The sequence below is a fragment of the Marinobacter sp. ST-43 genome (assembly GCF_030541085.1).
In the GTDB taxonomy this organism is placed as follows: domain Bacteria; phylum Pseudomonadota; class Gammaproteobacteria; order Pseudomonadales; family Oleiphilaceae; genus Marinobacter; species Marinobacter nauticus.
Genome location: NZ_JASSVO010000001.1, coordinates 345,296 through 401,749, shown reverse-complemented (window position 1 = coordinate 401,749; position 56,454 = coordinate 345,296). Strand labels below are relative to the sequence as shown.

59 protein-coding genes, 3 tRNA genes and 1 pseudogene (2 of these 63 only partly in view) are annotated in these 56,454 nt (G+C 58.8%); 25 read left to right on the top strand and 38 right to left on the bottom strand.

What is annotated here, in order from left to right:
- A protein-coding gene (locus tag QPL98_RS01935; protein WP_303292515.1) for a zinc-binding alcohol dehydrogenase crosses the window boundary here: on the bottom strand, positions 1–572 show its 5' portion. The gene continues 409 nt to the left of window position 1, outside the view; 572 of the gene's 981 nt are visible here — the first part of the coding sequence; the start codon lies at positions 570–572; its stop codon lies off the left edge, out of view.
- 111 nt (positions 573–683) lie between these two features.
- On the opposite strand from QPL98_RS01935, the gene QPL98_RS01930 reads away from it, so the two are divergent.
- The 6 genes from QPL98_RS01930 to QPL98_RS01905 all read left to right on the top strand — a co-directional run bounded on the left by QPL98_RS01930 (position 684) and on the right by QPL98_RS01905 (position 5,541).
- The gene (locus QPL98_RS01930) at positions 684–1,439 is read left to right on the top strand and encodes a CDP-alcohol phosphatidyltransferase family protein (protein WP_303292514.1); all 756 of its coding nucleotides are present in this window, start codon (positions 684–686) and stop codon (positions 1,437–1,439) included.
- Positions 1,420–2,022: a YceI family protein gene (locus QPL98_RS01925; RefSeq protein WP_303292513.1), complete on the top strand. Its 603-nt coding sequence runs from the start codon at positions 1,420–1,422 to the stop codon at positions 2,020–2,022. The genes QPL98_RS01930 and QPL98_RS01925 overlap by 20 nt, the downstream gene beginning before the upstream one ends.
- 129 nt (positions 2,023–2,151) lie before the next feature.
- A complete protein-coding gene (locus QPL98_RS01920) occupies positions 2,152–3,216 on the top strand; it encodes a hypothetical protein (RefSeq protein WP_303292512.1) in 1,065 nt (354 codons plus the stop codon).
- Between the two features lie 40 nt (positions 3,217–3,256).
- Positions 3,257–4,345 (top strand): hypothetical protein, encoded by a 1,089-nt coding sequence (locus QPL98_RS01915; RefSeq protein WP_303292511.1) that lies wholly within the window; start codon positions 3,257–3,259, stop codon positions 4,343–4,345.
- A 116-nt stretch (positions 4,346–4,461) separates the two neighbouring features.
- Positions 4,462–5,421: a DMT family transporter gene (locus QPL98_RS01910; protein ID WP_303292510.1), complete on the top strand. Its 960-nt coding sequence runs from the start codon at positions 4,462–4,464 to the stop codon at positions 5,419–5,421.
- Between the two features lie 43 nt (positions 5,422–5,464).
- Positions 5,465–5,541 (top strand) — tRNA-Val (locus QPL98_RS01905).
- Between the two features lie 65 nt (positions 5,542–5,606).
- Here QPL98_RS01905 and QPL98_RS01900 read toward each other — a convergent pair.
- The 9 genes from QPL98_RS01900 to QPL98_RS01860 all read right to left on the bottom strand — a co-directional run bounded on the left by QPL98_RS01900 (position 5,607) and on the right by QPL98_RS01860 (position 14,152).
- Entirely contained in the window at positions 5,607–6,551 is a 945-nt protein-coding gene (locus QPL98_RS01900) for an isopenicillin N synthase family oxygenase (RefSeq protein WP_288589407.1), read from the bottom strand.
- Positions 6,551–7,057 carry an ureidoglycolate lyase gene (locus QPL98_RS01895; RefSeq protein ID WP_288589408.1) on the bottom strand — a complete coding sequence of 169 codons (507 nt, stop codon included), beginning with the start codon at positions 7,055–7,057 and terminating at the stop codon, positions 6,551–6,553. Before QPL98_RS01895 ends, QPL98_RS01900 begins: the two co-directional genes overlap by 1 nt.
- Positions 7,054–8,076, bottom strand: a complete 1,023-nt coding sequence (gene alc / locus QPL98_RS01890) for an allantoicase (protein WP_288589409.1) — start codon at positions 8,074–8,076, stop codon at positions 7,054–7,056. The genes QPL98_RS01895 and alc overlap by 4 nt, the downstream gene beginning before the upstream one ends.
- Positions 8,069–9,025: an allantoinase PuuE gene (gene puuE / locus QPL98_RS01885; RefSeq protein WP_153739989.1), complete on the bottom strand. Its 957-nt coding sequence runs from the start codon at positions 9,023–9,025 to the stop codon at positions 8,069–8,071. The genes alc and puuE overlap by 8 nt, the downstream gene beginning before the upstream one ends.
- On the bottom strand, positions 9,022–9,693 hold the full coding sequence (locus tag QPL98_RS01880) for a TetR/AcrR family transcriptional regulator (RefSeq protein WP_022989073.1): 672 nt from the start codon (positions 9,691–9,693) through the stop codon (positions 9,022–9,024). Before QPL98_RS01880 ends, puuE begins: the two co-directional genes overlap by 4 nt.
- A gap of 69 nt (positions 9,694–9,762) precedes the next feature.
- Positions 9,763–10,539 (bottom strand): outer membrane protein OmpK, encoded by a 777-nt coding sequence (locus QPL98_RS01875; protein ID WP_153739991.1) that lies wholly within the window; start codon positions 10,537–10,539, stop codon positions 9,763–9,765.
- Positions 10,540–10,598: 59 nt separating this feature from the next.
- The gene (locus QPL98_RS01870) at positions 10,599–11,519 is read right to left on the bottom strand and encodes an ABC transporter permease (RefSeq protein WP_199453898.1); all 921 of its coding nucleotides are present in this window, start codon (positions 11,517–11,519) and stop codon (positions 10,599–10,601) included.
- A gap of 1 nt (position 11,520) precedes the next feature.
- Positions 11,521–12,630, bottom strand: coding sequence for an ABC transporter permease (locus QPL98_RS01865; RefSeq protein WP_227548814.1), 1,110 nt, complete (start codon positions 12,628–12,630; stop codon positions 11,521–11,523).
- Positions 12,614–14,152, bottom strand: coding sequence for an ABC transporter ATP-binding protein (locus QPL98_RS01860; RefSeq protein WP_153739994.1), 1,539 nt, complete (start codon positions 14,150–14,152; stop codon positions 12,614–12,616). Before QPL98_RS01860 ends, QPL98_RS01865 begins: the two co-directional genes overlap by 17 nt.
- A 235-nt stretch (positions 14,153–14,387) precedes the next feature.
- Between QPL98_RS01860 and xdhA the strand changes: the two genes are divergently transcribed.
- The 10 genes from xdhA to QPL98_RS01810 all read left to right on the top strand — a co-directional run bounded on the left by xdhA (position 14,388) and on the right by QPL98_RS01810 (position 25,367).
- Positions 14,388–15,863 (top strand): xanthine dehydrogenase small subunit, encoded by a 1,476-nt coding sequence (gene xdhA, locus QPL98_RS01855; protein WP_153739995.1) that lies wholly within the window; start codon positions 14,388–14,390, stop codon positions 15,861–15,863.
- Positions 15,856–18,210 carry a xanthine dehydrogenase molybdopterin binding subunit gene (gene xdhB / locus QPL98_RS01850; protein WP_199453904.1) on the top strand — a complete coding sequence of 785 codons (2,355 nt, stop codon included), beginning with the start codon at positions 15,856–15,858 and terminating at the stop codon, positions 18,208–18,210. The genes xdhA and xdhB overlap by 8 nt, the downstream gene beginning before the upstream one ends.
- Positions 18,207–19,070 (top strand): xanthine dehydrogenase accessory protein XdhC, encoded by an 864-nt coding sequence (gene xdhC, locus QPL98_RS01845; protein ID WP_303292509.1) that lies wholly within the window; start codon positions 18,207–18,209, stop codon positions 19,068–19,070. Before xdhB ends, xdhC begins: the two co-directional genes overlap by 4 nt.
- Positions 19,067–19,567, top strand: coding sequence for a 2-oxo-4-hydroxy-4-carboxy-5-ureidoimidazoline decarboxylase (gene uraD, locus QPL98_RS01840; protein ID WP_228223472.1), 501 nt, complete (start codon positions 19,067–19,069; stop codon positions 19,565–19,567). The genes xdhC and uraD overlap by 4 nt, the downstream gene beginning before the upstream one ends.
- Complete coding sequence (gene uraH, locus QPL98_RS01835; RefSeq protein ID WP_286894609.1) at positions 19,564–19,899, top strand: hydroxyisourate hydrolase; 336 nt, start codon at positions 19,564–19,566, stop codon at positions 19,897–19,899. The genes uraD and uraH overlap by 4 nt, the downstream gene beginning before the upstream one ends.
- A gap of 5 nt (positions 19,900–19,904) precedes the next feature.
- On the top strand, positions 19,905–21,284 hold the full coding sequence (gene guaD / locus QPL98_RS01830) for a guanine deaminase (RefSeq protein WP_303292508.1): 1,380 nt from the start codon (positions 19,905–19,907) through the stop codon (positions 21,282–21,284).
- A 4-nt stretch (positions 21,285–21,288) separates the two neighbouring features.
- A complete protein-coding gene (locus QPL98_RS01825) occupies positions 21,289–22,491 on the top strand; it encodes a urate hydroxylase PuuD (protein WP_303292507.1) in 1,203 nt (400 codons plus the stop codon).
- A gap of 215 nt (positions 22,492–22,706) precedes the next feature.
- On the top strand, positions 22,707–23,747 hold the full coding sequence (locus QPL98_RS01820; protein ID WP_303292506.1) for an ABC transporter substrate-binding protein: 1,041 nt from the start codon (positions 22,707–22,709) through the stop codon (positions 23,745–23,747).
- 55 nt (positions 23,748–23,802) lie between these two features.
- Entirely contained in the window at positions 23,803–24,585 is a 783-nt protein-coding gene (locus QPL98_RS01815) for an ABC transporter ATP-binding protein (RefSeq protein WP_303292505.1), read from the top strand.
- Positions 24,585–25,367 carry an ABC transporter permease gene (locus QPL98_RS01810; protein ID WP_199453914.1) on the top strand — a complete coding sequence of 261 codons (783 nt, stop codon included), beginning with the start codon at positions 24,585–24,587 and terminating at the stop codon, positions 25,365–25,367. Before QPL98_RS01815 ends, QPL98_RS01810 begins: the two co-directional genes overlap by 1 nt.
- A 72-nt stretch (positions 25,368–25,439) precedes the next feature.
- Here the strand turns inward: QPL98_RS01810 and QPL98_RS01805 are convergent, their stop codons facing one another.
- Together QPL98_RS01805 and QPL98_RS01800 are read right to left on the bottom strand one after the other, a co-directional pair.
- On the bottom strand, positions 25,440–26,507 hold the full coding sequence (locus QPL98_RS01805; protein WP_303292504.1) for a BMP family ABC transporter substrate-binding protein: 1,068 nt from the start codon (positions 26,505–26,507) through the stop codon (positions 25,440–25,442).
- A 209-nt stretch (positions 26,508–26,716) separates the two neighbouring features.
- A complete protein-coding gene (locus tag QPL98_RS01800) occupies positions 26,717–26,890 on the bottom strand; it encodes a DUF2897 family protein (protein WP_303292503.1) in 174 nt (57 codons plus the stop codon).
- 123 nt (positions 26,891–27,013) lie between these two features.
- Here QPL98_RS01800 and QPL98_RS01795 point away from each other — a divergent pair, with 123 nt between their 5' ends.
- A complete protein-coding gene (locus tag QPL98_RS01795) occupies positions 27,014–27,817 on the top strand; it encodes an RluA family pseudouridine synthase (protein WP_303292502.1) in 804 nt (267 codons plus the stop codon).
- Between the two features lie 52 nt (positions 27,818–27,869).
- Here the strand turns inward: QPL98_RS01795 and QPL98_RS01790 are convergent, their stop codons facing one another.
- From QPL98_RS01790 to dapA, 5 genes are read right to left on the bottom strand one after another with little or no spacing between them, the layout of a single operon-like run.
- Positions 27,870–28,877, bottom strand: coding sequence for an NAD-dependent epimerase (locus QPL98_RS01790; RefSeq protein WP_303292501.1), 1,008 nt, complete (start codon positions 28,875–28,877; stop codon positions 27,870–27,872).
- A gap of 52 nt (positions 28,878–28,929) precedes the next feature.
- Positions 28,930–29,667, bottom strand: coding sequence for a TIGR04219 family outer membrane beta-barrel protein (locus QPL98_RS01785; protein WP_303292500.1), 738 nt, complete (start codon positions 29,665–29,667; stop codon positions 28,930–28,932).
- A 33-nt stretch (positions 29,668–29,700) separates the two neighbouring features.
- On the bottom strand, positions 29,701–30,414 hold the full coding sequence (purC, locus tag QPL98_RS01780; protein ID WP_303292499.1) for a phosphoribosylaminoimidazolesuccinocarboxamide synthase: 714 nt from the start codon (positions 30,412–30,414) through the stop codon (positions 29,701–29,703).
- A 41-nt stretch (positions 30,415–30,455) separates the two neighbouring features.
- The gene (gene bamC, locus QPL98_RS01775) at positions 30,456–31,550 is read right to left on the bottom strand and encodes an outer membrane protein assembly factor BamC (protein ID WP_303292498.1); all 1,095 of its coding nucleotides are present in this window, start codon (positions 31,548–31,550) and stop codon (positions 30,456–30,458) included.
- A gap of 31 nt (positions 31,551–31,581) precedes the next feature.
- Positions 31,582–32,460, bottom strand: a complete 879-nt coding sequence (dapA, locus tag QPL98_RS01770) for a 4-hydroxy-tetrahydrodipicolinate synthase (RefSeq protein WP_303292497.1) — start codon at positions 32,458–32,460, stop codon at positions 31,582–31,584.
- A 74-nt stretch (positions 32,461–32,534) separates the two neighbouring features.
- Here dapA and QPL98_RS01765 point away from each other — a divergent pair, with 74 nt between their 5' ends.
- Positions 32,535–33,002 carry a peroxiredoxin gene (locus QPL98_RS01765; RefSeq protein ID WP_303292496.1) on the top strand — a complete coding sequence of 156 codons (468 nt, stop codon included), beginning with the start codon at positions 32,535–32,537 and terminating at the stop codon, positions 33,000–33,002.
- Between the two features lie 4 nt (positions 33,003–33,006).
- Here the strand turns inward: QPL98_RS01765 and QPL98_RS01760 are convergent, their stop codons facing one another.
- Complete coding sequence (locus QPL98_RS01760; protein ID WP_303292495.1) at positions 33,007–34,083, bottom strand: AI-2E family transporter; 1,077 nt, start codon at positions 34,081–34,083, stop codon at positions 33,007–33,009.
- A 15-nt stretch (positions 34,084–34,098) separates the two neighbouring features.
- Positions 34,099–34,326, bottom strand: coding sequence for a sulfurtransferase TusA family protein (locus tag QPL98_RS01755; RefSeq protein ID WP_011785177.1), 228 nt, complete (start codon positions 34,324–34,326; stop codon positions 34,099–34,101).
- Between the two features lie 156 nt (positions 34,327–34,482).
- Between QPL98_RS01755 and QPL98_RS01750 the strand changes: the two genes are divergently transcribed.
- Positions 34,483–35,955 (top strand): M48 family metalloprotease, encoded by a 1,473-nt coding sequence (locus QPL98_RS01750; protein ID WP_226596223.1) that lies wholly within the window; start codon positions 34,483–34,485, stop codon positions 35,953–35,955.
- Positions 35,956–35,972: 17 nt separating this feature from the next.
- On the opposite strand, the gene nadA is transcribed toward QPL98_RS01750, so the two are convergent.
- From nadA to aspS, 14 genes are all read right to left on the bottom strand, one after another.
- A complete protein-coding gene (nadA, locus tag QPL98_RS01745; RefSeq protein ID WP_121206718.1) occupies positions 35,973–37,034 on the bottom strand; it encodes a quinolinate synthase NadA in 1,062 nt (353 codons plus the stop codon).
- A 191-nt stretch (positions 37,035–37,225) separates the two neighbouring features.
- Positions 37,226–37,301 (bottom strand) — tRNA-Lys (locus tag QPL98_RS01740).
- 62 nt (positions 37,302–37,363) lie between these two features.
- Positions 37,364–37,439 (bottom strand) — tRNA-Lys (locus tag QPL98_RS01735).
- A 113-nt stretch (positions 37,440–37,552) separates the two neighbouring features.
- Positions 37,553–38,329, bottom strand: coding sequence for a tol-pal system protein YbgF (gene ybgF / locus QPL98_RS01730; RefSeq protein ID WP_303292494.1), 777 nt, complete (start codon positions 38,327–38,329; stop codon positions 37,553–37,555).
- A 23-nt stretch (positions 38,330–38,352) separates the two neighbouring features.
- On the bottom strand, positions 38,353–38,922 hold the full coding sequence (pal, locus tag QPL98_RS01725; protein ID WP_011785181.1) for a peptidoglycan-associated lipoprotein Pal: 570 nt from the start codon (positions 38,920–38,922) through the stop codon (positions 38,353–38,355).
- Between the two features lie 54 nt (positions 38,923–38,976).
- The gene (gene tolB, locus QPL98_RS01720) at positions 38,977–40,299 is read right to left on the bottom strand and encodes a Tol-Pal system beta propeller repeat protein TolB (protein WP_051995584.1); all 1,323 of its coding nucleotides are present in this window, start codon (positions 40,297–40,299) and stop codon (positions 38,977–38,979) included.
- A gap of 14 nt (positions 40,300–40,313) precedes the next feature.
- A complete protein-coding gene (gene tolA / locus QPL98_RS01715) occupies positions 40,314–41,285 on the bottom strand; it encodes a cell envelope integrity protein TolA (RefSeq protein WP_303292739.1) in 972 nt (323 codons plus the stop codon).
- A gap of 75 nt (positions 41,286–41,360) precedes the next feature.
- The gene (gene tolR / locus QPL98_RS01710; protein WP_011785184.1) at positions 41,361–41,807 is read right to left on the bottom strand and encodes a protein TolR; all 447 of its coding nucleotides are present in this window, start codon (positions 41,805–41,807) and stop codon (positions 41,361–41,363) included.
- A gap of 33 nt (positions 41,808–41,840) precedes the next feature.
- Positions 41,841–42,530 carry a protein TolQ gene (tolQ, locus tag QPL98_RS01705; RefSeq protein WP_011785185.1) on the bottom strand — a complete coding sequence of 230 codons (690 nt, stop codon included), beginning with the start codon at positions 42,528–42,530 and terminating at the stop codon, positions 41,841–41,843.
- Positions 42,531–42,568: 38 nt separating this feature from the next.
- The gene (gene ybgC, locus QPL98_RS01700) at positions 42,569–42,988 is read right to left on the bottom strand and encodes a tol-pal system-associated acyl-CoA thioesterase (RefSeq protein ID WP_011785186.1); all 420 of its coding nucleotides are present in this window, start codon (positions 42,986–42,988) and stop codon (positions 42,569–42,571) included.
- Entirely contained in the window at positions 42,981–44,012 is a 1,032-nt protein-coding gene (gene ruvB, locus QPL98_RS01695) for a Holliday junction branch migration DNA helicase RuvB (RefSeq protein WP_011785187.1), read from the bottom strand. Before ruvB ends, ybgC begins: the two co-directional genes overlap by 8 nt.
- Before the next feature lie 160 nt (positions 44,013–44,172).
- Positions 44,173–44,802: a Holliday junction branch migration protein RuvA gene (ruvA, locus tag QPL98_RS01690; protein WP_014421260.1), complete on the bottom strand. Its 630-nt coding sequence runs from the start codon at positions 44,800–44,802 to the stop codon at positions 44,173–44,175.
- Positions 44,803–44,832: 30 nt separating this feature from the next.
- Complete coding sequence (gene ruvC, locus QPL98_RS01685) at positions 44,833–45,360, bottom strand: crossover junction endodeoxyribonuclease RuvC (protein WP_011785189.1); 528 nt, start codon at positions 45,358–45,360, stop codon at positions 44,833–44,835.
- Between the two features lie 69 nt (positions 45,361–45,429).
- Positions 45,430–47,229: an aspartate--tRNA ligase gene (gene aspS / locus QPL98_RS01680; RefSeq protein WP_303292493.1), complete on the bottom strand. Its 1,800-nt coding sequence runs from the start codon at positions 47,227–47,229 to the stop codon at positions 45,430–45,432.
- Between the two features lie 342 nt (positions 47,230–47,571).
- On the opposite strand from aspS, the gene fabR reads away from it, so the two are divergent.
- Positions 47,572–48,198, top strand: a complete 627-nt coding sequence (gene fabR / locus QPL98_RS01675; protein ID WP_022989112.1) for an HTH-type transcriptional repressor FabR — start codon at positions 47,572–47,574, stop codon at positions 48,196–48,198.
- A gap of 13 nt (positions 48,199–48,211) precedes the next feature.
- Here fabR and QPL98_RS01670 read toward each other — a convergent pair whose 3' ends face one another.
- From QPL98_RS01670 to tadA, 4 genes are read right to left on the bottom strand one after another with little or no spacing between them, the layout of a single operon-like run.
- Positions 48,212–48,622: an HIT domain-containing protein gene (locus QPL98_RS01670; RefSeq protein ID WP_303292492.1), complete on the bottom strand. Its 411-nt coding sequence runs from the start codon at positions 48,620–48,622 to the stop codon at positions 48,212–48,214.
- An 18-nt stretch (positions 48,623–48,640) separates the two neighbouring features.
- The gene (locus QPL98_RS01665) at positions 48,641–49,987 is read right to left on the bottom strand and encodes a UDP-glucose/GDP-mannose dehydrogenase family protein (RefSeq protein WP_303292491.1); all 1,347 of its coding nucleotides are present in this window, start codon (positions 49,985–49,987) and stop codon (positions 48,641–48,643) included.
- A 33-nt stretch (positions 49,988–50,020) separates the two neighbouring features.
- Positions 50,021–51,010: a UDP-glucose 4-epimerase GalE gene (gene galE, locus QPL98_RS01660; RefSeq protein ID WP_153740017.1), complete on the bottom strand. Its 990-nt coding sequence runs from the start codon at positions 51,008–51,010 to the stop codon at positions 50,021–50,023.
- Positions 51,007–51,519 (bottom strand): tRNA adenosine(34) deaminase TadA, encoded by a 513-nt coding sequence (tadA, locus tag QPL98_RS01655; protein ID WP_153740018.1) that lies wholly within the window; start codon positions 51,517–51,519, stop codon positions 51,007–51,009. The genes galE and tadA overlap by 4 nt, the downstream gene beginning before the upstream one ends.
- Positions 51,520–51,927: 408 nt before the next feature.
- Between tadA and QPL98_RS01650 the strand changes: the two genes are divergently transcribed.
- Entirely contained in the window at positions 51,928–52,884 is a 957-nt protein-coding gene (locus tag QPL98_RS01650) for an arsenic resistance protein (RefSeq protein ID WP_153740019.1), read from the top strand.
- A gap of 15 nt (positions 52,885–52,899) precedes the next feature.
- Here QPL98_RS01650 and QPL98_RS01645 read toward each other — a convergent pair.
- Positions 52,900–53,157, bottom strand: a pseudogene (locus QPL98_RS01645) (mercuric reductase); the annotation flags it as partial.
- A gap of 106 nt (positions 53,158–53,263) precedes the next feature.
- Between QPL98_RS01645 and QPL98_RS01640 the strand changes: the two are divergent.
- The 4 genes from QPL98_RS01640 to QPL98_RS01625 all read left to right on the top strand — a co-directional run.
- Complete coding sequence (locus tag QPL98_RS01640; RefSeq protein ID WP_153740020.1) at positions 53,264–53,611, top strand: hypothetical protein; 348 nt, start codon at positions 53,264–53,266, stop codon at positions 53,609–53,611.
- Between the two features lie 102 nt (positions 53,612–53,713).
- Positions 53,714–54,985, top strand: a complete 1,272-nt coding sequence (locus QPL98_RS01635; RefSeq protein ID WP_227548807.1) for a TolC family protein — start codon at positions 53,714–53,716, stop codon at positions 54,983–54,985.
- Between the two features lie 23 nt (positions 54,986–55,008).
- Positions 55,009–56,223 carry an efflux RND transporter periplasmic adaptor subunit gene (locus QPL98_RS01630; RefSeq protein WP_009575228.1) on the top strand — a complete coding sequence of 405 codons (1,215 nt, stop codon included), beginning with the start codon at positions 55,009–55,011 and terminating at the stop codon, positions 56,221–56,223.
- Between the two features lie 14 nt (positions 56,224–56,237).
- Positions 56,238–56,454 carry the 5' end (the start) of an efflux RND transporter permease subunit gene (locus QPL98_RS01625; protein WP_044629832.1) on the top strand. 2,930 nt of this gene lie beyond the right edge of the window, so only the first 217 of its 3,147 coding nucleotides appear in the window; its start codon is at positions 56,238–56,240; its stop codon lies off the right edge, out of view.

The following is a 56,454-nucleotide window of genomic DNA, read 5'->3' as shown; positions in this document are numbered from 1 at the left end:
TGAGCCACCGATCTTCGCCCTTCATTGGTATCAACTCCGATCAATTCCACGCCGGGAATGCGATTGACCAGCCAGGCCACCAACAAGCCCACCACGCCAAGACCAATCACCGCGACCCGGTCACCAACCGCAGGCTGCCCATCCCAGACGCCGTTGATGGCGGTCTCCATGTTGGCCGCCAGCACTGCTCGCTCGGCTGGAACCTTGGCTGGCAAAGGCAGAACCGCGGATGCTGGCACCGTGTATCGCTGCTGGTGAGGATAAAGGCAGAATACGTTCTGCCCCAGCAGGGCTTCCGGCCCGTCCACAACCTCTCCTACACTGGCATAGCCGTATTTCACCGGAAACGGAAATTCGCCTTCCTGAAACGGTGCCCGCATTCTCTGGTATTCGTTTTGAGGAACCTGGTTGTTATAGACGAGGGATTCCGTCCCCCGGCTAATGCCGGAATAGTGGGAACGAACGATCACATACGGTGTTTCAGAAGCGGGAAATGTCGGTTCGGGTACTGGCCGTAATTCGGCCTCCTGATACCCGGTAATCCAAAAGGCAGTGTTGTTATCAACGTCCATGAATAGTCCATTTGATGAATGGCCGCGTACGCAAAAACAGTCTCTCCAAACTATAGTCATAGAACGGGAGCTTGCTAACGCCACTCACAGGCTATACGGACGCAATGGCGTATGGATTCCACCAGCACCTCAATGAAAGGAAGTTTCAGCCCCATCAGTGATCTGATCCTGGGAATGCTGGGCCTGGCTGGCGTTTCGTTTTTTCTGGCCAAAGCCTTTGATCTGCCACCCAGCTTCTGGTTAATCACCTTTGCGTTCTATCTCGGGCAAAGTGTACTTATCCTCCGGCACTGGCGGTGGCAGACCGACTTCGGCTGGGCCAACCGCGCCACGCTGCTGCGCTCGGTTCTGGTGCTGGCGCTGGTTGGCTGGGCTCCGTTCCTCGGTGACCACTCCTCTTCAGCAACCTCAACCGAGCTCTGGAGCTATGCGGTTATCAGCCTGATCGCCCTGTTGCTGGACGGTGTCGACGGTAAAATTGCCCGGGCCACAGGAAGCCATAGTGCCTTCGGTGCCCGTTTCGATATGGAGCTGGACGCACTCTTTATCCTCGGGCTGTGCGTTGCCACACTGGCTCTGGAGAAAGCCGGTAGCTGGGTACTTGCCCTGGGGCTGATGCGCTATCTGTTCGTATTGGCCAGTTGGCCGCTGCCCTGGCTGAATAACCCGCTGCCAGACAGCTTCCGACGGAAGACCATCTGTGTCTGGCAGGTGGTCACACTGATGGTCGCCGTTGTGCCCATTACCCCTGCATTGTTCGCCAGCCTGACGCTCGGGCTCGCTCTGGCATTGCTTGCCTGGTCCTTTTATCTGGACGTGCGCTGGCTCTACCAAAGGAGACAAAATCATGAAACTTTCATTTCCTGAAGCTCTGACAACCTCAATCCTGCTGGCCACCGCTACCAGTGTGTCTGCAGAGCCGGCTAAGTTCGAAGTGGACGAAGAGCACTTTTCCATGAGCTTCGAAATCATGCATATCGGTTATGCCCCGGTGATAGGCATGTTCCGGGATATTGAAGGCCAGTTTGAATACAACGAAGAAACCGGAGAACTGAATTCCGGAAAGCTGGTTTTCAAAGCCAGCAGTGTCTTTACCAACCACGATAAACGGGACGACCACCTCCGCAAGCCCGATTTTCTGGACGCCAGCAAATACCCGGAGATTACCTTTGTGGTGAGTGATTTTGAAAAAACCGGGGACAATACCGGCATAGTGACCGGTGACCTGACCTTGCTGGGACAGACCCGGCCGGTCGACGTGAACGTCACCCTCAACAAAGCGGCGGAGTATCCCATCGGCCATGAGGACTACACCCTGGGCATCAGCGCAGAGGCTGTCATCAACCGCAGCGATTGGGGCATGACCTACGGCCTGGAAAACGGGCTGGTGGGAGACGAAGTGCGGCTGCGCTTCGGCTTTGAGGCCATCAAAGACAGTGGCTGGTTCTGAGTTTGAGAACCGTCTCGCAAAACGACATAAAACCTCTGCTATTCCGGCCTAATTTTTTGCCGTTTAAGACAATCCGACCCTATGGTTAAAAGTTAACCAAGCCTTCAATAACAATAACGGGGTCTGACAATGCCGTACCGGGCATTAAGCATAAGCCTGGCCATCACCGCCGGTGTGGCCGGTGCCGTGTGGCTGCTCTCGGCCGAGAACGAGGGCAGCTTCCGGGGCCTTCAGCAAGACACCACCACTTCCGTTCCGGAAACGGTTTCCAACCAGGAGTCGGCCGCCCAGGCCACACCTGCGGGGCCTGTTTCCGAACCACCCTCCGATAACGCACTGGGATTCATGCTGGCAAGTGTCGCAGACGAATACCAACAGACCATTCGGTACCCGGATTATTCGGTACCGCTGACCAAAGCTCAGGCAGAGGCTTACCAAGGCAACCGCTACCACCCGGTCGTGCTCCCGCTCGAGGGTGATAGCCGCTTTGTGGTGACGCTGGACAAATTCCGCTTCAGCCAGGGTGAGCCGATTCTGGTGGTGGCGTCACTGAATGGTCGTCAGGTGTTCGGCCAGTCTCTGTCCGCCACTCTGGAGACGGCCGGAGAGCGGGGCCGGGTAGCCTCTGCCGAGCTGGAGAATGCAGACCCCGGTTATTACCAGGGCACCGTCAGTTCCGATCATCCCCCCGGCGAGTACCGGTTGATTGTGGAGGCCCGGGTAGACGGCAAGCCCGTTCGACATGTGTCTTCACTGACCATCGAACCCGATCTGGGCAGCTTCGAGGGTCTGGAAACCGCCTATGTGTCTGGGAACGACCTGGTCATCCCTGTGCGCTTCGATCCGGAACAATCCGGCTATTACGCCCTCTCTGCCCAGCTCTACAGTGGGGAAACCCCGCTGGCCCAATTGCAACAGGAAACGTCTCTGGGCAGCAGCTCGGCCGTCATTCGCCTGAAAGCCCATGGCAGCGTGTTAGCCAATCGCGACATTCAGGGGCCCCTGCAACTACGGCATTTGCAGATACGCCGTTTACCCGCCACCCCGGGCGACCGGACCGATTACGCCTTCGGCCCCGAGGAAGGCTATGAATTTTCACCGCCGGATCTGGACGGCCTCCGAGACCAGCCGGCGATGAATCCCGAATCAGAGCAACGGGCCGCCCTGCTCCGGCAGCTGGCGGACAAGTTCTGATAACACCACAACAATAAATCGGAAAGAAACGGAGCAACCAATGACAATGAAAAGAAGAGGATGCCTGACGAAAACCGCCCTCGCGACAGCGCTGGCAGGCGGTCTGTTTGCCTCCGGCGCAAGTGCGCAGTTGGCCGGCCACAACGTGATTCTGGTTCACGGCTTCATGATGGATGATCTGTCCAACCCACCGGCCAACTTCCAGGAAGTCCAGCAGGCCGGCGAGGATAACTGGCGGGAATACTGGCTGAACCGCGCCGAAGCCCGTATCGACTGGGCCAGCAATGGCCGGGTAGAAGGTCAGATCGCCCAGCAGGCTTATCAGCAATTGCGGCAGATCAGTCAGCAAGGGCTGTGTAATGACTACTGCGTTGTTGTTACCCATTCCACCGGCGATCTGGTAACCCGCCATCTGCTGGAAAACCAGGCGCGCTGGCTGCAATCGGAAGGCCTGCAACCGCTGAAAATCCTGGCAGTACTGGACATGGCTGGTGCCGGTGGTGGCACGGAACTGGCCGACCTGGCCGTGAGCATTGCCTACAACGACAGTTGGTACAACTGGCCGGTGAAACAGGCGGTCAAAGCCTTTACCGGCATTGACCCGGAGCCGGATAATCTGGGTGTGGTCAACGACTTGCAGACCAACGTTGCCCGCAACCTGGCCGTCAGCCCCAACAGCATTCCGCGCCTGCGGTTCGTTGGCGGTGGCTCATCCTACGGAGGTATCACCAAACCCTTTATTGATGGCACCGACGATGGCGTGGTTCCCACCCATTCAGCCTGCGGAGCAACCAGCGCCAGCGGCATTGATTCCTGCTCCAACAGCATCAGCCTGGCCGGTAAAGTCAGCGGACAGAACGGCCCGTCCGGGTTGTATTACAACCACTACCCGGTGCTAATGAGCGAGGGCGCCAACCATGGCGACGTGATCAATACCCAGACCGGCAACACCGCTGTCCCCGTGGTGAACAACACCACCCTGAACGGCCTGCGTGTGGACTTTGCCAGCCGCACCTACAATCAGCGTGCGTGGTGGCAGTTCTGGGGCTCTGGCGACCAGTACATTGAAGTGCCGAACTCCAGCCAGACCAGCCTGTCCAATCTTGTATACACCACACTCAACAACTGATCGATCGTTGTTGCAAAGGCTCAGGGATGAGCCACTCCCTCGGTTTTCGCTGCTATCTTTTTTAATTCGCAAACTATAGATTGAGCCCACTGATTTTTATTGATGCCGGTTCAATCATGTCTGACGCCCACAAATCTGATCTTTACCTGGTACTCGTTACCCTGCTGGCGGCGATTGGCTGGATGCTGTCTAAAGAGGCAGTTTTAATGATGCCGCCCCTGATGTTCATGGCGGCTCGCTTTCTGATTGCCGGCGCCTTTCTCGCCCTGCTGGCCTTACCCTCACTGTTGAGGCTTAGCCGGGACCAGTTACTCCGAAGCCTGGGTGTGGGCTTTGTGTTCGGCATTGCCATGACCTGCTGGATCATGGGGCTGTACCACACCGACAGCATGGGTGAAGGCGCGTTTCTGACCAGCCTGGGCGTGGTGATTGTCCCGATCATTGCCCGTACAGTATTTGGCGAACAGCAGCCTTTGAGCACCTGGCTGGCGATTCCGATTGCGGTGGCCGGTCTGGCGCTTTTGTCCCTCGAAAACGGCTTCAGGCCAGACCCGGGGCAGCTCTATTTCGTTCTGGCCGCCACCATCTTTGCCCTGTATTTCACGCTCAATACCCGCGCCGCCAACCAGCGCATCGTGGTCGACAAGCAAGGCAAAACGGTGGAGAAGAAGAAAGTACCGGCACTGCCGCTGACCGCCATTGCCCTGCTCACCGTGGGGACCGTGACCCTGGCGGAGTCCGCCATCAGCGAACGTTGGACTCACACACTGACCAACCCCGAACCCATGCTCTATGTCTGGGTACTGGCCAGTGCTTTGATTGCCACAGCAGGACGTTTCCTGTTGCAGACCTATGCCCAGAGCCTGTCGGTGAACAGCCATGGCGTCGTGATACTGGTACTGGAACCGGTGTGGGTTGCTGTCTTCGCGGTTGCCTGGTTCGGCGAGACCATGACCCTGCTGCAAATAGCCGGCTGCGCGCTGATTTTTGCCGCGCTTCTGGTCAATCGCTGGAACGCCCTGAGCCGCGCCATCAAGGCCCTGATGAAAGCGAAAAATCCCCCGCAAAGAGGTTGACCAGGGCACCCGAAATCCGTATATTTCCACCCCGTTGCAGGACAGGACCATAGCTCAGTTGGTTAGAGCGCTACCTTGACATGGTAGAGGTCCGCGGTTCGAATCCGCGTGGTCCTACCAATCCTGCAGAAGAAGTCGCTTACAGCTTTGCTGGGCGGCTTTTTTTGTGCCTGCAACATTCAGTCTCATTCCTTCCGATGTTCATACGTTGCGTTCAACCGCCCGGCAAGGTAGTCCGAACATCGTATCGGCTCATACTTGGGCGCTTCGTTCGGTTTTACATCCCGGGGGTCCACCACCGCATCCGGCTCCACTTCCAGGAAAAACGCCACGGAGTAACGTTCGCGCTCTGGCGCTTTCACCCTGTGCGGAGTTGAAAGATAGGTGTCGTTAGTCCAGCGCATCAGGCAGTCACCAATATTGCACACAAACGCGCCCGGGACGTGGGGAGCATCCAGCCACTGTCCTGTCCGGCTGCGCACCTGCAATCCGGCGACACCATCAGTGGCGAGAATAGTGATGTTGCCATAATCCGTATGAGTGCCAGCTCCTGCATCTTCCCGGACATGGGCATCCGACCCAGGCGGATAACGGAGCATTCTCAAAGTCGCGATTGGCTGCTCCAAATGGCGTTCAAAAAAGGTTTCCGGCAGACCAAGGTCCAGGCTAAAGCCACGATGGATCAGGCGACCAAGTTCCAGGCATTCATCAAAATAACCCAGCGCCCCGGCCTTCCAGCCCTCAATCGGCGGCCAGAAATTAACACCCCGGAACGGCTTTCCTGCCAGCACATCTGGGTGGTCTGCCGGGAAATCGGTGCCAATGTTGAAGGCCTCTTTCCGGTCTGCGCCGGCTTGCGGATTCAGTCTTTCATCCGCCAGCGCCACATAACCGCGATTGTGCGGAGACAACCTGATCGACATCTGCTGCTTCTGCTCGGCTGGCAACTGGAATACCTGCCTGGCCAGATCAAATACGTTATGACAAACACCCTCCGGGATGCCGTGATCGCTAACATAGAAAAAGCCGATATCACGACAGGCCCGTCCTAATTCCGCCGCCGTTGCCTGGCGCTCAGCCAGATCAGGGCCGCGTAAACCTTTCAGCGAAATCACAGGTAACTCATTCATCAGTCATCCTCAGGCATAACCGGTTGTATTGGGGTCTTCAGCATTACTTCGTCGCAGTTGGCCCCCGGACCAGCGCGATCCACCACCAGATAGTCGGAGTCAGCTTCCAGAGGCAGCAGCGGCGCGTGCCAGGTACCCGGCCGGTAGTTCACACCCTGCCCGCTTCTGGCTAGGAAAACCCTCACCGCCGTTTCATCAAAGTTGCCGGGAGGTGCCACCACCGCCAGGAAGTCGCCACCGCCCATTGGCACAAACGCCTGACTCCCGAGGGGGTGTCGTTCCATCATGTGGATCTCCAGCGGTGAAAGCGGCTGGCCCCGGAAAATGGAGAGGATTGCCCGGGCGCCATCGCCCAGACACTCGATACTCGCCAGGTTGTGGAATCGCTCAGTCCGGCCCTGGTTGATCAACAAAGGTGCCGGGCCGTGAGTGTCAATTACGTCACCGAAGGGCTCGAAAGCTTCGCGGGTGAGCCGCTCAACCGCTATTAGTCGTAACACGCTCACAGAACCGGCTTCCCGAATAACCGAAGCCGACTTACACCACCGTCCGGAATCATGTTGAAGCGGATGTGAGTTATGGCTCCAAGCTCCTTGAGGTCCGTGAACTTCATTATGGCATCCGCCTCAAGGGACTGGCGCTCCATTAAGGTCGGCCAGAACATGCTCTGGGTGACCAACGAAGCGGCCGTGCCCTCATCGGCTTCCACACACGCTGCCTGAATCGAGCATGCAGCCGGAAAGTTGCCTTTGAAGTGCGCCGTGTCTACCTCAATGCTTTCCGGAATACCTTTATGGCCGAGGGCCAGAATGCACCAGTCATTCCCTGGTTCTCGCCGACGCCGTGTTTCCCAGCCATCGCCCATATTGATGCCCCGCCCGGGGCGTAACAGTTTTCTGGGCTCACCATAGTGGGCGTCGCTCCAGGCCACCTGGTCGGCACCGCATTCCAGGGCCAGCAGGTTAATAGATTGGCCGGGGGCTACCTGGCTCCAGTCTACCCAGGGCCTGCCATAAACCCGCAGGCGCGCAAGCCCGCCGTCCGGGTAGATGTGCAAACGCACATGGGTCCAGGGCTGGTCAGAGGTAATGGCACAAAACCGGTGGTCGTTGCCGGCCAGTTCGGTAGCCGGTACCAGCGGAACCCACTCGCTGTTGCCATCAGGCGCGGCGGCAGGGCTGTAACAGGCTTCCAGTGATGCCGCCGGTGGGAAGTTACCGGTAAAGAAACTGGTGTCAAAGTCCACACCGGTCAGCACGCCCGGCATGGCCAGCCGGACAATGCACCAGTCGTGGCCTGTGGTCCGCCGCCGGCGGGTTTCCCAGCCGTCCATCCACTTGCCGTGGTCGTCGTAACGATCGGGGTAGAAAGCGGCCGGTTCAGGTGACAGCATTCGTTCGCGGGGAGCAAAGAACTCGTCGGTGACTTCCAGAACCTCGGCCCCCAGAGAACTGTCGGCCAGGTTAAGCCCCTGCCGGGCGAACTCAGGGCCTTCGGGTAAAGGGGCAATCATTACATCAGTCATGGCAGATACTCGAGGTGGGTTGTGACTCAAAGGGATGGTGCGCTCGCCAGTGCCGGGCAATATCAACCCGGCGGCACACCCATACCCGGTCGTGCTGTTCGAGGTAGTCAAGAAAACGCTGCAAGGCGCGGAATTTTCCGGGCCGGCCGATCAGGCGGCAATGCAGCCCAACCGACAGCATCTTCGGCACCTCTAGCCCTTCGGCATACAACACGTCGAAACTGTCTTTCAGGTACTGGAAGAACTGTTCGCCGGTATTGAAGCCCTGGGGTGAGGCAAACCGCATGTCGTTCGCTTCGAGTGTATAGGGAACCACCAGATGGGGATGTTTATGGCCATCGGAGCTGGAAACTTCCGTCCAGAATGGCAGGTCATCGCCATAGTAATCGCTGTCGTACAGGAAGCCCCCGGTCTCAACCACCAGTCTGCGAGTATTAGGGCTGTCACGGCCGGTGTACCAGCCAAGCGGGCGCTCGCCGGTAAGTGCCTGGTGCTGCTCTATGGCAAGCTGCATGTAGCACCGCTCTTCGGACTCACTCATCCCCTGATAATGAATCCAACGCATGCCATGGCAGGCGATTTCATGGCCGTCTTCAATAAACGCTTTGACCACCTCCGGGTTGCGGGCCATGGCCATGGTCACACCGAATACGGTCAGCGGCAGCCCACGGCGCCGAAATTCCCGCAACACCCGCCAGACCCCGGCGCGGGAGCCGTACTCGTACAGCGACTCCATACTCATGTGCCGGTCACGGTAAGGCGCGGCACCGATGATATCCGATAGAAAGGTTTCCGAGTGTTCGTCGCCGTGCAGCACGCAGTTCTCGCCGCCTTCTTCGTAATTCAGTACAAACTGCACCGCGATACGTGCATTACCGGGCCACTGCGCGTGGGGCGGATGTTCACCGTAACCGCACATGTCCCTTGGGTAGGCTTTACCTTCATTCATCCAGGTCGCTCCAGGCCGCAGCCTCTTAGAATAACGTCAACAAGAAAATCTGCGGCATGCTCGAAGTCCCTTGGCTCGTACTCTGCCTTGTTTTCCACCATCAGGATTTGCACCTGAAAATCGGCATAATGCTGGGTCGACGACCAGATCAGGAAAATCAGCTGTACCGGATCCACCGGCGCCATCCTGCCCTCATCAATCCAGTGCTGGATTACCGACGCCCTGCCCCGCACCCACTCGCGCATGTTGGTGCGCAGGTGGTCGAGCAAGAAGGGCGCGCCCTGAATGATTTCCATGGCAAACAATCGTGACGCTAGCGGGTATTGCTGCGACATGTTCACCTTGGTGCGAATAAAGGTTTCCAGTGCAGTAGCCGGATCGTCGTCCGGTTTTATTTCCGAGAATACTTTGTTCCAGCGCAGCAGAATGTCGTCGAACATGGCGCTGTACATGCGTTTTTTGTTGCTGAAGTAATAAAGCACGTTGGACTTCGGCAAGCCGGCCCGTTCAGCAATATTCTGGATGGTGGTGCCCTTGTAGCCGTGCAGGGCAAACTCCTGCTCGGCCGCCTGCAGAATGGCTTCCCGGTTCCGCTCCCGGATCCGGCCAGGCCGGTAGCTCCGGCCCGCTTCAGATGTGTTCTGCTGCACTGACAGTGATCTGGTCATGGTTCACTCACTTGTTGTCCGGTGATTCAGGAGTCCACCCTTTCCATTCCGATGGACTCCTGAAATGGATCAAAAGTGGAATTTCACCAGTGCGCTGACTGAACTCTGGGTGTCTACCAGCGTCTCGTTCAGGCCAAACTTGTTGTTCCAGTACTGGTACTCAATACCGGCGTAGAGCACGCCCGGGTTGCCCATGAAGTTACCCACGTCCAGCTTGATCTGGGGCGTGAACTGGAACTCGGACTCGTGATCACTGGCCGAGGTGGACCAGTCGATGTAACCATCCACCAGGAATTTCGCCGCACCCACATCAAACGGCAGGCCCCAGGTGACCGTCATCTGCCAGTCATCACTGATCTCGCTGTTATCAACGTAGTAGAAAGATGTAGTGAAGTAACGGAACGCAGGCACGTCCCACGCCAGGCCGAAACCGTACATGTAGTTGTTTGCCTCGGTACCGCCGCCAAATTCGTACTGCCCGGCCAGGGTGATGTCTTTCACCGGCCCGAACGACAAATCCTGGCCTGTCAGCCAGCTGCCGCTGATATTGGGCGCGAATTCACCGTATACGTTGTCGGTACCTTCAAGGTCTCCCTGAGGCTGCTCCCGGTCGATAAAGAAGAAGGTGCCACCCCAGTTGTGGGCGGTCACGTTCTCGAACGTAAAGTAGGTCGCCTCGTATTCCACTCCCCCGTTACCACCGGCGTCGAACTGAACGCCCTGGTAATCGGCACTGTGCAGGATGGAGATACTGGAGCCACCGAAGAACTTCTCGGCATGGGCAGCAGGCGCAAAACAGGCTGCAGCAACGCAGCTTGCGATCAGGGTTTTACGAAGTGCTTTCATGGCATAGCCTCTCTGGTTACTTTTTTGGGTCATCGGTTGTTAGCAGTACATCGTTTTAGTTAATGTCCCGGCCGGTAGGGCTGGCCAAGAGACAGCGGGGTGTTCAACCGGGTGCGTACCGGGTCGAACGACAAAAGAATCAGCATCAGGATGGTGACCACGTAGGGCAGCATCGCCAGCAACTCGGTGGGGCTGCGCCAGCCCAGCCCCTGGAGCACCAGGTGAAGAATGGAGGCCGCCCCGAACAGGTAAGCACCCAACAGCAAGCGCCCGGGGCGCCAGCTGGCAAACACCACCAGCGCCAGCGCTATCCAGCCCCGGCCTGAGGTCATGTTCTCGGTCCACATTGGGGTGTAGGCCAGCGACAGATAGGCACCGGCAAGGCCGGCCATGGCCCCGCCAAAGGCCACCGCAAGGTAACGCACGGTGAGTACCCGCAAGCCATTGGCGTTGGCCGCACCTGGCGACTCCCCAACGGCCCTCAGAACCAGGCCGCCGCGGCTGAAGCGCAGGAACAGAGCAACACCTGCAAACACCAGCCAGGAAAAATACACCAGCAAATCCTGGGTGAAGAGCGCCCGACCCAGCACTGGAAGATCACTCAACAGGGGGATCGCAATTTTTTCAAAACCCTCGATGGACTGGCCGACAAAGCCGGCACCCACGAAGGCGCTCAGGCCCGTGCCGAAGATGGTTAACGCCAGCCCGGCGGCGTACTGGTTGGCGGAGAGGGTCACTGCCATAACGGCGAACAACATCGACATCGCCAGCCCGGTCAGCATGGCGACAACAACCCCGGCGGCCAGGCTGCCGGTAGACAAGGTCGCGATGAACCCGGCCACCGCGCCCATCAGCATCATGCCCTCCTGCCCCAGGTTGAGAACGCCGGAGCGCTCACAGATCAGTTCGCCCAGGGCCACCAGCAGCAGCGGGGTGCCGGCCACCATCGTGGCGGCAAGAATGTTGGTCAACAGGTCCATATCAGAGCTCCTGGCCGGCCGGGGCGGCGGGTTGGGACAGGCCTGCCGGTAAAGGCCGGCGAAAACGAATCCGGTAGTGAATAAAGGCATCGCAGGTGAGCAGGTAGAATAGCAGCATTCCCTGGAACATGGCGGTCACCGCCTTGGGCATGTTCATGGCAATCTGCAACATCTCGCCGCCAATAAAGGTCAGAGCCAGCAAGGCACTGGCGGCAATAATGCCCAGGGCATGCATCCGGCCCAGAAACACCACAATGATCGCGGTGTAGCCATAGCCCGGCGACACCTGGGGCACCAGCTGTCCGATCGGCCCGGTCACTTCCGCGGCGCCAGCCAGCCCCGCAGTTGCGCCACCAACCAGCAGCGCAAACCAGGTCAGCCGTCTGGCACTGAACCCGGCAAACGCCGCCGCCCGATGATCCTCACCCACCACGTTCAACTGGTAGCCGATGAAGCTGCGGGCAAACAGCACCCATACTGCGACAGCCGCCAGCAACCCGAAGGCCAGGCCGATGTGCAGCCGCGTGCCGTTAATCAGCGCTGGCAACAAAGCCGCATCGGCAAACATCACCGACTGGGGAAAGCCAAACCCGTAGGGATCTTTCAGGGGCCCGTGCACCGCATAGAGCAGCAGGTTCAGGGCGATGTAATTGAGCATGATGGTGGTGAGGATTTCGTTGCAGTTCAGGTGAGTCTTGAGAAACGCCGCAATCGCCGCCCATGCCATACCACCGGCAATGCCCGCCAGCAGAACCGCCGGCAAAACCAGGAATCCACCGGCCTCCCCCACCGAAACCGCAACAGCACTGGCCGCCACCGCGCCAATCAGGAAATGGCCCTCGGCACCGATATTCCAGATTCTGGCCCGGAAGCAGACCGTCAGCCCGGCGGCACACAGCAACAAAGGCGCGGTTTTCAGGCCCAGCTCGGCAAGTCCGGTGAGGTCACTGATCGGCGTGATAAAGAAGAAGGTCAGGGCCTGGATCGGGTCTTTACCCATGCCGAGGAATAACAGGAAGCCGGTTGCGACCGTCAGGGCCAGGGCCAGCAGAGGCGATAACCAGCGCAGGGTGGTAGAGGCTTCAGGGCGGCGCTCAAGCTGCAGCATCAGCAAACTCCTCCGCCTTGAAGTTTCCCGCCATCCACTGCCCGAGTTGATTTATGCTCAACTCAGAAGCCGGGGCCAATGGTGACAGCCGGCCATTACAGATGGCGCCCATCCGGTGACAGAGCTGGTAGAGCTCATCCAGGTCTTCGGATATCAGCAGGATGGCGGCGCCCTCATCGCGCAGTTTTACCAGCGCCTGATGAATAGCCACCGCCGAGCCCACATCCACACCCCAGGTTGGGTGGGAGGCCACCAGAAGCCTTGGTGACTGACAGGCTTCGCGGCCGAGAATGTATTTCTGCAGGTTGCCGCCGGATAAGCTCGAGGCGCTGCTTTGCTCGCCAGAGCAGCGCACGCCAAAGCGTGAAATGACGTCTCTGGCAAACTCCCGAACCCGTTGCCGCCGAATCACACCACGCCGCACCAGGCTCTGCCCTGCAGCGGTCAGCAACGCATTGTCGGCCAGCGACATCACCGGCACGGCGCCCCGGCCCAGCCGCTCCTCGGGCACCACAGCCAGCCCCCGGGCTCGCCGTGCCCCGGGAGGCAGGCGGTCAATCGCCTCGCCGGTGAAACGAATGGCCTCGCCCTTGAGGGTGATCTCTCCGGACAAAACCTTGAGCAGTTCCTCCTGTCCGTTTCCGGCCACCCCGGCAATGCCGACGATCTCGCCTGCGCGCAAGGAAAAACCGATGTTCTTCAGGCTGGTGCCGAAAGGGTCATCCGTTTGCCAGCTCAGCTCCTGCACCTGCAGCAGGGTGTCACCCGGTTGGGCAGCGCTGACCTGGGTTGAAATCGGGGTATCGTCGCCCACCATCAGGCGGGCGATGTCTGAGGCAGATAAGTCTTTCGGCTGGCAATGTCCGCTCACCCGGCCCTGGCGCAACACCGTGGCCTGATCGCACAGGCTTCTGACTTCCTCCAGCTTGTGGCTTATAAACAGAATGCTGCAGCCGTCCCTGGCCAGTTTGCGCAACGTTTTGAACAGTGTGGCCACTTCCTGGGGTGTCAGTACCGAAGTGGGTTCGTCCAGGATCAGCAGGGTACTTTCCTGAACCAGGCAGCGGACAATCTCCACCCGTTGCCGCTCCCCCATAGACAAGGTGCTGACAAAGCGCCGGGGGTCCAGTGCCATCCCATAGTGTTCGGACACCTCCCGGATACGCTGCTCCAGTGCGCCCCGGTCGCGAACCTCATCTGCCGGCAGGCCCAGCGCAATGTTTTCCGCCACGGTCAGGGTTTCAAACAAAGAGAAGTGCTGAAAGACCATGCCTATGCCCAACTGCCGGGCCCGGGCAGGGTTCTCCACTGTCACCGGGTGGCCATTCCAGACAATACGACCGGCATCCGGCTGAACCACGCCATAGATGATTTTCATCAGCGTGCTTTTGCCCGCGCCATTCTCCCCCAGCAGGGCGTGGATCTCGCCGGCGCCCACAGTAAGGTCTACGCCGTCGTTAGCCCGGCATCCCGGGTAATCTTTCACGATCCCCTGCAGCTTTAACCTCTGAGCAGAAACTGCCATTCCCGGTCTCCTCGTAGTCTGGGTCAGGTCCGGCCATAAAGAATCTGACCAACCAATCAACATTTGGTAGCTGAGCAATAACCTTGCCAAAAATGAATTGGTGCTTGATTTGAACAGAGCTAACCAGTTGGTCAGCTTTTTGCAGAAGCTCTGGAAAAGAAACTGATCCTGGCGCCTGCCTTATAGGTGCAAGGCCCCGGAATCCCCTTTCCAGACAGCAGAAGCGGAGACCAAGGTGATCGAATTTGTTCTCAACGGCCGTGCCGAAAAAATTGACCAGGCCGACCCAAACCAGAGCATTCTGGAGTGGCTACGCACCAAAAAGCGGCTTACCGGTACCAAAGAAGGCTGCGGCTCCGGAGATTGCGGCGCCTGCACCGTGATTACCGGGGCGCCAGACAAGAACGGTCAAATTCGCTATGAAGCCATTAACAGTTGCATCACCCTGATTGGCAGCCTGCAGGGCAAGCACCTGCTGACCATTGAAGCCTTTCGGGAACAGCCGGCACACCCGGTTCAGCAGAGCCTGATGGACTGCCACGGGGCACAGTGCGGTTTTTGCACCCCGGGCATTGTCATGTCATTGATTGCCCTGCACAGCGAATCTGCACCGGGCGACGCCGACGACCACAAACTGATGGAGGCCCTGGCCGGAAACCTGTGTCGCTGTACCGGCTACCGGCCGATCATGGAAGCCGGCCGGCAGGCGCTGGTGCAAAGCTGGCAACCTGGCTCCGATAACCACCCTGCCCGGTATCTGGCCAGGGCCGATAAAGCGGATGGGCTCGCAACGGTTGACGACACCTCGATGACCAGTCTGGAAGCCCGGAACGGCAATCAATACTACGCCCCGGCAGCCCTGCCTCAGCTCAAACGCCTGTTGCGCGCTCACCCGGATGCCCGGCTGATTGCCGGAGGTACGGACCTTGTGCTGGAGATCACCCAACAGCTGAAAACCCTGCCCAAGCTGATTAGCCTGGAGCGGGTGCGGGAACTGAATGGCTGCCAGCTGGAAGAAAACCACCTGGTGATCGGGGCCGCCACCCCCTACCGGCAGTTCCACAGCCAGCTGTCCGGGCTCTGGCCGGCCTTCGACCACCTGCTGGAACGGCTAGGCTCATTGCAGGTGCGCAACCGGGGTACCCTCGGCGGCAACATCGCCAACGCCTCCCCCATTGGCGATATGCCGCCGGCATTGATAGCGCTCGATGCCACCCTGGTACTGGAAGGCCCGGAGGGGGCCAGGGAACTCCCGGCAGAACAGTTCTTCAAGGGCTACCGGCAAACCGACCTGCAGCCCGGCGAGTTTGTCCATTCCATCCACATCCCCGTTCCCGAGCCCAACCAGCGCCTGTTCATCTATAAGGTTTCAAAACGGCTCGATGACGATATCTCCGCGGTGCTCGGAGCTTTCCGGCTGACCCTTCGGAACGGTGTGGTTCAGGATTGCCGACTCGCCTACGGCGGTATGGCCGCAACCCCTGCCCGCGCACGCCTTACAGAAGCCGCGCTGCTGGGCAAACCCTGGAATCAACGTTCTGTTGAGCAGGCTATAAAAGCGCTGAGCGACGACTTCTCCCCGTTGACCGACGTGCGGGCTTCTTCCGCTTACCGGTTACAGGTCGCGGGCAATCTGCTTTACAGGGCACTACTCGAAAACTCCGACCTGCATCACCGGGATACCCCGCTCATGGTGACCGACTATGCGTAAACTTCCGCTCAATACCCCCACCCCGGCCCACAGCGCTCTGGGCGTAGTGGGCACCGGCGTCGAACACGACAGTGCCTGGCTGCATACCAGTGGCCAGGCCCGGTATATCGATGACCTGCCTGCCCCCGAAGGCCTGCTGCACGCGGCCGTGGGCCATAGCGAACAGGCCCATGCCCGGATTCTGGAGATGGACCTGTCCCGGGTTCTTGCCAGCCCCGGCGTTGTCGCGGTCATTACCGCTGCCGATGTACCCGGCCACCTGGATATCGGCCCGGTGTTCCCCGGTGATCCGGTGCTGGCCCAGGACACGGTTGAACACATCGGCCAGCCGCTGTTCGCCGTTGCCGCGACCAGTCACGAGGCGGCCCGCAAAGCGGCCCGCAAAGCCATCGTGAACTATCAGCCACTGGAAGCCGTCATCAACGTTCAGGATGCCCTGGAACACCAGCTGTTTGTGCGGCCGGGCCGGCGCCAGCAACGGGGTGACCCGGACCAGGCCATCGCCGGCGCCCGCCACCAGCTTAAAGGCCAGCAACACATCGGCGGTCAGGAGCACTTTTATCTGGAGGGCCAGGCCTGCCTGGTGGAGCCCACCGAAGATGGCGGCATGTTCGTCCATACCTCCAGCCAGCACCCCAGTGAGGTGCAGAAGCTGGTGGCCGAAGTGCTGGGCTTGCCCATCCATTGCGTGCAGGCTGAAGTACGCCGCATGGGGGGCGGCTTTGGTGGCAAGGAAACCCAGGCAGCACCGCTGGCCTGCGTGGCGGCACTGCTGGCCCGGGTGACCGGCTGCCCGGTCAAATACCGCTTGTCGCGCTCAGACGACATGGTGCAAACCGGCAAACGCCATGATTTCTTCAACACCTACCACATCGGTTTTGACGACTCGGGGCTGATCAAAGGCGCGGACCTTATGGTGGCCGGGCGCTGCGGTTATTCTCCGGACCTTTCAGATGCCATTGTCGACCGGGCCATGTTCCATGCCTGCAACGCCTACTACCTGGACCAGGCCCGGGTGGTTGGCCACCGGTGCAAGACCCACACGGTATCAAACACCGCGTTCCGGGGCTTTGGTGGGCCCCAGGGCATGATGATCATCGAACAGGCCATGGACGACATTGCCCGCCATCTGGGCAAAGACCCCCTGGATATCCGCAAACTCAACCTATTCGGCCCCGGCCGCGATGTCAGCCACTATGGCCAGACCATCGAACAACAGGTGCTGCCGGAACTGATCGCACAACTGGAACGCAGCTCCGCTTACCGCCAGCGGCGCCAGGAAATCATTGCCCTGAATGCCCGCAACCCGGTGCTGAAACGCGGGCTGGCGCTGACCCCGGTGCAGTTCGGCATCTCCTTTACCGCAAAACACCTGAACCAGGCCGGTGCACTGGTGCACATCTACACCGATGGCAGCATTCAGGTAAATCACGGTGGTACCGAGATGGGCCAGGGCCTGTACATCAAGGTAGCGCAGGTGGTCGCAACCGCCTTTCAGGTGGACGTGGCGCGGGTCAAGGTTTCCGCTACCCGCACCGATAAGGTACCGAACACCTCCCCCACGGCGGCCTCTTCCGGTTCCGACCTCAATGGCATGGCTGCGCTTGATGCCTGCGAAAAGATACTGGGTGGCCTGACCGCCTTTGCTTCATCCCACTGGAATGTGCCGGAAGAACACGTGCGGTTCCATGCTAACCAGGTTCATATCGGAGACCACTGCCTGAGTTGGGAAGACTTTATCCAGACCGCCTACATGCACCGGATATCCCTGTCCTCCAGCGGCTTCTATGCCACACCGAAGATCCACTATGACCACGACGCCGGTCAGGGCCGGCCGTTTCTGTACTACACCAACAGTGCCGCCTGCTCCGAGGTCGTAGTCGACACCTTGACTGGTGAATACCGGGTGCTGCGTACCGACATTCTGCACGATGCCGGGCGCTCCCTGAACCCGGCCATCGACATGGGTCAGATTGAAGGCGGCTTCATTCAGGGCATGGGCTGGCTCACCACGGAAGAGCTGGTGTACAGCGCCGAAGGCCGGTTACTGACCACCGGCCCAGCCACCTACAAAATTCCCGCCGTTTCCGATTGCCCGCCAGACCTGCGGGTAGCGCTGCTGAAAGACAGCCCCAACCACGAAGCCACGGTATTCCACTCCAAAGCCGTGGGCGAACCCCCGTTCATGCTTGGCATTTCAGTGTGGAGCGCGCTTCGCGACGCGGTATCCAGCCTCAGCGACTACCGCTTAAGCCCGCCACTGGACACGCCGGCGACACCGGAACGTGTACTGAATGCCGTTACCGAAACCCGGCGCTGGGTAAACCAACAGGAGAACGGACAATGATGGCAACGCCCCTTAACTGGCACCAGGCGGTCGCCCTCTGTGAGCAGCGTGGTGAGCCCTATGCCCTGGTGACCGTGCTGGGTGTGACCGGCTCGGTACCGCGGGAGCCCGCCACCAAAATGGTGATCACCGGAGAACACTGTTACGACACCATTGGCGGCGGCCATCTGGAGCACCGCATCTGCCAGCAGGCCCGGGAGCGTCTGGCCAAGGGGTTTTACCAGAGCGAACTGGCGCATTTTCCCCTGGGCGCAAGCCTTGGCCAGTGCTGCGGCGGCAGTGTGTCGGTGCTTCTGGAAACCCATCCGGGCAGCCAGCAACAACTGGTGGTCTTTGGCGCCGGCCACGTGGCCAGGGCCCTGGTGACCATCCTGGCGGAACTGCCCTGGCGCGTTACCTGGGTTGACCCGCGACCAGAACAGTTTCCAGCCGGACCACCGGCCAATGTCCGGATTCACCACACTGATGACCCCGCCGGCGATGCGCCTGAACTGTGCAACCAGCAACAGGTGTTGATTGTCACCCACAATCACCACCTGGATTTCGAGCTTTGCCGGGCTCTGCTCACAGCCGGCACCGCCGCCGGTATCGGGCTGATCGGCTCTGCCACCAAGGCCGAACGTTTTCGTCAGCGCCTGGCCCATCGCGGTTTTTCGGATACCGACATTGCCCGCATCCGCTGTCCTGTGGGGCGGTCCGACGTGCCGGGCAAACGCCCTATGGAAGTCGCGGTTTCCATCATGGCCGAGCTGCTCACCCTGACGGCAGAGCCTGGCAACCCTGCGCCCAAACGGGGCATATCCTGGCAGCAACTCAAAGGCCTGCTACCCAACAAAGAAACCGGAGACCTCCCTTTATGAACCTTGGCGATTTCAATCAACTGCCAGCAGCCGAGGCGGAACCACTGCTGCGGAACTGCTGCGCAGCAGATACCTGGGTGCAAGGCATGCTCAACGCCCGACCTTTCACTGATCGCGGCAGCCTCTACGCCGCGTGCCGGCAACTCTGGCCGCAGTTGACGGAAGCCGACTGGCTGCAAGCGTTCGAGGCCCATCCCAGAATCGGCAACCTTGCCAGCCTTCGGAAAAAATACGCCAGCACCCGCACCCTGGCCGGCGACGAGCAGGCCGGCACCCGGCAGGCGGATGAAGACACCCTGCAAAGACTGAGCACCGGCAACCAGGCTTACCTGGACAAGTTCGGATTCATTTTCATTGTCTGTGCCACCGGCAAAAGCGCCCCGGAGATGCTGGAACTGCTGGAACAGCGCCTGTGCAACACCCGGGCCGAGGAGCTGCAGAACGCGGCACAGGAGCAGGCAAAAATAACCGAATTACGACTGGAGAAACTGCTATGAGCCCGATCACCACCCACGTTCTCGATATCGGCAGCGGCAAACCGGCCGCAGGTGTTCGGGTTGTGCTGGAACGGATCATCGAAGGCGGCCCCCAACTCATGGCCGAAGGCGCTACCGACCAGGATGGCCGGATCACCTCATGGTTATCCGGCCCGGTCGATTCCGGTCATTACCGGCTGCGCTTTGCCACCGGCGACTGGTACCAAAAGCGCAAGCTGGACTGCTTCTACCCGGAAGTGACCATCGACTTCACCGTTGCCGACACCGATAGCCACTACCACGTGCCCCTGCTGTTGAACCAGTGGGGCTATTCCACTTACCGGGGGAGCTGATAGACGTGGACCCATTACTTGCGTTTCCGGCGGGATGCCAGGCCTACCGGGGCAACATCCTCCATTTTCTCAACGACCCGGGCAACGCCCCCGAGCCCGAGCCTGACAGTTACGAGTACTACCCGGACGGCCTGCTGGTCGTTCACCAGGGCCGGGTACTGGCCACGGCGCCGGCCCCCGAACTCATATCACGCCTGCCCGGCGGAACCGATATCCGGCACTGGCCCGAGGGCCTGATTATGCCGGGCTTTATCGACACCCATGTGCATATGCCGCAACTGGCGGTGATGGCCAGTTATGGCACCCAGCTTCTGGACTGGCTGGAGACCTATACCTTCCCCCATGAGGCCCGGTTCTGCCAGGCCGACTGGGCCCGGGCCGAAGCCAGCCAGTTTCTGGATTTGCTGTTGTGCCATGGCACCACCTCTGCCCTGGTATTCTGCACCTCGCACCCGGCCTCGGTTAATGCGGTGTTTGAGGGCGCACAAAGCCGGGGCATGGCCCTCACTGCCGGCAAGGTCATGATGGACAGGAACGCGCCGGCGAACCTGACCGACACAGCCCGGGATAGTTATCGGGACAGCAGCGATCTAGCCAAACGCTGGCACAACCGCGGTCGCCTTCGCTACGCCATCACCCCCAGGTTTGCTATTACCTCCAGCCCGGAGCAACTGCAGCTGGCTGGTGAGCTGGCACAGGCATTCCCGGACGCCCTGATCCAGACCCACTGGGCCGAGAATACCGGTGAAATCGAACTCACCCGGCAACTGTTCCCGGAGCGACACGGCTACCTGGATGTGTACGACCACTATGGTTTGCTGGGCCAGAATACGGTGCTTGCCCACGGCATCCACATTGCCGACGAAGACCGCCAGCGGCTGGCACAAACAGGCACGTCCATCGCGTTTTGCCCCACCTCCAACACCTTCCTGGGCAGCGGCCTGTTCGATCTGGGCTCCGCCCGCGCTGCCGGTGTTCAGGTCGGGTTGGCGTCAGACGTCGGCGGCGGCACCAGCCTGTCCATGCTGGCCACCATGGCAGAGGCCTACAAGGTGTGCCGGCTCAGGGGCCAGACACTGACACCCTGGCTGGCTTTCTACCTGGCCACATTGGGTAATGCCAGGGTTCTGCAGCAGGAAGACCAGACGGGTAATTTCCGCCCCGGTAACCAGGCCGACTTTGTGGTTCTGGACCCGCTTGGCGCCCCCATCACGGCGATGAAACACCGAGCCGGCCAAAGTCTGCAGGAATTGCTCTTCGTCCTGATGATTCTGGGCGATGACCGCGCCATTGCAGCAACTGCCGTCGCCGGCCAGCTTGTATGGCAGCGCCCTGAGGCAGACGAACAATCTTCCCCCCTTTCTTTGACCGCAACAGGAGCCTGACACTATGGAGGCCTATCTCACCGAATGGCTTGGGCTGGTTATTCGCTGGTTTCATGTGATTGCCGGCGTCGCCTGGATTGGCGCATCCTTTTATTTTATCTGGCTGGACAACCACCTGCGGGAGCCGCCGCAATGGAAACAAGCCAAGGGCATCAAGGGTGATCTTTGGGCCATACACGGCGGTGGCTTTTATGAAGTGGCCAAATACCATCTGGGCCCGGAGCAGATGCCCAGGGAACTGCACTGGTTCAAATGGGAAGCCTACAGCACCTGGCTCAGCGGCATGGCCCTGCTGCTGTTGGTTTACTATCTGGGCAGCCCCGGCTACCTGCTGGACCCGGCCAAAGCCGATCTCGGTGCCGGCACCGGCGCCATCCTCGGGCTGGCCAGTATCGCCGCGATGCTTGGCATTTATGAGCTGATGATCCGCAGCCGGCTGGCCGGCAATGGCAAGCTGTTCGGCGCCCTGCTCTACGCTCTTCTGGTGATGGCGGCCTGGGGCCTGTTCCAGGTCTTCAGTGGTCGGGGCGCGTTCATTCATATTGGAGCGATGATCGGCACCCTGATGGTAGCCAACGTGTTTCTGGGCATCATGCCCTCACAGCGCGCCCTGGTGAGCGCGGTCCGCGAGGGAAAAACACCGGGGCCGGAGGTTGCCCGCCTGGCGGCACTCGCCAAGCTACGCTCCACCCACAACAATTACCTGACCCTGCCGGTGCTGTTCATCATGATCAGCAACCACTACCCCATGTTGTACGGCCACCCCGAAGGCTGGGCCATTCTGGCGGCCATCGGTTTTATCACCGCCTTTGCCCGGCACTATTTCAACCTGAAACACCGGGGCATCCATAAGCCCGGAATACTGGTGTTTTCTGCCGTGCTGACCCTGGCTCTGGTATGGGCTCTCGCCCCTGATAACCGCAATTCTGACGCCGCTGTTGAACGCGTTGTGGCTACCGATGCCGAGATTTCCGGCCTGGTTCGCCAGCACTGTACCGCCTGTCATGCCCGGGAGCCGGCGCATCCGGCCTTCCAGGCACCCCCAGCAGGCATCGTACTGGAACAACTGACCGACCTGCTGGCCCATTCCGCCCGGGTGCAGCAGGCAGCCGTCCGCACCCAATACATGCCCCTGGGCAATGCCAGCGGCATGACCGAGCAGGAACGCACCGCATTGGGGGCCTGGCTGGATAGCGCTGGCCAATAACGCCCTGACGGCACCGGTTTAGTCCACAGGGCCAGGCCGGAGCGCCATTTCAGGGCACTCTCTTAACACCCGGTGGAGCCCGGAAGCCAACAAAATAGACCATGTGGTCAGGTTTTACGGCACTCAGGCCGGTGTTCCAGGACTCTGGTACGGCAATTGCACTTTCCCTGTGAGTACGCAAAACCTCTATTCCAAACACAGCGAGGAACACCTCCATGAATGCAAAACAGCAAAAACCCGGCCTGCTCAGGGGGCTGTCAAAAGCCGTCACTCTGGCAGGCGCCTTGGCCGCGAGCACCTTCGCCCAGGCTGACACCAACATTCGGTTTACCCTGGACTGGCGTTTTGAAGGGCCCTCTGCGCCTTTCCTGATGGCTCTCGATAAGGGCTATTTCAAGAGTGAGGGGCTCAACGTCACCATTGATGCCGGCAACGGCTCCGCAGGTGCAGTTACCCGCGTAGCCACCAACGCCTACGACATGGGCTTTGCCGACTTCAGTGCGCTGACAGAAACCACCTCCAAGAACCCGGAAACCGGCGTAACCGCAGTTTATATGGTCTACAACACCATGCCTGCGGCGGTGTTTGCCCTGAAAGACTCCGGCATTGAAAAACCCGAAGATCTGGCAGGCAAGACTCTGGGCGCCCCCGTGTTCGATGGTGGCCGCAAAGCCTGGCCGTCGTTTGCCCGACATAACAACCTGGCCGTGGACTCCGTTGAGTGGCAATCGGCCGATCCTGCCATCCGGGAAACCCTGCTGGCCCGGGGTGAGGTAGACGCCATTACCGGTTTCTACTTCACCAGCCTACTGAACCTGGAAGCCCGCGGCGTTGCGCCGGACAACATCGTGGCGCTGAAATACCCGGATTACGGAGTGGAGTTCTACGGCAACACCATCATTGCCCAGGATGCCTTGCTCGAACAGAACCCGGAGGCGGTCAAAGGGTTTCTGAGAGCCTTCAACAAAGCCCTGAAAGAAACCATCGAAGATCCTGAAACCGCGATTACCTATGTAAAAAAACGGGATGGCCTGATCAAACAGGACCTGGAGCTGCGCCGCCTTAAATTGGCCATGGACAACCATGTGATCACCGAAGAAACCCGCGCGGAAGGTCTGGGCGCCATCACCGAAGCGCGCATGGAGCGGGCCATGGCGGACATGGTGGCCTCCTATAACCTGGAACCGTCAGACCAACTCACGCAGTTATTCGACAGCAGCTACCTGCCATCACAGGCAGAGCGCTCGATCGATTGACGCACCTGTGCCCGGGTGCCGCGCACCCGGGCTCCCTGGCCTACCGGAGTTCCAGATGGACCTTGTCGAGTTTGAGAATGTAAGCATGCGCTATGGCGATGATGGCCCGCTGGCGATCGAAAACATCTCCCTGAGCGTGAAAGAGAATGAGTTTGTGGCAGTGGTTGGTCCATCAGGGTGTGGCAAGTCTACCCTGATGAAACTGGTGACCGGGCTGGCGCCGCCCAGCGAGGGTTATGTCTATCTGGGTGGCAAGCAGGTTGCTGGCCCCCAGAAAGGTGTTGGCATGGCGTTCCAGGCCTCCAACCTGCTGCCGTGGCGCACGACCCTTGAAAACGTGCTGCTGCCACTTGAGATAGTGGCGGAGTACCGCCACAAGTTCCGCCGGGAGAAAACACAGTTCGAAGAACTGGGGCGCGCCCTGCTCAAGCGGGTTGGCCTTGCCGGCTGCGAACACAAATATCCCTGGGAACTGTCCGGCGGCATGCAGCAGCGCGCGTCTATTTGCCGCGCACTGATCCACCGCCCCTCACTGCTGATGCTTGATGAACCGTTCGGCGCACTGGATGCCTTCACCCGTGAGGAACTCTGGTGCATGGTGCGGGATTTATGGCAGGAAGAGCCCTTCACGGTGGTTCTGGTGACCCACGACCTCCGCGAAGCGGTCTTTCTTGCCGATACCGTCTACGTAATGAGCAAGGGCCCGGGCCGGATACTGGTGCGCAAACCGGTCAATCTACCTCGGCCCAGAGAGCTGTCCGTCACCTACACCGACCCCTTTGCCGACCTGGTGTTTGAATTACGTGACCACATTGGCCGAATCCGGGAGGGATCCTGATGACCCTGGCTCAACGAAAACGCCTGTTGATGAAAGCCTCCCCCTGGCTGCTGCTTGTGTTCCTGGTACTGTTCTGGGAGCTGGTTTGCTTTGCTTTCCAGATTCCCGACTACCTGTTCCCGGCCCCCACCGAAATCTGGCGTTCCTGGCTGGAATACCGACCACAGATCATTGAGCATGCCACCCAGACCCTGTTCACCACCGTTGTCGGATTCGCCCTTGCCGTGGCATTTGGACTGGTTTTGGGCATGCTGGTGGGCTCCTCGCCGGTGATCTACAAAGCGGTCTATCCATTGATGGTGGGCTTCAACAGCATCCCGAAAGTGGCCTTTGTGCCGGTGCTGGTGGTCTGGTTCGGTATCGGCACGGTACCCGCCATTCTTACTGCGTTTCTGATCTCCTTCTTCCCGGTGGTGGTGAATATGGCCACCGGCCTGGCGACGCTGGAGCCGGAGCTGCAGGACGTTATGCGTTCGCTCGGCGCCAGTCGCATCGACATTCTGAAGAAAGTCGCTCTGCCCCGCTCCATGCCTTACTTCTTCGCTTCACTCAAGGTTGCGATTACCCTGGCCTTTGTCGGCTCGGTCATCTCCGAGACGGTGGCATCGAACGTTGGCATCGGGTACCTGATGCTGTCGGCGAGCTCCACCATGGATATGGGTCTGGTATTTGCCGGCCTGGTGGTGATCGGCGTCATGGGCGTGGTGATGTACGAACTCTTCGCACTGGTCGAGCGACGGATGACCGGCTGGGCCACGCGCGGTTCCGACCCTGCGTTCTGAAACACACCCGCCAGTCAGCCAATAAAGAGCCCCATTGATCGGGGCTCTTTTGTCAGTGTCTGATCAGAATCGTTACTGCGGCAGTGCTGCCCCGACGCCTTCCACGAACCAGTTCATACCCGCCAGTTCCTGTTCGGTCATAGTCACCCCATCCGCCACTTTAAGCTCGCCGGCCTGGTCTTTCAAAGGACCGGTAAACGGATGCAGCTCACCGGCGCTAATGGCGTCAATCACCTGGTTCACAGCCGCCGACTGCTCCTCACTCAGGCGGTCGCTCAGGCCGATAATCTGGATCATATCTTCGTCAATGCCGCCCCAGTGATCCTCTGGCACCCAGCTGTCATCCATAACCTTCTGAACCTGGTCCACGTAATAAGGACCCCAGTTGTTGGCGACCGATAACAGATGCGCCTCTTTACCAAATTCCCGCATATCAGATGCCTGCCCGACACCCCAGTTACCCCGGCGCAAGGCGGACATCAACGGCGCCGGGCTGTCGGTGTGCTGAATAACCACATCCGCGCCTTGATCCATCATGGCGTTAGCGGCATCCGCCTCTTTGGCCGGATCAAACCAGGTGTTGGCCCAGACTACCTTGATCTCGATGTCCGGGTTCACCGACTTGGCCCCCAGATAAACCGCGTTGATATCGCGAATGACTTCCGGAATCGGGAACGAGGCAATGTAACCCAGCACATTCGACTCGGTTACCAATCCGGCTGCCACTCCCGTTACATAACGCCCCTCGTAGGTCTTGGACAGATAGGTACCAACGTTGTCCGCCTGCTTGTAGCCGGTGGCATGCATGAAGGTGATATCCGGGAACTGTTCGGCAACCCGGATGGTCGGATTCATAAAACCGAACGAGGTGGTAAAGATAACGTCGTTGCCGGCCTGGGCCAGCATACGGATGGTGCGCTCGGCATCGGCACCCTCAGCGACGTTTTCCACGTAAGTTGTCTGAACCTGGTCACCGAAGTGCGCCTCAACGGCTTTGCGGCCCAGGTCGTGCTGGTAACTCCAGCCGTGATCCCCAATCGGCCCAACATAGACAAATCCGATTTTCATCGGGTCTTCTGCCATCACGGAAGAAGATAAAGTCAGGGCAATGGCCGCTGCCAGACTGCGTTTCATGCTCATGCATCGTTCTCCTGAACAATTCTGAAGTTGTGTTGCACCGCCCTTCGCGGTTAACAACGTCAGATGGAGCAAAAAACTGGCCAATTGTTCAGGTTTTTTTAACTTATTGTTTTTAATATCTTTTATGTTGACTTATTGTCTCTTTCCAAGCAGGCAGCACTACACTGGTGCGCAGTGCCACACCGACTGGCAACCACCGTAGGCAGTCGTCACCAGCGATCCTGTTCCTCCTTGTCTGCCCTTTCCTGCTCTTCCTTCCGCTCCCGAATCTTCTCCAGCTTGTCTTCGGGAATCTTCATATTGGCGCTATCCCGCAAAAACAGCAGACTGCCGATAACCAATGCGAATGCAGCGAAAATAAATAGCCAGCCAATTAACGGCATAACCGGTCTCCTTTAACGAACGCCTCTCCAAACAGTACCACAGCCGGGAAAGGCGCGCGCACGGAACGGTTTCCGCTATAATGCCGGGCCTGCTTACCTGAAACCGGAGTGCGCCACCACGCTATGCGCCAGACCATCGACTTGACTGTTGAAAGCTCACAGCTTGCTGTGGATGCGCTTGCAGACGCCTCGGGCCTGCCCAAGCAGCGCATCAAGGATGCCATGGCCAAAGGCGCGTGCTGGTGGACACAGAAGGGAAAACAGGTGCGTTTGCGCAAGGCCAAGCGGGAACTGAAACCCGGCACCCGTATTCAGCTGTTCTACGATGATCAGGTGTTGGCGCGCAAGCCGGAAACACCGACGCTGCTGGAGAACAAAGGACGTTACAGTGTCTGGTTCAAGCCCCACGGGCTGTTATCACAAGGGTCTCAATGGGGCGACCACTGCAGCCTGCTGCGCCTGGCGGAAATTGAACTGAACACACCCTGCTTTCTGGTACACCGCCTGGACGCCGACGCTGCAGGTCTGATGCTGATTGCCCATGACGGCAAGGCTGCGGCGGCCCTTTCAGAATTGTTTGCCGGGCGCGCCATGACCAAGATCTACCGGGCGCGGGTCGCCGGCAACCTGATGGCAGATGATCTTCGCCTCGACACGCCACTGGATGGCAAGGACTCAATCAGCCGCGTGACGACACTGAGCCGGGATGAGGAATCAGACACAACGGAGGTGCAGGTACGAATCGAAACCGGACGTAAACATCAGATCCGACGCCACCTGGCCGGCATTGGCCACCCGATTGTGGGAGACCGGCTGTATGGCGCGGCATCTGCGGGTGGCCTGCAACTCACCGCCGTTGAATTGGCTTTCCAATGTCCTGTTACCCGGAAAGCACAGGTATTCAGGCTTCCGGAACAGCGACCATAAACAAATAAGGCCAGCGTCTCGGCTGGCCTTATTCATAAGCGATGATGGACGCTCAGGCGTTGTAAAAATCCCGATACCAGTCCACGAAGTTGGCAATGCCCTCTTCCACCGTGGTAGAGGGCTTATACCCCACATCGTTAATCAAGTCGTCGACATTGGCATAGGTGGCCGGCACATCGCCCGGTTGCAACGGCAGCAGATTCTTCTCGGCTTTTCTGCCCACCCGCTCTTCAATAATCTCGATAAAACGGGACAGCTCCACCGGGTTATTACTGCCGATGTTGTAGATTCGGTAAGGCCCCTTGCTGGTACCCGGGTCCGGCTGGGCACCGCTCCAGTCGTCGTTCGGCTGGGCTACGTTGTCCAGGGTACGGATAACGCCTTCGACGATATCGTCGATGTAGGTGAAGTCCCGCTTGTGATGGCCGTGATTGAACACGTCGATGGGCTCACCGGCCAGGATCTTTTTGGTAAAGATAAACAGCGCCATATCCGGCCGGCCCCAGGGGCCGTAAACGGTAAAGAAGCGCAGCCCAGTGGTAGGCAGGTTGTACAGATGGCTGTAAGTATGGGCCATCAGCTCGTTGGCTTTCTTGGACGCCGCGTAAAGGCTCAGCGGGTGATCCACGTTATCATGCACGGAGAATGGCATGGTCTCATTAGCCCCATACACGGAGCTGCTGGAGGCATACACCAGGTGCTTGACCTCGTTATGGCGACAACCCTCAAGGATGTTCATAAAGCCGACCAAATTGGCATCCACATAGGCATGAGGGTTTTCCAGGGAATACCGGACCCCGGCCTGGGCCGCCAGGTGCACCACCCGCTCGGGCTTATGCTCACGGAAAACCGCTTCCATGGCCTCGCGGTCGGCCACGTCCTGGCGTACTTCGGTGAAACCGGGCTTGTTCAGCAGCCGGGCCAGGCGTGCTTCCTTGAGATTGACGTCGTAATAGTCGTTGACGTTGTCCACGCCAATCACTTCATCGCCACGATCGAGCAAACGGTGAGCAAGATGCGAGCCGATAAAGCCGGCGGTTCCCGTAACGAGGATTTTCAAGATCTGTTCTCCATGAAAAATGGCGCCCGAAGGCGCCTTCTAGCTGTCCTGGTCAGAACGCCACGCCAACACTGGCGAAGGGTCCGGACATTTCCACATCCAGCTTGTCATCATCGTCTTCATAGTCGATAGACATCTGGCGATAGCCGGCCCGCAGCTGCAGCATGGCAAACTCGTACTGGCCATAGGCATTGAAGTCGTGCAGGGAGTCGCCGCTGTAGCTGATGATGTTGCCCTCAGCACCTACGGACACGCCGGTGAACGGCAAGTCGAAACGGGCAGCGAGGTAGCCCATGGGGACGACGGCGTCGACGGAGGTTTTGCTGACGTTGGCAATATCATTCACGTCCCGCAGGACCAGCTCACCATCAAAATTTCTGGCAGTCAGGCCCAGATCAAGATTCACCCAGTTATCAAGTACTTCGTAGTACAGGGTGACGTCCAGTTGGTCGATATCCAGATCCGAACGAACCGGAGCTCCTGGCAGAATTCCATCAAATGCTTCCAGCCCGATCTCACCACGCCCACTCTGGGAAATACTGGTGTAATTCAACCGTACGTTCGGCAGCACCGGAATCGGATGCTCGAAAAACGCCGTGAAGTTCGCGTTGCTGTCGCTGTCGAGGTTGAGATCCTTTTCAATATCAACGGCCGAGTCCTTGTTGACCACTTCGCCGGAGAAGTCGGAATCCCAATAGCTAACGTTGGCGCCAACGCCCAGGACATCAGCATTGGCCAGTGGCGCGGCCAGGGCCAGAGAGCCACCTACAACAATCATCAGTTTACGCATAACGCACCCGTTTTTTGTGGTTGTATTGCCCGGTCAGTCAAACTTTATGCCGAGACGACGACCGACCTCTTCATAGGTTTCGATCACTTCGCCAAGGCCCTGGCGGAAGCGATCCTTGTCCATCTTCTTGCGGGTTTCCTTGTCCCAGATACGACAGCCATCGGGGCTGAATTCGTCACCCAGAACGATCTGGCCACCACTGCGGCCAAATTCCAGCTTGTAGTCCACCAGCAGCATGCCGGCATCGTCAAACAGTTTTTTTAGTACGTCGTTGACCTTATAGGTCAGCACTTTCATCCGGGCCAGCTCATCGGCCTTGGCCCAGCCGAAGCTGACTGCCAGGGATTCGTTCACCATCGGATCGTGCAGTGCGTCGTTTTTCAGGAAGAGCTCAAAGGTGGGCGGGTTCAGCTCCTGGCCCTCTTCCACGCCCAGGCGACGGCACAGGCTGCCCGCAGACACATTGCGCACCACACACTCAACCGGGATCATCTCAAGCTTCTTGACCAGGGACTCGGTATCAGACAGCAGCCCTTCGAAGTGGGTAGGTACGCCGGCCGCTTCCAGCTTTTCCATGATGAAGGCATTGAACTTGTTGTTCACCATGCCCTTGCGGTTCAGCTGTTCTTTCTTCTCTCCGTCAAAGGCCGAGGTATCGTCGCGGAATACCAGAACAAACCGCTCGGGATCGTCCGTGCGGTAAACCGATTTTGCCTTGCCGGCATAAAGCTCTTCGCGCTTTTCCATTACTTTCTCCAAACGGCCGGTGGCCTCGGCCACCCCGTTAATCAATACAGATGTTCAAAGAGTTGGGTGAGCAGATCTGCTGAACTGCGTTCACCCTCGTAGCTGTCGTGCTGCTCGGCGGTAACGCTCATGGCGTCGGCACCCTGCTGAATCCGGATCGTGTGGGTGTGGACCGGCTTTTCAGCATCGCTGAACCACGAGAACCAGCCCGGGCCGCGCTCGTCTTCTGTGCGGAAATCCACCTGCAACCAGCCTTCACTCCGGTTCAGATCCAGTACCGGCAGCCCCATTTCCTCCAGGGACCGATTGACCTCTGCCCAGGTTCGGCCAAAATCCAGTTCCACACGAATGGCAACCGCTTCATCCTGCTCCGACTGCAAGCGCACCAACGGCTTGGAAACCATGCCTGAGGCCGCCCGCGAGAAGGATTTGTTGTCCTCACGCTGTTTGAGGAAATCCCCCAGCTCCGTCAGCAGCGCCCGCTGGTGTTGCTCGGAGGTTGCATCGGCACCGGTGTCACTGTCCCAGGGCATGAGTTCTTCCGGGGCTTGCTCTAGCTCCAGAATACGCACGCGGATTTCGGTGGTTTTACGACGGATGCCAGGTGCCAGGCGGGCCTGCATCACCACTTTGGGTTCTGTTGCGGTTGGACTGTCAGCGAGCCCCAGCAGCGTTCGGCTGCGCTTGCTGAAGTTCGCCAGTTCACTCTGGAGAATCCCCAGTTGCGGGCTGTCATGGGCAATGCCCAGGCCGCTTTCATTCATCCAGGCACTGACCACAGGCCAGAGTCGTCCTGGCACCTCATTGACCAACAACCAGATGCGGCCGTCCAACTCTTCAATCACATAGTTTTCATCCAGAATCTCGGATGTCATATCTGGCGGACGGGGAATCGACGACGGGTAAAGATTGCGGGAATCGGCGGTGTTGATAGAACGTATCGGCATGGTTTCGCTCAGCCGGGAGCTGTCGAGACCTTCAGGTACCTGAATCGGCTCGCCTTCCGGTGCGTTGACGTAGCCTTCGGAACGATCATCGATAAGGCTGCAACCGGCCAGGGCACTGGCAAGCACCAATGCCGAAACAGGTCGAGCGAACAAAACGGTTTTCTTACGGGCTCTTGCAGGAACCTGCATCGGGTTACTCCGGTTAACGGTAACGGTGGCCTCAGAGAACACCTGAGGCCTTGAGCGCGTCTTCCACCTCGCCGTGGAACTTTTCACTGAGCGGCGTCAGTGGCAGACGAATGCCCTCACCAATCATGCCCATGCGGTACAGCGCCCATTTTACCGGAATCGGGTTGGCTTCCAGGAACAGCTTGCGATTAAGCGGCATCAAAAGCTCATTCAAGCGGCGGGTTTCCTCTTCGTTGCCCGCAATGGCCGCTTCACAGAGCTCGGCCATGGCTTTCGGAGCGACGTTGGCCGTTACCGAAACATTACCTTTCGCGCCCGCCAGCATCAGATCCGCCGCCGTGGCGTCGTCACCGGAATACACCGCAAGGCGTCCATCCAGGGCTTCGATCAGCTCCGCGCCACGGGGAATGTTCCCGGTCGCGTCCTTGATACCAACGATATTGGGAATGTCGGCCAGACGGACCACGGTCTCGTTCAGCATATCGCAGGCAGTGCGGCCCGGTACGTTGTAGAGAATCTGGTTCATGCCCGGTACCGCTTCCGCGATGGCCTTGAAGTGCCGATACAGGCCTTCCTGGGTCGGCTTATTGTAGTAAGGCACTACGAGCAGACAGGCATCCGCACCGAGTTTGTGGGCTTCGGTGGTCAATTCGATGGCTTCGCGCGTACTGTTACCACCGGTACCGGCAATAACGGGAATCCGGCCGTTTACACGTTTTATGATATGCCCGATCGTCCGGATATGTTCCTCCGGATCCAGGGTTGCGGATTCGCCAGTGGTGCCCACAGCAACAATGCCATGGGTGCCGTTTTCGATATGAAAGTCCACCAGTTTGTCCAGATCCTCCCAGTGAATATCACCGTTTGGATGCATGGGCGTGACCAGTGCGACAAGGCTACCCGTAATCATAAAAGCTCCGTCCGAATAAAACCGATATGGTAATGTTGGGCTCGAACTGACACAAGGGAATTAAAGGAGATGTCATGTCATCCGTAGCATTGAATCAACCCGTGCCAGAGTTTCAGGCTGAGGCCACTGGCGACCAGACCGTTCGCCTGAGCGACCTGAAAGGCCGGAACATCGTTATTTATTTCTACCCGAAAGACAATACGCCGGGCTGCACCACCGAGGGCCAGGACTTCCGGGACAGAATGGAAGCTTTCACTGCCGAGGACACCGAGATCTTCGGCGTCTCGCGGGATGGCCTGAAAGCCCATGAAAACTTCCGGGCCAAACACGGGTTTCCGTTCCACCTGATTTCCGACAAGGACGAGTCCCTGTGCAAGCTGTTCGACGTTATCAAGCTCAAGAAGCTGTATGGCAAGGAGCACCTTGGCATTGAACGCAGCACCTTCCTGATCGACAAGGAAGGCGTGCTGCGCAAGGAATGGCGCGGCGTCAAGGTCAAAGGCCACGCCGACGAGGTGCTGGAGGCCGTCAAGGCCCTGTAATACCCTATTCCGCGATGGCTGGTGGCGGAGGCGACTCCTTCACCGGCCAGGCAGCGAAGACCGCTTTCAGCATCGTCGCCAGCGGAATCGCAAAAAACACGCCCCACAAGCCCCAGATCCCGCCAAAGAACAGCACGGCGACAATAATCGCCACCGGGTGCAGGTTATTCACTTCCGAGAACAGAATCGGTACCAGGACATTGCCATCAAGCGCCTGAATAATGCCGTAGATCACCATGACCCAGATAAAATGGCTGCCCCAGCCGAACGAAAACAGGGCGATCACTGCCACCGGAATGGTGACCACCGCGGCACCAATGTAGGGAATCACCACACTCAGCCCCACCAACAGGGAAAGCAGTGCTGCATAGGGCATACCGAGGAACTTGAAGGCGACATAGGTGACGCCACCGACAATCAGAATTTCCACCGCCTTGCCGCGGACATAATTGGCGCACTGCAGGTTTACTTCATGCCAGATGCGAACCATCATCGGCCGCTGCGGAGGCAGCAGACGGGCGAAAGAGTTCACCAGAACCCGGCGGTCTTTCAGGAAGAAAAACACCAGGATAGGCACCAGAACCATGTAGATCAGCAAGGCCACAAGGTCCGGAATGCTGGACAGCGAGAAGGACACCAGCCATTGAGTCAGGTGCCCTACTTCCGCCGATATCTGCTGATACATGGTGTTCACAGATTCGACTGAGACCAGGTGGGGGTATTGCTCGGGCAGGACTTCAAGATAGGACTGGAGCTCCCTGATAATCCGGGGCGCTTCGCCGGCAAGGGTACTCAGCTGAGTCCAGATTAACGGCAACAGGCCGAAGATAAAACCCACCAGCACGCCCAGGAACACCACAAACACACCTATCACGGCGATCAGCTCAGGCACACCCATCCGGTTCAGTTTCGACACCAGGCCCTGCAGAATGAACGCCACAATCAGGGAAGCGATGGCCGGCGCCAGCATGGCCCCGAACCAGATGATAAAGACGGTGCCAGTCACCAGCAGCAAAAACAGGATGACGGCTTCTTCGTCTGAAAAATACTTGTGGGCTAGACCGCGCAGAATTCTGACCATGAATGACTCCGGAAATTAACCGCCGCACTTTATCACGAAACGGTATTCCCCATTACTCTCCGATTGGCTGACAAGCGTATGGGCCGACAACGCCAGCCAGGCAGGTATGTCCCTCAGTGAGCCGGTATCCGTGGCGACAACCACCAATTCCTCCCCGGGCGTCATGGAGTTGAGTTCCAGCTTGGTTTTCAGCAGCGGCATGGGACAACGCAGGCCGCTGGCATCCAGGGTTCTGTCAGCCATAATCAGCATTTACCATTACGTTTCATACAGTAATCAGGCAGGCATTATGCCGCTGGTGTTACTCTATTGCATCACAAGAGTTGGTAATACTCCGGAGAACTTGCCGGCTGCCGCCTTGTCAAACGGGCAACACGAATTCGAGGCATCCTCAGACATATGAAGTACCAGAACGAAGGCCAACACCGCTCCCCCTGGGCGCTGATCGTTTTTCTGGCGCTCAGCATGGCGGTCACCAGCCCGGCCACACGCGCGCAGTCGTCAGACCTGCCAAGCATCGGCGGTAGCGGCGGCCTGATCTCCGGACAGATGGAAGCTGATATTGGCCAACAGGTTATGGCCTCCATTCGCCGTTCAGCCCCGCAACTTCAGGACCCACTGGTCTACGACTACCTGAGCGCGATCATTTATCGTCTGGTGCCGTCCGCACCGCTGGATAATCGCGACCTTAAACTGGTGCTGATTGACAGCCCGGCCATCAACGCTTTCGCCGTGCCCGGCGGCGTAGTAGGCGTCAATGGGGGCCTGTTTCTGAACGCCGCCACCGAACAACAGTTTGCCTCGGTCCTGGCCCACGAACTGGCCCACCTCAGCCAGCGCCATTTTGCTCGTCGAATGCAGCAACAGGAAACCAGCGCTCCGTTAACCCTGGCCGGCATGATCGCCGGTATCGTGCTTTCTGCGGTTACCCAGTCAGACATTGGCATTGCCGCCATCGCCGGCACCCAGGCCATGGCGGTGCAGAACATGCTGGCCTACAGCCGCTCCCACGAACAGGAAGCCGACCGGGTTGGCATGGACATCCTGGCCAGTGCCGGCATGGACCCGAGAGGCATGCCCGAGATGTTCGAAATCATGATGAGACAGAACCGCCTGCAGGGAAATCGCCTGCCGGAATACCTTTCCACTCACCCGCTGACCCAGAACCGGGTTGCCGACACCCGCAACCGGGCCGAACAATACCCTGATACCCGGGTGCAGGACGGACAGGAATATCACCTGGTTCGCAGCCGCCTGCAGGTGCATTACAGCGAATCTCCCGAAACGGCGATAGAAACGTTCGAGGCTTACCTTGCCCGGGAAGACGCCCAGCGCAACGATGCCATCCGTTACGGCCTGGCGGTGGCTTATCAGGAAAGCCGACGCTACGACAAGGCCGAACCATTAATGCGGGAATTACTGAAAGCCAACCCCGGGCGCATCACGTTCCAGGTGTCACTGGCGGAGGTGCTGCTCAGCCAGAAACGATATGCCGACGCCAGAGCGCTTATGCAGGAGGCACTGGCGCGCAACCCCGGAAACTATCCAATAACATCCACGCTGGCGGCCATAGAGATTGCCGATGGTAACGGGGCCGCTGCTGCCGACTACCTGAGGGAGCTGACTCGCCGCCTTCCCAGCCAGGAGCAACTGTGGCTGAGACTGGCCGAAGCCGAAGGTATGGCTCGGAATATTGTCGGGGTGCACCGGGCGAGAGCGGAATACGATGTACTGATGGGCGATCTGAAATCAGCACAGCGGCAATTGCGCCAGGCTCAGGAGAAACTGCCGGCCGGCTCCGCCGAACGCCAGGTGGTGAGTGAGCGCCTTGGTGAGCTGACTAACCGGCTCCAGGCGCGCGAAGCCGGTTAGGACTAACCCCGGAACCTTCAGGCGTTGCCGGCAGCCTTGAGGTTCATGTTGGCGGTGAAGTCCAGCATCCGGCGCAGCGGCCGCAGCGCGTCTTCTCGCAGCGCGTCATCCACATGCACTTCCTGGTCGCCATGCTCAAGCACGTGCAGCAGATTCTCCAGACCGTTCATGGCCATCCAGGGACAATGGGCACAGCTTCGGCAGGTTGCGCCGTTGCCCGCGGTGGGCGCTTCAATCAACGTTTTGTTGGGCGCCAGCTGTTGCATCTTGTAGAAAATGCCGTTGTCGGTTGCAACGATAAACTCTTCGTTCGGAAGCGTTTGCACCGCATGAATCAGTTGCGAGGTTGAACCGACCACATCCGCCATCTGTACCACCGCATCGGGTGACTCCGGGTGCACCAGGATTGCTGCATCCGGGTACAGAGCCTTGAGGTCTTCCAGGCCACGGTACTTGAATTCCTCGTGCACAATGCAGGAGCCGTCCCACAGCAGAACGTCTGCGCCTGTGGTTTTCTGTACATAGCCGCCCAGGTGTTTGTCTGGCGCCCACAGGATTTTTTCACCTTTGGCGTCCAGATGCTCAACAATGGCCTGGGCGCAACTGGAGGTGACCACCCAATCGGCCCGGGCTTTCACCGCAGCCGAGGTGTTGGCATAAACCACGACGGTGCGATCCGGGTGCTGATCACAGAACTCGGAGAACTCGTCGGCCGGGCAACCAACATCAAGCGAGCAAGTCGCCTCCAGAGTCGGCATCAGAACCTTTTTCTCCGGATTCAGAATCTTTGCCGTCTCTCCCATAAAACGAACGCCGGCAACGACAACGGTGGATGCCGGGTGCTGGTTACCGAAGCGCGCCATTTCCAGGGAATCCGCCACACAACCACCGGTCTCTTCTGCCAGCCGCTGGATGTCCGGATCGGTGTAATAATGCGCAACCAGAACGGCATCCTTCTCCTTCAGAGCCACCTTGATCCTGGCCTCGAGATCAGCTTTCTCTGAGGCACTCAGGGGCTTGGGCTCAGCCTGATGAGCGAGATGTTCCTGAACCAGAATGCGGTCTTGCGCTTTAGTCATCACTTATTCTCTGATTGACGTTAACGGCCGGAGTATATCACTTCTGCCTTTGGTTTCATGATCCTGCAATGTGGGTATGCCATCTTGCAGGATAGCGTCCGTCCTGTGGGTATAGGTGGGTTCTTGCAGGCAAAAAAAAAGAGCCTTTCGGCTCTTTTTTCCGCAAACCCCGTAGTGACGGCTTGCCTTGTTGGTGGGTCGTGAAGGATTCGAACCTTCGACCAATTGGTTAAAAGCCAACTGCTCTACCAACTGAGCTAACGACCCCTAACTGGCTGTGCTGGCTTTTCATCCAGCGAACACGCGGCCAAAACCTCGCGCTCTGAATTTGGTGGGTCGTGAAGGATTCGAACCTTCGACCAATTGGTTAAAAGCCAACTGCTCTACCAACTGAGCTAACGACCCAAACGAGGCGCACATATTACTGATATTTTTTTGGTGATCAACCCCTTTTTTTCACGGTCGACCAACTTTTTTCACTCACCGCTCAAGATCCGTGCAAGTTGACCAGATACCGATCAACCCTGGGCGGAATCCAGATACTTCTGCGCCAACTCTGCCGCTCCGGAATCCGGGTACTGCTCAACCACCGAGCTCATCCGGCGCCGCGCTTCGTCTTTTTCGCCCAGACGATCCAGGGTCACCCCCAGCTTGTACACAGCGTCCGGTGCCTTGCGATGATCACTATAGCGCGTCGCAACAATGGTAAAAGCCTGACGGGCCTGCTCCAGCTGAGGTTTCGCCAGATAGACTTCACCAAGCCAGTAATAGGCATTAACGGTGAGGTCGCCCTCGGGGTAGGTATCCACAAACTCGTACAGGCGGGTTATCGCCGTGTCGTAGTCTTTCTTGTTGCGGATAAGGTCGATAATGTCGTTATAGGTTTTCTGCTCTTCCGGTTCCGGCGAGCGATACACCCGGGTCGGCTTCAGTCTTCCACTGTCTGCTGAAGCTCCCGCTGCAGTCGGCTGCTGTGCAGCACTGGCCCCGGACTCGACGGCCTTGGACAGCTCCAGTATCCGCTGATCCAGATCCACATAGCGGTCCCTGCCCTGCTGTTGCAGGCGACTGATCTGGTGCTGCTGTTCTTCAACCTGGCCCCGCAGGTCTCTCACTTCGCGCTGCAGTTGCTGAATCATGTAGAACAGCTCTGCCGTGGCCTGGTTGTTGCCGGCCTTACGCTGGGCCTCGGAGCTGTTGTTCTGGAATGCGGGTGTGGACGACTGTGCATGGGTGACTCCCGCCAGGCCAAGGCCCAGCGGGATCAGCACGGCCGCCATGAGGTGTTTTCTCATGGATACGTCCGTCTAGGTCGGTTTTACTGGAATACCAGCTCTACGCGACGGTTCTGTGCCCAGGCACTTTCAGTGGAACCACGCACGGCCGGCTTTTCTTCACCATAGCTTACGGTTTCAATCTGGCCACGGGAAGCGCCGTTTACGATCAGGAAGCGCTGTACGGCATTCGCGCGGCGCTCACCCAGAGCCAGGTTGTATTCCTTGGTGCCACGCTCATCCGCATGACCTTCCAGGCGTACCTGCTGACGCGGGTTGTCCGCCAGGTAGCGAGCGTGGGCAACCAGCACGTCACGGGCGTCCGGCTTGATTTCGGACGTATCGAAATCGAAGTAGAAGGTGGTGATGTCACGCAGGGCTTCCTGCTCGGCTTGCTCCTGAGCGGCCCGGCGCTCGTCATCAGTCAGCTCGGAGGCGGAAACGCCGGAGCCATCCGCACCACCGTAAACGGTAGAACCGCCATCCTGATCAATCGCGGCCACGTCAGAACCGTAAGCACCCTCTTCCATGTTCTCACCGGTGGAGCTACAACCAGCAACCAGGCCGGCGGACAGGAGCATGGCAAACGCTTTTGTAGAGAAAGACATCTTCATCACGTTATTTCCTCTTTTCAGGTCTTCGTTGAATTAATTCAGTTCAGTGCATTTTCAGCGGGTAACCGGCCCCCAGGCCGGCTCCCGCACTTCGCCCTCGGAGGCCGGCAGGCTATACGCCGCACCTCCGTCTGCGGATACCACGGTCAGTACGCCTTCCCCATTCTGACGGGTTGCGTAGATCAGCAACCTGCCATTGGGAGCCACACTGGGTGATTCGTCGGAACCGGTTCGGGTGATAACCGTCTCTTCACCGGTCTCCAGATTGGTTCTGGCGATATGGAAGGCACTGTCGCGCTGATGAACGTAATAGACATAGTCACCCGTGGGGCTCGGTCGCGGCCTTGCGTTGTAGCGACTGCCAAAGGTAATTCGACGCGGTTCAGCACCCGGACGTTCCATATGATAGATCTGCGGCCCGCCGGAGCGATCAGAGGTAAAGTAGATACCCCGGTCGGCATGGTCCCATGCGGCTTCGGTATCAATCGCCCAATGGTCGGTCAACCGCGTCAGATTGCGGCTGGCAAGGTCCATTCGGTAAATCTCGGCGTTACCGTCACGGGAAAGCGTCATCAACAGCGAACGGCCATCGGCCGACCAGGCCGGTGCCGAGTTCAGCCCCGGGAAGTCTGCGACCTTCTGGCGCTCACCGGTAGCCAGTTCGTGGACAAAAATAACCGGCTTGCCCGTCTCAAAGGAAACATAGGCCAGTTTCTTTCCATCCGGCGACCAGGCCGGTGACAGAATCGGCTCCCGGCTTTCCAACCGGACTTTGGAGCGCTTACCATCCACATCGCTGACCTGAAGCCGGTAACGGGTCTGCTCGCCCTCACCAGACACGGTGATGTAAGCCAGCTTGGTGGAGAATACACCGGGAGCTCCGGTAATAGCCTCATACACCCGGTCACTGATGTGGTGGCCCAGCGACCGCAGGTTAGAGGCAGGAACTGCCGCCGTTTCACCAAGAATCCGCTTCTCCTGGTTAACATCAAACAACTCGTAGCGGGCCTGAATCCGATCACCATTGCGGGTCAGTTGCCCCACCAGCACATAGCGCTGCCCCAGCATGCGCCAGTCCCGGAAATACACCTCGGAGCGCTCAGAGGGAAGGCTCAGCATTTTTGATGGTTCTAGCGGACGAAACTCACCACTCATGGTCAGATCTGCCTGCACGATACTGCCCACCTTGTCCCCGGCGGGCATACTGCCACTCTCTGCGAACGGTACAACGGCAATCGGAATGGCCGACCCCGCACCTTCAGTAATACGGATCAACAGTTCCGCCCGGGCGCCCAGGGATGCCGTCAAAAACAGCACCAGGCAGGCAATAACCGGTGTCTTCAGAAAGCTACCAGAGCAACGGGATCTGCTTTTCATAAACATTATCAACCTCACCGCAGTCTTTGCGGGTTGAATTCAATCGTGAACTGGCGGAAATAACGCTCAAACGTGTCACGATTATCCGGAATGGGATAGCGGTTCAATGATCGGACCGCACTCAGGGCCGAGTTATCAAACGCAGTGTTGCCACTGCTACTGACCAACTTCACACTGGCCAGTTCACCGGTGGGCAACAGGGTGATCTGCAACCTCGCCGTCATGTTTTCAGTCGCTGAGGACGGCGGATACCACGCCTGGCTTAACCGCTCGCGAATCAACGCCTGGTATTTCTCACTCTCGCTCAGCATCTGTGCTTCTCTGGCACGTGCTGCCGCGGCTTCCTGCTGGCGGCGGGCTTCCGCTTCACGCTCTTGCCTGGCCTGATCCGCCAGCGCTTCCAGCTGCTGTTCACGCAGGCGCCTCTCAGCCTCAAGACGTTTCCGCTCCGCCTCTTTGCGAGCTTCCTCTTCGCGGCGCTGGCGTTCAGCCTCTTCTTTCTTTCGCTGCTCTTCCTGGCGGTGTTTTTCTTCCTCGGCCCGGCGTTTAGCTTCTTCTTGCCGCTTGCGCTCTTCCTCAGCTTTCTGCCGTTCCCGCTCTTTGGCTTCGGCTTCCGCTTTCTGGCGCGCCGCTTCACGTTCTCTGGCCTGCTTCTCTGCCAACTCCCGCGCCTGAGCCTCTTGCCGACGGCGCTCTTCCTCGCGCTTACGGGCTTCTTCCTGAGCCTTCCGTTCCGCCTCCTGTCGAGCCTTCTCTTCGGCCTGACGTTGGCGCTCGGCTTCTTCCCGCTCACGCGCCTGCGCCTGCTTGCGCTCCTGCTCCTTGTCTGCCTGGTCCCGCTCCTCCACCACCGGTGTCGGCCTTGGTTCAGGACTGATCAGCCGGGCCGAAATACTTCTGGGCTCCGGTTCAGGCGGCGTATTCCACGACCACCCGGCCAGAGCAATACCGAACACCAGCAGGTGCAGCCCTACCGAGACCGCCACCGGCGATTTCAGAGGTGCTTTTCCGGTACTGACGATGTCCCGCTTGTGGCCCTTCAAAATGTCACCATCTTCCAATTACTGATTATCATTGGGCGCGTCGGTAATCAGGCCAATCCCGGTGGCCCCGGCAGCCTGAAGCTCAGCCATCAGGCGCACCACCACACCGTAGTCCACGTACTCATCGCCCCGGACGAGCACTTCACCGTTGCTCCGTTGGGACAGAATCTTTGCCACCTGGTTGCGCACCTCGTCCAGCGCCATCGGCTCGCTGGCGTCGTCACCCACTTCCAGGTAGTAGGCCCCATTGCTATCCACAGATACGGTGATGGATTCCACGTCTTTGTCCTGCTGAATCGGATCGGAGGTTGTCTCCGGCAGATCCACCTTCACGCCCTGGGTGAGCATCGGTGCCGTCACCATGAAGATCACCAGAAGCACCAGCATCACATCGATGTAGGGGACTACGTTGATCTCAGACATCGGCTTGCGCCGTTGCTGAGGCATCATTCCCATACCTTTCATCTCGCTATACTCCTGTTACCGCCAGATGGCAACTTATGCTGCGGCCTGATCGCTGTTGTGGACCCGGCGATGCAGAATGCTGGAAAACTCTTCCGCAAAGGTTTCATAGTTCTTCAGCAAGGCGTCTGACATGGCCGAGAACCGGTTATAGGCAATGACCGCAGGGATGGCCGCGAACAGGCCCATCGCCGTGGCAATCAACGCCTCAGAGATACCCGGCGCCACCGTGGCCAGCGTGGCTTGCTGCACCTGGGCCAGCCCGCGGAAGGAGTTCATGATGCCCCACACGGTACCGAACAGGCCAACGTAGGGACTGGTGGAACCGACCGTCGCCAGGAACGGCAGATGGGTTTCCAGGCGCTCCTGCTCCCGGGAAAAAGCCACGCGCATGGCTCTTTGGGTACCTTCCATCACGGCGTCGGCATCTCGGCTCTGCTGACGAAGGCGGGAGAACTCTTTGAACCCTGCCCGGAAAACAGACTCCATACCAGAAAACGGCGTTGGCTCCGCACTCACTTCTTTGTAGAGCTGGCCCAGATCCATTCCGGACCAGAACCGGTCCTCAAATTCCAGTTGAGCCTGACGGGCTTTCCGGAAGACCTGCAGGCGCTGGAAAATCAGTGCCCAGGAGACGACCGATGCCAGCATCAGCAAGAGCATGACCAACTGCACCAAAATCCCTGCATTCGCAATCAGATGCCAGACTGACAGTTCCGTTTCCACTGTTCACTCCCAAGTAGTTTTGTAAATCTTTCAACAAATTATACGAAATTCTTAAGAATTTCCTGCATATTTTCCGGAAGACGCCGGGGTTTACCGGTATCCAGTGCAACACAGGCCACACGGACGTCTGCATCACACAGCAACTGCCGATCATCCGCCCGATACACGCATTGCCGAAAGCCCATCCAGACCCGAGATGCCGCTTTCAGCTCAGCCGTAACCAGCAACTGATCATCCAGCTTCGCGGGCATCCGGAAGTGCAGATTCATCTTTTGCACCACGTAGCTGATGTTGTGCTCCAGCCCCGCACGAAGCCCGACACCCTGGCTACGGACCCACTCCGTTCTGGCACGCTCCATGTAGTGCAGGTATTTGGCATGAAAAACAATGCCACCGGCATCTGTATCTTCTATGTAGACCCGAACCGGCAATTCAAAGCTGGCAGAGGGATCACTCAAACAGGTCGTCCTCCCGGCCGGATCTGGGCGGCACCACTCCGAAATGCTGGTAGGCATTCGACGTTACCATACGCCCTCTCGGTGTACGCACCATGTACCCCTGCTGAATCAGGAACGGCTCCAGTACGTCCTCAATGGTACCCCGCTCCTCACTGATTGCGGCCGCCAGACTCTCCACACCCACCGGGCCACCATCAAATTTCTCGATCATGGCCAGCAACAGGCGACGGTCCATGTGGTCGAAGCCCTGGCTGTCCACCTTCAGCATGTTCAGTGCCTGGTCGGCAATATCCGCCGTGATATGGCCATTGGAGCGCACTTCGGCAAAATCCCTGACCCGGCGCAGCAGCCGGTTGGCAATCCTCGGGGTTCCCCGGGACCGGCGGGCAATCTCGAACGCCCCAGCCTCGTCGATTTCCACCGACGACAGCCGGGCCGAACGGGTAATAATATGGGTGAGGTCCTGGTGATTGTAGAACTCCAGGCGCTGGACAATGCCGAACCGGTCTCTCAGTGGCGACGTCAGCAGACCAGCACGAGTGGTTGCCCCAACCAGCGTAAACGGCGGCAGATCCAGCTTGATAGACCGTGCAGCCGGCCCTTCACCAATCATGATATCCAGCTGATAGTCTTCCATGGCCGGATAGAGCACTTCCTCCACCGCCGCACTCAGGCGATGGATCTCGTCGATAAACAGGACGTCACCTTCCTCGAGGTTGGTGAGCATGGCAGCCAGGTCTCCGGCCTTTTCCAGTACCGGGCCGGACGTCGTCTTGATCGAGACACCCATCTCATTGGCAATGATGTTGGCCAGAGTGGTTTTACCAAGCCCGGGAGGGCCGAAAATCAGCACATGATCCAGCGCTTCCTGGCGCCCCCGGGCAGCGGAGATAAAAATCTCCATCTGTTCGCGTACCGTAGGCTGGCCCACATACTCGGAAAGCAACGTCGGACGGATGGCCCGATCATGCACTTCCTCATATTCTCCGGCCTTGGCCGATATCAATCGGTCCGATTCAATCATGGCATTATCCGCTTGCTGGGAATAAACAACATGCCCGCTGGCTCACCCTGTAAGTCAGGTTGCACCAATTGTACAAAGGGGCGCTTGTGAGTCACGTTACGCTCTATACACATTGGTGTCATGGTTCTGTGGCCATAGCCGACACAAAAACGCCGGGTTGTTACCCGGCGGGAATCATATTCTTCAGGGCCAGACGTATCAGCGTTTCGCTGTTCATATCCGGGCCGGCCACCTTGCTGATCGCCTTGGCCGCCTCCTGGGGCTTGTAGCCAAGCGCAATCAATGCGGCCTCCGCCTCCTCACGTGGGTCAGGTCCAGCCTGACTCGCCATAGCCGCCCCGGCTCCAGTCGGCACATCGGGCTGGGACGGGACGAACTGCCCTTCCAGCTGCCCTATCCTGTCGGCCATTTCAATCAACAGCCTCTCGGCCGTTTTTTTGCCGACACCGGGCAGTTTCACCAGCGAATTCGCGTCCCGAGCCTCGACACAGCGGATGAATTGCTGAGCATCCAGGCCCGACAGAATGCCCACGGCAAGTTTGGGGCCAACACCGTTAACCTTGATCAGCAGCCGGAACAGATTTCGATCCAGACGGGAGGCAAAACCATAAAGGCTCTGGGCGTCTTCACGAACGGCGAAATGGGTATGAAGGGTCACTTCCTGCCCGGTCTCGGGCAGATGAAAAAACGTGGTGTAGGGAATGTCAATTTCGTAACCCAGGCCGGAACATTCCACCAGCGCCTGCCCGGGAGACTTTTCAATCAGCATTCCTCGGATTCGACCAATCAAACGGGCTCTCCTGTCGCGGCAAACCGCCGCTTATGGTTGGCGTACGCGGCCGCTTCTGACCTTACCTCCGGTCCTGGCCATACGTAATACACTCTGGTTCATATGGGCATGGCAGAGGGCAATGGCCAGGGCATCGGCGGCATCCGCCTGTGGTTTTCGGGACAGCCCCAGAAGCGCCTGCACCATGTGCTGCACCTGGGATTTATCCGCTCCACCAGTACCCACCACCGCCTGCTTCACCTGCCGGGCAGAATACTCATGAACTGCCAGGCCGCTGTTGGCGGCACTGACGATTGCAGCTCCCCTTGCCTGACCGAGCTTCAGGGCCGAGTCAGGGTTGCGCGCCATGAACACCTGCTCAATAGCGAACTCCTCCGGGCGATATTCGCCAATCAGCACGGCGAGACTGTGGAAAATAGTCTGCAGCCTCTCCGCCATTGGCTTTTCACCTACTCGGATGCAGCCACTGTCGAGGTACTCAAGAAGCCGGCCTTCAGAACGAATAAGACCGTAACCGGTGATGCGGGAGCCGGGGTCTACCCCCAGGATGATTGCCATCCGCCTGCCCTCGGAAGTGAGAGAGTCTGGCCGTGCCGGAGATGGCGCGCCACCTCCGGCATCGTGCCTTTACTCTTTATTTTCTGCCTTGTTGCCTTCAACGGCTTTAGCAGAACGGCGCAGACGAATATGCAGCTCCTTAAGCTGCTTCTCGTCTACCTCGCCTGGCGCCTGAGTCATCAGACAGGTGGCGCTCTGGGTTTTCGGGAAAGCGATGACGTCGCGGATTGACGAAGAACCGGTCATCAGCATCACCAGACGATCCAGACCAAAGGCCAGACCACCGTGAGGCGGGCAACCAAATTTCAGGGCATCCAGCAGGAAGCCAAACTTGGCACGAGCCTCTTCCTCTCCGATACCCAGGATACGGAACACCGCTTCCTGCATTTTCTCGTCGTGGATACGGATAGAACCACCGCCCAGCTCGGTACCATTGAGCACCATGTCATAGGCACGGGACAAGGCGTTCGCCGGGTCTGCTGCCAGATCTTCCGGACTGCAGGACGGCGCCGTGAACGGGTGGTGAATGGCGGTCAGATTGCCATCCGGCAGCTCCTCGAACATCGGGAAGTCTACAACCCACATTGGTGCCCACTCGCAGGTAAGCATATTGAGGTCGTGTCCTACCTTGATACGCAGGGCGCCCAGGGCTTCATTCACGACGGTAGCCTTATCAGCGCCGAAGAAGACGATATCGCCATCTTCCGCACCTACGCGCTCCATGATGGCCAGCGCAACGTCGTCACCCAGGAATTTCACGATTGGCGACTGCAGGCCTTCGGCACCCTTGGCCAGTTCGTTTACCTTGATGTAGGCCAGGCCCTTGGCACCGTAGATACCAACAAACCTGGTGTAGTCATCAATCTGTTTACGGGTCAGCTCGGCACCCTTGGGCACGCGAAGGGCGGCGACACGGCCTTTCGGATCTTTGGCGGGACCAGCGAACACCTTGAAGTCCACGCTTTCCACCAGATCACCCACATCCTGAAGTTCCAGAGGGATACGAAGGTCCGGCTTGTCGCTGCCGTAACGCTGCATGGCTTCAGAATACGGCATGCGCGGAAACTCCGGCAGCTCAACATCCAGCACATCCTTGAACAGGGAACGAATCATTTCCTCGTTCAGGCCCATCAGGGTTTCTTCATCAATGAAAGAAGCCTCGATGTCCACCTGGGTAAACTCGGGCTGACGATCGGCACGCAGATCTTCATCGCGGAAACACTTGGCAATCTGGTAGTAGCGATCTACACCAGACACCATCAGCAACTGTTTGAACAGCTGCGGCGACTGTGGCAGAGCGAAGAAGGAACCTTCGTGGGTACGGCTCGGTACCAGGTAGTCACGGGCACCTTCCGGGGTGGCACGGGTCAGGATCGGGGTTTCCACATCCATGAATCCGCGGCTGTCCAGGAAGTTCCGGATGTAACTGGTCACACGGGAACGGAACCGCAGACGGTTGATCATCTCCGGGCGACGCAGATCTACGAAACGGTACCGCAGGCGAACATCCTCGCCCACGTCGACGTGCTCATCCAGCGGGAACGGCGGGGTGGCGGCTGCGTTCAGAATGACCAGCTCTTTGCCCAACAGCTCGACCTGGCCAGTGGGCATGTTGTTGTTCTCGGTACCCGCGGGGCGACGACGAACGCGGCCGGTCACCTTGATAACAAATTCGCTGCGGACTTTCTCCGCCAGAGCAAAACTTTCAGGGGTGTCCGGATCGACCACAACCTGAGACATGCCATCCCGATCTCGCAGATCCAGAAAGATGACCCCACCGTGGTCACGGCGGCGGTGTACCCATCCGCAGAGTGTGACTTCCTGATCGATGTGAGATTCGTTAATCCCACCGCAATAATGGCTGCGCATATCGGTTCCCGTTACGTTTAATGTGTACGTTTGACTTTGAATTCTGGGCGATCGGCGCCCGCATCAGGTGGGGGAAAGGCCTTCCGAAAAACGCTCGAGACATCCCTGTGCGCTTCTGCTCCGCCATCCATGGCTCCGCAAATTTTCGGAAGGCCTTTCCCCCACCTGACGCTATTGTGTTCCCGACCTCAAAGATGTTGGGCCGGCACAAATGAAAGCCGCTCATTATAAACATATTGGGATTGAAAATCAGGCGTCAGGCACCGCAAATCGGGCGTAAAGGTGACTATCAAAAAACCGGCGGCTAGAATGCATGGTTTGACCGGCGGATGGAGTTGTAAGTTGGCCACCAGAGCGGAACAGAAACAGAAAACCCGGCGGGCGCTGATGGACGCGGCCCTGGCACAGCTGAGCGCGGATCGGGGCTTTGGTAGTCTCAGTTTGCGGGAGGTTGCCCGGGAGGCCGGGATTGCGCCGACGTCGTTTTACCGGCACTTTGCCGAGCTGGATGAGCTGGGGCTGGCATTGGTGGACGAAGGCGGTGTGGCGCTGCGGCAGCTGATGCGGCAGGCCCGCAAGCGGATTGTGCGGGACGGCAGTGCTATTTCTACGTCGGTGGATACGTTTATGGAGTATCTGGGCAATAATGCCAATCTATTCCGTCTGATGCTGCGGGAGCGTACCGGGGTGTCGAAGCCGTTCCGGACGGCGGTGAAGGCGGAGATTGATCACTTCGTGACGGAGCTGGCCGATGATTTGCGCCGGTTTGCCGAGGAGCAGAACAAGCCGCTGGCGGATGCCCGCCTGGTGGCGGAGTCCATGGTTACCCTGGTGTTCAATCAGGGCGCGGAAGCGCTGGATGCCACGCCGAAGGAGAGGGAGGAGCTGAAAGCCAAGCTGAAGACGGAGCTTCGGATGATTCTGGTAGGTTCCCAGACCCTGGCGCAGTGGCAGCAGGGCCGGGAGTAATACCAAAGAGTACTCAGGCCAGTTGCTGGAACAGCGGCTTGAGTTTTGCCTTGATCTGTTCCAGTTCGCCGTCCTCGTAGGGAACCGGCGGCTGCTTACCCCATACCGGGCCCGGCCAGGCCGGGTCGCCTTCAAAGCGCACGATGAGGTGCAGGTGAAGCTGCGGCACCATGTTGCCCAGCGCCGCCACGTTCATCTTGTCGCCACCGAAGATCTCCATCATGCCCTGGCTCAGGGTCGACGATTCTTCCAGCAAACGCTGCTGCTGCTCTTTGCCGAGCTGGTAGATCTCCCGAATATCCGGCACCGCCGGCACCAGGATAATCCAGGGCCAGGTGCGGTCGTTCATCAGCAGGATTTCGCACAGGCGGCTGCGCCCCAGGTTATGGGTGTCTGCCGCAAGACGTTCGTGTAGCTGGAACATCACCTGCCCTCCGCCGACTCAGAGCGCCGAATGGAACTGGTTACGGCCGCGGCCGATGGCGTAGTAGATCAAACCATAGCGCTCGAGCATTTCCGGCTCGTACAGGTTGCGACCATCAAAGACCACCGGATGCTTGAGGGTGTTGGTCACCACGTCGAAATCCGGGGAACGGAATTCTTTCCACTCGGTGCAGATGGCCAGGGCATCGGCGCCTTTCAGGGCCTGCTCTTTGGTACCGCACAGGGTCAGGCCTTCCTGGTCACCGTAGATACGCTGGGTTTCTTCCATGGCTTCCGGGTCAAAGGCCTGAACGGTAGCACCAGCCTTCCAGAGGTCTTCCATCAGGGTGCGGGCCGAGGCCTCACGCATGTCGTCGGTGTTCGGTTTGAAAGCCAGGCCCCACAAGGCGATGACCTTGCCCTTCAGGTCGCCCTGGAAGTAATGGCTGATCTTGTCGAACAGCACGTGCTTCTGGGCGTAGTTCACCGCCTCGACCGCATTCAGCAGTTTCGAGTCGTAATCACAGTCTCGGGCGGTGCGGGCCAGGGCCTGGACGTCTTTCGGGAAGCAGGAGCCGCCGTAGCCGCAGCCGGGATAGATAAAGTGGTAGCCGATACGGGGGTCGGAACCGATACCGCGGCGCACTTCCTCGATATCCGCGCCCAGGCGCTCGGCCAGGTTGGCCACTTCGTTCATGAAGCTGATCTTGGTGGCAAGCATGGCGTTAGCGGCGTACTTGGTCAGCTCCGCAGAACGAATGTCCATGAAGATCATGCGATCGTGGTTGCGGTTGAACGGGTAGTACACTTCCCGCAACAGATCTGCCGCCTTTTCGCTCTCGGTGCCAACCACAATCCGGTCCGGCTTCATGAAATCGTTGATGGCAGCGCCTTCTTTCAGGAATTCCGGATTGGACACCACATCAAAATCCAGTTCCAGCCCCCGCTTGTCCAGCTGGGCACGAACCGCCGCCTTTACTTTGTCGCCAGTCCCGACCGGTACGGTGGACTTGTCCACCACCACCTTGTAATCCTCCATGTGCTGCCCAATGGATTTCGCCACTGCCAGAACATACTGAAGGTCCGCAGAACCATCTTCATCCGGTGGCGTGCCAACGGCGATAAACTGAAGGGTACCGTGCTTGACCGCTTCCTCGGTGTCCGTGGTAAATGCCAGGCGACCTGCCTCAACGGTGTGCTTGACGATGTTGTCCAGGCCTGGCTCGTAAATAGGAATCTGGCCGTTCTTCAGTTTTTCGATCTTGCCCTGGTCCACATCCATGCACAGCACGTGGTGCCCGACATCCGCCAGACAGGCGCCGGTCACAAGGCCGACATAACCGGTTCCGAAAATCGTAATCTTCATGCAACTCTTCCTGAAAATTTAGAATGAAAACTGTCAGTGGCCTGCTTTCTTTTGCTGCCAGATCTTTTCCCAGGCCAGCGCGGTCCGCACAATGGTATTCAGATCGTCGTAATCCGGCTGCCAGCCCAGCACGCTCTTGATCCGTGTATTATCGGCCATCAGCGCGGCCGGGTCGCCGGCTCGGCGTTCGGTTTCCTGTACCGGGAAATCAACGCCGGACTCGGCTTTCACCACATCGATCACTTCACGCACGGTGAAACCACGGCCATAACCGCAATTGAGTACCTGGGACTCGCCACCTTTGGCCATATAATCCAGCGCCATAACATGGGCCTTGGCCAGATCTTCCACGTGGATGTAGTCACGGATACAGGTACCGTCACGAGTCTCGTAGTCGGTGCCAAACACACTCATGCCGTCTCGCTGCCCGGTCACGCACTCGCAGGCTACCTTGATCAGGTGCGTTGCCTCCGGCGTTGCCTGCCCCAACAAGCCGTCCGAATTGGCGCCGGCCACATTGAAATAGCGCAGGATGACGTAATTCAGACTGCTGGCGGCGGCGAGGTCCATTATCATGCGCTCGCTCATCATTTTCGAGGCGCCGTAGGGGTTGATGGGAGCCAGCGGCAGGTCTTCCGTCAGTACGGTTTGCTCGGGCATTCCGTAAACCGCCGCGGTGGAGGAGAACACCATGTAGGGAACCTGATGGCGTTCAACCGCCTTCAGAAGATTCAGGGTGTTACGGGTGTTATTGCTGTAATACTTGAGCGGATTGGCAACCGATTCCGGCACCACAATATTGGCGGCAAAATGCAGCACCGCCTCAAATCTGTGCTCGGAGAACACCGCTTCAAGCGCCTGCTCATCGGCGAGATCACCCACCACCAACTCGCCGGCGGTCACGGCCCAGCGATAGCCGGTGGACAGATTGTCGAACACGACAATGTCGTGGCCCGCGGCCGCCAACTGACGCACAACATGACTGCCAATGTACCCGGCACCACCCGTTACCAGTACTTTCATGGAGTTTTGCTCCCCTTCCCTGAGTGTTGTTTGCGACGTTGCCGGATTTCACGGCGACGCCGGCTGAAAAATTCAGATATCACCTGGCCGCATTGCTCTGCCAACACCCCAGCGGAAACCTCTACCCGCCAGTTCAGGTGCGGCTCTTCCAGGGTTCGTCTGGCGGATTCCACCGCTCCGGCCTTGGGCTCAAGGGCACCAAATACCAACCGGCTAACACGGCTGTGAACGATCGCACCGACACACATGGTGCAGGGCTCCAGGGTGACGTACAAGGTGGCACCGGCCAATCGATAATTGCCCACCCGGGCCGCCGCATCCCGTAACGCCCGGATTTCCGCATGGGCCGTGGGGTCACAGCCGGAAATCGGTGCATTGAAGCCCGCACCCACTTCCTTGCCGTCAAGCACAACCACGGCTCCTACCGGCACCTCACCGGCAGCATCCGCCTGGCTGGCCAGGGCCAGTGCCCGGGTCATCCAGAACTCATCCTCAGCAGCTGTCGTCACCGTCAAACAGCTCCCGGCCGCTTATTCCCACTCTATTATCAATAAGCCATTTTTGTCTTTTATTTTCAACGGCTTATTATACTGATAATCGGTAACACCATGATAAATACCATGCTCAGAAATTCCTTAAAAATAATTTCATTTTTTACTGGCAGCTCCTCTCAACAGGGTCAGAACCAGCCAAACCGGGTAAAAAGCCACCAACCCTGTGGAGACGCCCATCCCCGCTACTGTCAGAAAAAAGGTATAACGCTGACGCTAACCATTTTACCGTATCTCTCCCGACCCAACCTAAAGAGATTTCAGTCCCCCTCGAAGCCTGCCGAAATGCTCAGGGCAAGTGTCGGGAGTTCATTGCGCCCCAATGATACTATCGTGCCCTCGAAAAAACAGCGGGAACAGCCTTAAATGCGCGAACAATTGGAGCGATATCAAGTCTGGCTTTATCTCCTAGCCATCCTGGCCGGCATGACCATCGGCTGGATGTCATCAGAGCAGACCCGTCATTGGGAAGCGCTGCTTTGGCCCGCACTGGGCGTTCTCCTGTACACCACTTTCACTCAGGTACCACTGATACATCTCAGGTCGGCATTTCGTGATCGCCGCTTTCTGGCCGCTTTGCTGACGGGCAATTTTATTCTGATACCAGTGGTCGTTGGTCTTCTATTGTGGCTGTTACCGGATGATCCCGCTATTCGTCTCAGCGTGCTGCTGGTACTGCTGGTACCCTGTACGGACTGGTTTATCAGTTTTACCCATCTCGGTGGCGGGGACGGTGCCCGGGCCATCGCGGCCGCGCCGATCCTCCTGATTGTCCAGCTCATTTTGCTGCCCGTTTACATCTGGCTCTTCATGGGCAATATCGCCATTGAACTGGCGGTTGGCAGCCACTTGTTGCCAGCCTTCTTCGGACTGATTGTCACTCCGCTGATCCTGGCCTGGTTAACCGAACGGCTGACGGAAAAGCACCAGCGAGCGCAAACACTGGTGGACTGGCTTGGGTGTCTGCCCGTGCCATTGCTGGCGCTGGTGGTGTTTCTGATTGCCGGCTCCCAGGTCAGCCTGGTGATCGACAATGGCGCCCTGCTGTGGTCCGCGCTCCTAGTCTTTGTACTTTACCTGGTTGCCGCCGCCATTATCGGCAAGGGGCTCAGCGAACTATTCGGGTTCACACCCACTACCAGCTGCACCCTCACCTTCAGCTTTGGCACCCGAAACTCCTTCGTTATGCTGCCACTGGCCCTGTCACTGCCGGAACCCTGGCGGGCCGCTGTCGTTGTCATTGTTTTCCAATCCCTGGTCGAGTTGTTCGGTATGGTCGCGTATCTGCGCTGGCTGCCGCACCTGATCAGGCATTCCGACTGAGCCGGGAACGCAGCCTTACCCGGCACAACAGGACAATTGAGTCACGTCCTTGGTAAAAGTCTGGGCGCAGTGCTTGAGCCCTTCCACTGTGGTCCGGTAGGGAAACAGCTCTTCAGCCAATTTCTGCACGGTCATATTGGCCCGCATCGCCATGACCGCCGGCATGGCGCGAAGATCGAGCATAGCGTCGCCGCCGGCCATATTGATCCCGGCCCGGCTGCCCCCGGCGGCAGCCACATAGACGAACTGCGGTTGGTCGGTGCAATCGCCCGCCACTCAGGGCAGCGCACTACGGACACACGTAACGCCATGGGAGTCCAGTCCTTTCTATGTGGTTGCCTTTCTGCTAGGCTCACGATCAAATTCCGGGACCACTTGCATGATTAAACGCTGTTTCATAGTCGCAATGACGCTGTTGATTGCTTTGCAGTCAGTGGCATCTATTGCCTATGAAGCACAACCGCACAACCCCGCAATGCCACATTATGATGAGCATTCACACGAATCAGCGGATTTTTCCAGCGAAAATCAGGCAACCAAGTCGTCTCCCGACAGCCCCAGTCATTCAGCGGACCATGGCCATCACAGCCACAGCTGCTTTCACATGGTGTTGCTGGGAACCCTCACAGACATTTCCGGCTTGGCTGCGGGAATAGTACAGTCCGACTACCAAGCCAACTTCACCACCGGGGTTCAATCCTCCCTTTTCCGCCCTCCCGTTTCCTGACCCTGCGAATACCTTCCCCACCCGGGGAACAACTGTCATTTAGACTTTCGTAGGAGCAGCCTCATGCTTTTCAGAATGCCCATGAAAACTGGGCGGCGCGCAATGCCGTCCCACTCTATTATCCATGCCTTTTCCCTTCTAGCGCTGGCATTCGGTGCTGCCCTGGCACACGCCGGGGAGAAACCGCTCACTCTGTCCGAGGCCCTCTCGCGGACCATGGCGCAAAACCCCGGCCTCCAGGTCTTCGATTTTCGCCTTCAGGGCCTTGATGGCCGCCGCATTACGGCAGATCAAAATCCTGCCCTGGAGGCCGGCCTGGAAGTGGAAAACTTCCTCGGCAGCGACAATCTGCGAGGAGTTGACGGGGCAGAGTACACCCTATCCCTGTCATCGGTTCTCGAACTTGGCGGCAAGCGTCAGGCCCGCGTCAGCGTGGTTGACTCACGATACGGGCGCGTCGAGGCCGAGCGCCGGGCCGAGACCCTGGATGTGCTCGGACAGGTGACCCAGCGCTTTGTCGCCACCCTGGCCCTGCAGGAAAAACTCCAACTCGCCGCTGAAGCCGTGGCGCTGGCCGAGGCCACCCACGAGATCGTCACCCGTCGCGCCGACCGCGGCGCGGCGCCCCAGGCCGAAGTCCTGCGCGCCAGGGCCGCGCTCACCCAGAGTCGTATTGAGCAGTCCCATCTGCGAGCCGCCTACGAGAGCCGGAAAATGGCTCTGGCTTCCCTGTGGGGTGATACCAGCCCGGACTTTCAAATGCTGGAAGGCGACCTGTTCCAGTTCGGTTCCTCCGACAACTTCGTTGCTCTGTACCAGCGGGTCAGCGACAGCCCGGCCATTCAAATCTACGCCAGCGAACAGCGTATCCGCGAAGCGGAAATTCAGCTGGCGCGCAGCCAGTCCGAGAGCGACATCCGTTGGCAGGTCGGCATCCGGCGCTTCGAAGAGACGGATGATACGGCCTTGACCGCTGGGCTCTCGGTACCGCTCTTTTCCGGACGGCGCAATCGCGGCGAGGTGCAGGCCGCCCTGGCGGCGCGGGATGAGGTCCGATTCCGCCGGGAGGATACCCTGCTGCGCCTCCATTCGCGCCTGTTCGACGCCTACCACTTGCGGCAACAAAGCATCGAGACTGTTGAGCAGATTCGCAGCCAAATGCTTCCCGACCTGACCGAGGCACTCACTCAGACCCGCGAAGCCTATGAAAACGGCCGCTACAGCTATGTGGAGTGGACCGCCGCACAGCGGGAGCTGCTCTCAGCACGGGAGGCACTGGTCGACGCCGCCACCACGGCGCTGCTCAACCAGGCGTTGATCGAACAACTTACGGCGCAGCCACTCGCGACTGTTCCGGGCGCCCCGACGCGCTAACCCACAAATTCAGGATTCACACCATGCAACTGATAAAACAACTCTGTCTGATTCTGGTGGCCACCTGCCTTGCCATCAGCCCCTTACAAGCTGCCGAGGAACAACACGACGAATCGCAGGCAGAGGCCAGGGGGCCTCACGGCGGCATACTGCTGCAACAGAACGACGCCACCGTCGAACTGCAGATCTTCGAGCAGGGGGTCCCACCGGAATACCGGGCCTGGGTCACCAGGGATGGCCGCGCCGTTACTGATGATATTGACCTCAATGTCCAGCTCACCCGCCTGGGTGGGCAAGTGGACACCTTCGACTTCGCCTACCAGGGGGACTACTGGCTGGGGGATGGCGTGGTGACCGAACCCCACTCCTTCGACGTAGAAGTGAGCCTCGCCATGGACGGCAAGAACTACCGCTGGCACTGGGAATCCCACGAAGGTCGCACCCGGATCGCCCCGGCTATCGCCCGAAAAGCGGGTATCACAACGGCCGCAGCCGGGCCGAGTGCCATCGAGCGCAGCCTCACCACCTACGGCAGCCTGACCACGGCACCGCAGCAGATTGCCCGGATCCGCGCCCGTTTCCCGGGCGTGGTCAGCCAGGTGAAGGTCAATCTGGGCGATCGGGTCGAGCGTGGTGACGTGCTCGCTCAAGTCGAGTCCAACGAAAGCCTGCAAACCTACGCACTGCGAGCGCCCATCGACGGGATCGTCATTGAGCGTCGGATCAGCAACGGAGAAATGACCGGGGAGCAACCCCTATTCGCCATTGCCGATTTGACCACTCTGTGGGCGGAATTCAAGGTCTTCCCCGGCCAACGGGCCGAGGTTGCCATTGGCCAGAAAGTCCGACTGAAGGCTGACGGCATTGACCGGGAAGGCACCATCCGCCACCTGCTGCCGGCACCCGGCAACGCGCCCTACACCCTGGCCCGGGTCGAAGTCGACAATGCCGAGGGACTGCTGACCCCCGGTTTGCTGGTGGCCGGGGATATCGTGGTGGAAACGGTGGAGGCCCCCTTGGTGGTTGACAACCGCGCCCTGCAATCCTTCCGGGACTGGACCGTGGTGTTTATTCAGGTGGATGACACCTACGAGATCCGCCCACTGGAGCTGGGCCGCAGCGACGGCAACCTGACTGAGGTGCTGGGCGGCCTGCAAGCAGGCGATCGCTATGTGGTGGAAAACAGTTATTTGATCAAGGCCGATATCGAAAAATCCGGCGCATCCCACGACCACTAACCCAGGAGGCTTTGATGATAAACGCCATCTTACGCTTCTCGGTAGAGCGGCGGTTTTTAACGTTATCCCTTATTCTGGTGCTGGTCGGCGTGGGCGTGTGGAGTTTTCAGCGCCTGCCCATCGACGCGGTGCCGGATATCACCAATGTCCAGGTACAGATCAACACCGAGGCACCGGGCTATTCGCCCCTGGAGGCAGAGCAACGCATCACCTTCCCGGTGGAAACGGCCT

Coding starts and splice junctions, on each gene's coding strand:
- uraD (WP_228223472.1), top strand. CDS start 19,067: ATGAACCTTGGCGATTTCAATCAACTGCCAGCAGCCGAGGCGGAACCA.
- QPL98_RS01910 (WP_303292510.1), top strand. CDS start 4,462: ATGTCTGACGCCCACAAATCTGATCTTTACCTGGTACTCGTTACCCTG.
- QPL98_RS01670 (WP_303292492.1), bottom strand. CDS start 48,622: ATGTTCCAGCTACACGAACGTCTTGCGGCAGACACCCATAACCTGGGG.
- pal (WP_011785181.1), bottom strand. CDS start 38,922: ATGAAGATGTCTTTCTCTACAAAAGCGTTTGCCATGCTCCTGTCCGCC.
- tolR (WP_011785184.1), bottom strand. CDS start 41,807: ATGAAAGGTATGGGAATGATGCCTCAGCAACGGCGCAAGCCGATGTCT.
- QPL98_RS01930 (WP_303292514.1), top strand. CDS start 684: ATGGATTCCACCAGCACCTCAATGAAAGGAAGTTTCAGCCCCATCAGT.
- alc (WP_288589409.1), bottom strand. CDS start 8,076: ATGACTGATGTAATGATTGCCCCTTTACCCGAAGGCCCTGAGTTCGCC.
- QPL98_RS01665 (WP_303292491.1), bottom strand. CDS start 49,987: ATGAAGATTACGATTTTCGGAACCGGTTATGTCGGCCTTGTGACCGGC.
- bamC (WP_303292498.1), bottom strand. CDS start 31,550: ATGCAGGTTCCTGCAAGAGCCCGTAAGAAAACCGTTTTGTTCGCTCGA.
- ruvC (WP_011785189.1), bottom strand. CDS start 45,360: ATGGCAATCATCCTGGGGGTAGACCCCGGCTCCCGCATCACCGGTTAC.
- QPL98_RS01860 (WP_153739994.1), bottom strand. CDS start 14,152: ATGGCAGTTTCTGCTCAGAGGTTAAAGCTGCAGGGGATCGTGAAAGAT.
- QPL98_RS01795 (WP_303292502.1), top strand. CDS start 27,014: ATGCGCCAGACCATCGACTTGACTGTTGAAAGCTCACAGCTTGCTGTG.
- QPL98_RS01785 (WP_303292500.1), bottom strand. CDS start 29,667: ATGCGTAAACTGATGATTGTTGTAGGTGGCTCTCTGGCCCTGGCCGCG.
- ruvB (WP_011785187.1), bottom strand. CDS start 44,012: ATGATTGAATCGGACCGATTGATATCGGCCAAGGCCGGAGAATATGAG.
- QPL98_RS01920 (WP_303292512.1), top strand. CDS start 2,152: ATGCCGTACCGGGCATTAAGCATAAGCCTGGCCATCACCGCCGGTGTG.
- QPL98_RS01760 (WP_303292495.1), bottom strand. CDS start 34,083: ATGGTCAGAATTCTGCGCGGTCTAGCCCACAAGTATTTTTCAGACGAA.
- QPL98_RS01650 (WP_153740019.1), top strand. CDS start 51,928: ATGCGCGAACAATTGGAGCGATATCAAGTCTGGCTTTATCTCCTAGCC.
- aspS (WP_303292493.1), bottom strand. CDS start 47,229: ATGCGCAGCCATTATTGCGGTGGGATTAACGAATCTCACATCGATCAG.
- QPL98_RS01810 (WP_199453914.1), top strand. CDS start 24,585: ATGACCCTGGCTCAACGAAAACGCCTGTTGATGAAAGCCTCCCCCTGG.
- QPL98_RS01925 (WP_303292513.1), top strand. CDS start 1,420: ATGAAACTTTCATTTCCTGAAGCTCTGACAACCTCAATCCTGCTGGCC.
- QPL98_RS01880 (WP_022989073.1), bottom strand. CDS start 9,693: ATGACCAGATCACTGTCAGTGCAGCAGAACACATCTGAAGCGGGCCGG.
- xdhB (WP_199453904.1), top strand. CDS start 15,856: ATGCGTAAACTTCCGCTCAATACCCCCACCCCGGCCCACAGCGCTCTG.
- QPL98_RS01900 (WP_288589407.1), bottom strand. CDS start 6,551: ATGAATGAGTTACCTGTGATTTCGCTGAAAGGTTTACGCGGCCCTGAT.
- QPL98_RS01755 (WP_011785177.1), bottom strand. CDS start 34,326: ATGGCTGACAGAACCCTGGATGCCAGCGGCCTGCGTTGTCCCATGCCG.
- QPL98_RS01805 (WP_303292504.1), bottom strand. CDS start 26,507: ATGAGCATGAAACGCAGTCTGGCAGCGGCCATTGCCCTGACTTTATCT.
- galE (WP_153740017.1), bottom strand. CDS start 51,010: ATGAAAGTACTGGTAACGGGTGGTGCCGGGTACATTGGCAGTCATGTT.
- QPL98_RS01640 (WP_153740020.1), top strand. CDS start 53,264: ATGATTAAACGCTGTTTCATAGTCGCAATGACGCTGTTGATTGCTTTG.
- QPL98_RS01630 (WP_009575228.1), top strand. CDS start 55,009: ATGCAACTGATAAAACAACTCTGTCTGATTCTGGTGGCCACCTGCCTT.
- QPL98_RS01635 (WP_227548807.1), top strand. CDS start 53,714: ATGCCGTCCCACTCTATTATCCATGCCTTTTCCCTTCTAGCGCTGGCA.
- dapA (WP_303292497.1), bottom strand. CDS start 32,460: ATGATTACGGGTAGCCTTGTCGCACTGGTCACGCCCATGCATCCAAAC.
- QPL98_RS01750 (WP_226596223.1), top strand. CDS start 34,483: ATGAAGTACCAGAACGAAGGCCAACACCGCTCCCCCTGGGCGCTGATC.
- QPL98_RS01825 (WP_303292507.1), top strand. CDS start 21,289: ATGGAGGCCTATCTCACCGAATGGCTTGGGCTGGTTATTCGCTGGTTT.
- puuE (WP_153739989.1), bottom strand. CDS start 9,025: ATGAATGAAGGTAAAGCCTACCCAAGGGACATGTGCGGTTACGGTGAA.
- QPL98_RS01765 (WP_303292496.1), top strand. CDS start 32,535: ATGTCATCCGTAGCATTGAATCAACCCGTGCCAGAGTTTCAGGCTGAG.
- purC (WP_303292499.1), bottom strand. CDS start 30,414: ATGGAAAAGCGCGAAGAGCTTTATGCCGGCAAGGCAAAATCGGTTTAC.
- QPL98_RS01800 (WP_303292503.1), bottom strand. CDS start 26,890: ATGCCGTTAATTGGCTGGCTATTTATTTTCGCTGCATTCGCATTGGTT.
- QPL98_RS01870 (WP_199453898.1), bottom strand. CDS start 11,519: ATGGACCTGTTGACCAACATTCTTGCCGCCACGATGGTGGCCGGCACC.
- tolB (WP_051995584.1), bottom strand. CDS start 40,299: ATGAAAAGCAGATCCCGTTGCTCTGGTAGCTTTCTGAAGACACCGGTT.
- QPL98_RS01915 (WP_303292511.1), top strand. CDS start 3,257: ATGACAATGAAAAGAAGAGGATGCCTGACGAAAACCGCCCTCGCGACA.
- xdhC (WP_303292509.1), top strand. CDS start 18,207: ATGATGGCAACGCCCCTTAACTGGCACCAGGCGGTCGCCCTCTGTGAG.
- QPL98_RS01875 (WP_153739991.1), bottom strand. CDS start 10,539: ATGAAAGCACTTCGTAAAACCCTGATCGCAAGCTGCGTTGCTGCAGCC.
- QPL98_RS01815 (WP_303292505.1), top strand. CDS start 23,803: ATGGACCTTGTCGAGTTTGAGAATGTAAGCATGCGCTATGGCGATGAT.
- nadA (WP_121206718.1), bottom strand. CDS start 37,034: ATGACTAAAGCGCAAGACCGCATTCTGGTTCAGGAACATCTCGCTCAT.
- QPL98_RS01820 (WP_303292506.1), top strand. CDS start 22,707: ATGAATGCAAAACAGCAAAAACCCGGCCTGCTCAGGGGGCTGTCAAAA.
- ybgF (WP_303292494.1), bottom strand. CDS start 38,329: ATGAGAAAACACCTCATGGCGGCCGTGCTGATCCCGCTGGGCCTTGGC.
- uraH (WP_286894609.1), top strand. CDS start 19,564: ATGAGCCCGATCACCACCCACGTTCTCGATATCGGCAGCGGCAAACCG.